At 29.5% G+C, this 57521-nt stretch carries 60 protein-coding genes (1 of these 60 cut by a window edge); 26 read left to right on the top strand and 34 right to left on the bottom strand.

The window, feature by feature from the left end:
• The 3 genes from H3Z83_RS09040 to H3Z83_RS09030 all read right to left on the bottom strand — a co-directional run.
• Window positions 1–1767: proprotein convertase P-domain-containing protein (locus tag H3Z83_RS09040; RefSeq protein ID WP_182125156.1), on the bottom strand; the 1767-nt coding region annotated here is incomplete at its 3' end.
• A gap of 385 nt (window positions 1768–2152) precedes the next feature.
• Window positions 2153–3292, bottom strand: a complete 1140-nt coding sequence (locus H3Z83_RS09035) for a cysteine desulfurase family protein (RefSeq protein ID WP_182125155.1) — start codon at window positions 3290–3292, stop codon at window positions 2153–2155.
• 16 nt (window positions 3293–3308) lie between these two features.
• Window positions 3309–3857: a Smr/MutS family protein gene (locus H3Z83_RS09030; RefSeq protein ID WP_182125154.1), complete on the bottom strand. Its 549-nt coding sequence runs from the start codon at window positions 3855–3857 to the stop codon at window positions 3309–3311.
• 71 nt (window positions 3858–3928) lie between these two features.
• Here H3Z83_RS09030 and H3Z83_RS09025 point away from each other — a divergent pair, with 71 nt between their 5' ends.
• Window positions 3929–4561, top strand: a complete 633-nt coding sequence (locus H3Z83_RS09025) for a low molecular weight phosphatase family protein (protein WP_182125153.1) — start codon at window positions 3929–3931, stop codon at window positions 4559–4561.
• 6 nt (window positions 4562–4567) lie between these two features.
• Here the strand turns inward: H3Z83_RS09025 and ppk2 (H3Z83_RS09020) are convergent, their stop codons facing one another.
• Both ppk2 (H3Z83_RS09020) and ppk2 (H3Z83_RS09015) read right to left on the bottom strand, forming a co-directional pair.
• Window positions 4568–5347 carry a polyphosphate kinase 2 gene (gene ppk2, locus H3Z83_RS09020; RefSeq protein WP_182125152.1) on the bottom strand — a complete coding sequence of 260 codons (780 nt, stop codon included), beginning with the start codon at window positions 5345–5347 and terminating at the stop codon, window positions 4568–4570.
• A gap of 2 nt (window positions 5348–5349) precedes the next feature.
• Window positions 5350–6210 carry a polyphosphate kinase 2 gene (gene ppk2 / locus H3Z83_RS09015; RefSeq protein ID WP_182125151.1) on the bottom strand — a complete coding sequence of 287 codons (861 nt, stop codon included), beginning with the start codon at window positions 6208–6210 and terminating at the stop codon, window positions 5350–5352.
• 66 nt (window positions 6211–6276) lie between these two features.
• On the opposite strand from ppk2 (H3Z83_RS09015), the gene H3Z83_RS09010 reads away from it, so the two are divergent.
• The 12 genes from H3Z83_RS09010 (at window position 6277) to H3Z83_RS08955 (ending at window position 16556) form a co-directional block, all read left to right on the top strand.
• Window positions 6277–7221, top strand: a complete 945-nt coding sequence (locus tag H3Z83_RS09010; RefSeq protein ID WP_182125150.1) for a lipid A deacylase LpxR family protein — start codon at window positions 6277–6279, stop codon at window positions 7219–7221.
• An 83-nt stretch (window positions 7222–7304) separates the two neighbouring features.
• On the top strand, window positions 7305–8423 hold the full coding sequence (gene dnaN / locus H3Z83_RS09005; protein WP_182125149.1) for a DNA polymerase III subunit beta: 1119 nt from the start codon (window positions 7305–7307) through the stop codon (window positions 8421–8423).
• Window positions 8424–8577: 154 nt separating this feature from the next.
• Window positions 8578–9342, top strand: a complete 765-nt coding sequence (locus tag H3Z83_RS09000; RefSeq protein ID WP_182125148.1) for a ParA family protein — start codon at window positions 8578–8580, stop codon at window positions 9340–9342.
• Between the two features lie 9 nt (window positions 9343–9351).
• Window positions 9352–10239 carry a ParB/RepB/Spo0J family partition protein gene (locus H3Z83_RS08995; protein ID WP_182125147.1) on the top strand — a complete coding sequence of 296 codons (888 nt, stop codon included), beginning with the start codon at window positions 9352–9354 and terminating at the stop codon, window positions 10237–10239.
• Entirely contained in the window at window positions 10240–10818 is a 579-nt protein-coding gene (locus H3Z83_RS08990; protein WP_317167225.1) for a DUF5683 domain-containing protein, read from the top strand.
• 2 nt (window positions 10819–10820) lie between these two features.
• Window positions 10821–11522, top strand: a complete 702-nt coding sequence (dapB, locus tag H3Z83_RS08985; RefSeq protein WP_182125146.1) for a 4-hydroxy-tetrahydrodipicolinate reductase — start codon at window positions 10821–10823, stop codon at window positions 11520–11522.
• A gap of 77 nt (window positions 11523–11599) precedes the next feature.
• The gene (lepB, locus tag H3Z83_RS08980; protein ID WP_182125145.1) at window positions 11600–13180 is read left to right on the top strand and encodes a signal peptidase I; all 1581 of its coding nucleotides are present in this window, start codon (window positions 11600–11602) and stop codon (window positions 13178–13180) included.
• Entirely contained in the window at window positions 13180–13800 is a 621-nt protein-coding gene (locus H3Z83_RS08975) for a WbqC family protein (RefSeq protein WP_182125144.1), read from the top strand. The genes lepB and H3Z83_RS08975 overlap by 1 nt, the downstream gene beginning before the upstream one ends.
• A 36-nt stretch (window positions 13801–13836) precedes the next feature.
• Window positions 13837–14421, top strand: a complete 585-nt coding sequence (locus H3Z83_RS08970; RefSeq protein ID WP_182125143.1) for a Crp/Fnr family transcriptional regulator — start codon at window positions 13837–13839, stop codon at window positions 14419–14421.
• 82 nt (window positions 14422–14503) lie between these two features.
• Window positions 14504–15085: a Crp/Fnr family transcriptional regulator gene (locus tag H3Z83_RS08965; RefSeq protein ID WP_182125142.1), complete on the top strand. Its 582-nt coding sequence runs from the start codon at window positions 14504–14506 to the stop codon at window positions 15083–15085.
• 78 nt (window positions 15086–15163) lie between these two features.
• Complete coding sequence (locus H3Z83_RS08960) at window positions 15164–15730, top strand: Crp/Fnr family transcriptional regulator (RefSeq protein ID WP_182125141.1); 567 nt, start codon at window positions 15164–15166, stop codon at window positions 15728–15730.
• Window positions 15731–15974: 244 nt separating this feature from the next.
• Complete coding sequence (locus H3Z83_RS08955) at window positions 15975–16556, top strand: Crp/Fnr family transcriptional regulator (protein WP_182125140.1); 582 nt, start codon at window positions 15975–15977, stop codon at window positions 16554–16556.
• Window positions 16557–16686: 130 nt separating this feature from the next.
• Here H3Z83_RS08955 and H3Z83_RS08950 read toward each other — a convergent pair whose 3' ends face one another.
• From H3Z83_RS08950 to H3Z83_RS08930, 5 genes are all read right to left on the bottom strand, one after another.
• The gene (locus H3Z83_RS08950; protein WP_182125139.1) at window positions 16687–18192 is read right to left on the bottom strand and encodes a lipopolysaccharide biosynthesis protein; all 1506 of its coding nucleotides are present in this window, start codon (window positions 18190–18192) and stop codon (window positions 16687–16689) included.
• A gap of 1 nt (window position 18193) precedes the next feature.
• The gene (gene wecB, locus H3Z83_RS08945) at window positions 18194–19279 is read right to left on the bottom strand and encodes a non-hydrolyzing UDP-N-acetylglucosamine 2-epimerase (RefSeq protein WP_182125138.1); all 1086 of its coding nucleotides are present in this window, start codon (window positions 19277–19279) and stop codon (window positions 18194–18196) included.
• The gene (locus H3Z83_RS08940) at window positions 19276–20556 is read right to left on the bottom strand and encodes a glycosyltransferase family 4 protein (RefSeq protein WP_182125137.1); all 1281 of its coding nucleotides are present in this window, start codon (window positions 20554–20556) and stop codon (window positions 19276–19278) included. The genes wecB and H3Z83_RS08940 overlap by 4 nt, the downstream gene beginning before the upstream one ends.
• A gap of 1 nt (window position 20557) precedes the next feature.
• Window positions 20558–21772 (bottom strand): glycosyltransferase family 4 protein, encoded by a 1215-nt coding sequence (locus H3Z83_RS08935; RefSeq protein WP_182125136.1) that lies wholly within the window; start codon window positions 21770–21772, stop codon window positions 20558–20560.
• Between the two features lie 84 nt (window positions 21773–21856).
• A complete protein-coding gene (locus tag H3Z83_RS08930) occupies window positions 21857–22375 on the bottom strand; it encodes a class I SAM-dependent methyltransferase (protein WP_182125135.1) in 519 nt (172 codons plus the stop codon).
• Window positions 22376–22664: 289 nt separating this feature from the next.
• Here H3Z83_RS08930 and H3Z83_RS08925 point away from each other — a divergent pair, with 289 nt between their 5' ends.
• Window positions 22665–24359, top strand: coding sequence for a helix-turn-helix domain-containing protein (locus tag H3Z83_RS08925; protein ID WP_182125134.1), 1695 nt, complete (start codon window positions 22665–22667; stop codon window positions 24357–24359).
• 2 nt (window positions 24360–24361) lie between these two features.
• On the opposite strand, the gene H3Z83_RS08920 is transcribed toward H3Z83_RS08925, so the two are convergent.
• The gene (locus H3Z83_RS08920; RefSeq protein ID WP_182125133.1) at window positions 24362–26758 is read right to left on the bottom strand and encodes a YfhO family protein; all 2397 of its coding nucleotides are present in this window, start codon (window positions 26756–26758) and stop codon (window positions 24362–24364) included.
• Between the two features lie 2 nt (window positions 26759–26760).
• A complete protein-coding gene (locus H3Z83_RS08915; RefSeq protein ID WP_246337512.1) occupies window positions 26761–27045 on the bottom strand; it encodes a DUF4834 family protein in 285 nt (94 codons plus the stop codon).
• A gap of 135 nt (window positions 27046–27180) precedes the next feature.
• Here H3Z83_RS08915 and H3Z83_RS08910 point away from each other — a divergent pair, with 135 nt between their 5' ends.
• From H3Z83_RS08910 to H3Z83_RS08880, 7 genes are all read left to right on the top strand, one after another.
• Window positions 27181–28509, top strand: a complete 1329-nt coding sequence (locus H3Z83_RS08910) for a transporter (RefSeq protein WP_182125132.1) — start codon at window positions 27181–27183, stop codon at window positions 28507–28509.
• Window positions 28510–28611: 102 nt separating this feature from the next.
• Window positions 28612–29730, top strand: coding sequence for a GTP cyclohydrolase (locus H3Z83_RS08905; RefSeq protein WP_182125131.1), 1119 nt, complete (start codon window positions 28612–28614; stop codon window positions 29728–29730).
• A complete protein-coding gene (locus tag H3Z83_RS08900; protein ID WP_182125130.1) occupies window positions 29730–30440 on the top strand; it encodes a 16S rRNA (uracil(1498)-N(3))-methyltransferase in 711 nt (236 codons plus the stop codon). Before H3Z83_RS08905 ends, H3Z83_RS08900 begins: the two co-directional genes overlap by 1 nt.
• Window positions 30441–30481: 41 nt before the next feature.
• A complete protein-coding gene (locus tag H3Z83_RS08895) occupies window positions 30482–31702 on the top strand; it encodes a helix-turn-helix domain-containing protein (RefSeq protein ID WP_182125129.1) in 1221 nt (406 codons plus the stop codon).
• A 503-nt stretch (window positions 31703–32205) separates the two neighbouring features.
• A complete protein-coding gene (locus tag H3Z83_RS08890) occupies window positions 32206–32847 on the top strand; it encodes a DUF4159 domain-containing protein (protein WP_182125128.1) in 642 nt (213 codons plus the stop codon).
• Complete coding sequence (locus tag H3Z83_RS08885; RefSeq protein WP_182125127.1) at window positions 32831–33748, top strand: bile acid:sodium symporter family protein; 918 nt, start codon at window positions 32831–32833, stop codon at window positions 33746–33748. Before H3Z83_RS08890 ends, H3Z83_RS08885 begins: the two co-directional genes overlap by 17 nt.
• Window positions 33748–34791, top strand: coding sequence for a lysophospholipid acyltransferase family protein (locus tag H3Z83_RS08880; RefSeq protein ID WP_182125126.1), 1044 nt, complete (start codon window positions 33748–33750; stop codon window positions 34789–34791). The genes H3Z83_RS08885 and H3Z83_RS08880 overlap by 1 nt, the downstream gene beginning before the upstream one ends.
• Here the strand turns inward: H3Z83_RS08880 and H3Z83_RS08875 are convergent.
• The 5 genes from H3Z83_RS08875 to H3Z83_RS08855 all read right to left on the bottom strand — a co-directional run bounded on the left by H3Z83_RS08875 (window position 34775) and on the right by H3Z83_RS08855 (window position 40899).
• Window positions 34775–37693 (bottom strand): glycoside hydrolase family 3 N-terminal domain-containing protein, encoded by a 2919-nt coding sequence (locus H3Z83_RS08875; protein WP_182125125.1) that lies wholly within the window; start codon window positions 37691–37693, stop codon window positions 34775–34777. The genes H3Z83_RS08880 and H3Z83_RS08875 overlap by 17 nt on opposite strands.
• Window positions 37694–37734: 41 nt before the next feature.
• Window positions 37735–38220 (bottom strand): ABC transporter ATPase, encoded by a 486-nt coding sequence (locus tag H3Z83_RS08870; RefSeq protein WP_182125124.1) that lies wholly within the window; start codon window positions 38218–38220, stop codon window positions 37735–37737.
• Window positions 38221–38250: 30 nt separating this feature from the next.
• Entirely contained in the window at window positions 38251–39123 is an 873-nt protein-coding gene (locus tag H3Z83_RS08865) for a carboxypeptidase-like regulatory domain-containing protein (protein WP_182125123.1), read from the bottom strand.
• Window positions 39124–39200: 77 nt separating this feature from the next.
• The gene (locus H3Z83_RS08860) at window positions 39201–40028 is read right to left on the bottom strand and encodes a 3'-5' exonuclease (protein ID WP_182125122.1); all 828 of its coding nucleotides are present in this window, start codon (window positions 40026–40028) and stop codon (window positions 39201–39203) included.
• A gap of 16 nt (window positions 40029–40044) precedes the next feature.
• On the bottom strand, window positions 40045–40899 hold the full coding sequence (locus H3Z83_RS08855; RefSeq protein ID WP_182125121.1) for a PPK2 family polyphosphate kinase: 855 nt from the start codon (window positions 40897–40899) through the stop codon (window positions 40045–40047).
• Between the two features lie 146 nt (window positions 40900–41045).
• Between H3Z83_RS08855 and H3Z83_RS08850 the strand changes: the two genes are divergently transcribed.
• Complete coding sequence (locus H3Z83_RS08850) at window positions 41046–41555, top strand: flavodoxin family protein (RefSeq protein WP_182125120.1); 510 nt, start codon at window positions 41046–41048, stop codon at window positions 41553–41555.
• Window positions 41556–41650: 95 nt separating this feature from the next.
• Here the strand turns inward: H3Z83_RS08850 and H3Z83_RS08845 are convergent, their stop codons facing one another.
• From H3Z83_RS08845 to H3Z83_RS08815, 7 genes are read right to left on the bottom strand one after another with little or no spacing between them, the layout of a single operon-like run.
• Window positions 41651–42403 (bottom strand): LytR/AlgR family response regulator transcription factor, encoded by a 753-nt coding sequence (locus H3Z83_RS08845; RefSeq protein ID WP_182125119.1) that lies wholly within the window; start codon window positions 42401–42403, stop codon window positions 41651–41653.
• 15 nt (window positions 42404–42418) lie between these two features.
• Entirely contained in the window at window positions 42419–42745 is a 327-nt protein-coding gene (locus H3Z83_RS08840) for a 2TM domain-containing protein (protein WP_182125118.1), read from the bottom strand.
• On the bottom strand, window positions 42732–43043 hold the full coding sequence (locus H3Z83_RS08835; RefSeq protein ID WP_182125117.1) for a 2TM domain-containing protein: 312 nt from the start codon (window positions 43041–43043) through the stop codon (window positions 42732–42734). The genes H3Z83_RS08840 and H3Z83_RS08835 overlap by 14 nt, the downstream gene beginning before the upstream one ends.
• Window positions 43030–43353, bottom strand: a complete 324-nt coding sequence (locus H3Z83_RS08830) for a 2TM domain-containing protein (protein ID WP_246337510.1) — start codon at window positions 43351–43353, stop codon at window positions 43030–43032. The genes H3Z83_RS08835 and H3Z83_RS08830 overlap by 14 nt, the downstream gene beginning before the upstream one ends.
• A 9-nt stretch (window positions 43354–43362) precedes the next feature.
• A complete protein-coding gene (locus H3Z83_RS08825; RefSeq protein ID WP_182125115.1) occupies window positions 43363–43701 on the bottom strand; it encodes a 2TM domain-containing protein in 339 nt (112 codons plus the stop codon).
• A 1-nt stretch (window position 43702) separates the two neighbouring features.
• Entirely contained in the window at window positions 43703–45064 is a 1362-nt protein-coding gene (locus H3Z83_RS08820) for a 2TM domain-containing protein (protein ID WP_182125114.1), read from the bottom strand.
• A gap of 11 nt (window positions 45065–45075) precedes the next feature.
• Window positions 45076–45492: a DUF2141 domain-containing protein gene (locus H3Z83_RS08815; protein WP_182125113.1), complete on the bottom strand. Its 417-nt coding sequence runs from the start codon at window positions 45490–45492 to the stop codon at window positions 45076–45078.
• A gap of 152 nt (window positions 45493–45644) precedes the next feature.
• Between H3Z83_RS08815 and H3Z83_RS08810 the strand changes: the two genes are divergently transcribed.
• Both H3Z83_RS08810 and H3Z83_RS08805 read left to right on the top strand, forming a co-directional pair.
• Window positions 45645–46139, top strand: a complete 495-nt coding sequence (locus H3Z83_RS08810) for an RNA polymerase sigma factor (RefSeq protein ID WP_182125112.1) — start codon at window positions 45645–45647, stop codon at window positions 46137–46139.
• A gap of 3 nt (window positions 46140–46142) precedes the next feature.
• Window positions 46143–46793: a hypothetical protein gene (locus H3Z83_RS08805; protein ID WP_182125111.1), complete on the top strand. Its 651-nt coding sequence runs from the start codon at window positions 46143–46145 to the stop codon at window positions 46791–46793.
• Between the two features lie 40 nt (window positions 46794–46833).
• Here H3Z83_RS08805 and H3Z83_RS08800 read toward each other — a convergent pair whose 3' ends face one another.
• A complete protein-coding gene (locus tag H3Z83_RS08800) occupies window positions 46834–47853 on the bottom strand; it encodes a threonine aldolase family protein (protein WP_182125110.1) in 1020 nt (339 codons plus the stop codon).
• A gap of 34 nt (window positions 47854–47887) precedes the next feature.
• Between H3Z83_RS08800 and prfB the strand changes: the two genes are divergently transcribed.
• Both prfB and arsC read left to right on the top strand, forming a co-directional pair.
• A complete protein-coding gene (gene prfB / locus H3Z83_RS08795) occupies window positions 47888–48982 on the top strand; it encodes a peptide chain release factor 2 (protein WP_182125109.1) in 1095 nt (364 codons plus the stop codon).
• Between the two features lie 32 nt (window positions 48983–49014).
• A complete protein-coding gene (gene arsC / locus H3Z83_RS08790; RefSeq protein ID WP_182125108.1) occupies window positions 49015–49356 on the top strand; it encodes an arsenate reductase (glutaredoxin) in 342 nt (113 codons plus the stop codon).
• 32 nt (window positions 49357–49388) lie between these two features.
• On the opposite strand, the gene H3Z83_RS08785 is transcribed toward arsC, so the two are convergent.
• The 9 genes from H3Z83_RS08785 to H3Z83_RS08745 form a co-directional block, all read right to left on the bottom strand.
• Complete coding sequence (locus tag H3Z83_RS08785; protein ID WP_182125107.1) at window positions 49389–50342, bottom strand: glycosyltransferase; 954 nt, start codon at window positions 50340–50342, stop codon at window positions 49389–49391.
• Window positions 50342–51121, bottom strand: a complete 780-nt coding sequence (locus H3Z83_RS08780; protein ID WP_182125106.1) for a DUF3050 domain-containing protein — start codon at window positions 51119–51121, stop codon at window positions 50342–50344. Before H3Z83_RS08780 ends, H3Z83_RS08785 begins: the two co-directional genes overlap by 1 nt.
• A gap of 70 nt (window positions 51122–51191) precedes the next feature.
• Window positions 51192–52004: an enoyl-ACP reductase FabI gene (locus H3Z83_RS08775; RefSeq protein ID WP_182125105.1), complete on the bottom strand. Its 813-nt coding sequence runs from the start codon at window positions 52002–52004 to the stop codon at window positions 51192–51194.
• A gap of 29 nt (window positions 52005–52033) precedes the next feature.
• Entirely contained in the window at window positions 52034–53686 is a 1653-nt protein-coding gene (recN, locus tag H3Z83_RS08770; protein WP_182125104.1) for a DNA repair protein RecN, read from the bottom strand.
• A 70-nt stretch (window positions 53687–53756) separates the two neighbouring features.
• Window positions 53757–54647, bottom strand: a complete 891-nt coding sequence (gene porD / locus H3Z83_RS08765) for a type IX secretion system protein PorD (protein ID WP_182125103.1) — start codon at window positions 54645–54647, stop codon at window positions 53757–53759.
• Window positions 54640–55851, bottom strand: a complete 1212-nt coding sequence (coaBC, locus tag H3Z83_RS08760) for a bifunctional phosphopantothenoylcysteine decarboxylase/phosphopantothenate--cysteine ligase CoaBC (protein ID WP_182125102.1) — start codon at window positions 55849–55851, stop codon at window positions 54640–54642. Before coaBC ends, porD begins: the two co-directional genes overlap by 8 nt.
• Before the next feature lies 1 nt (window position 55852).
• Window positions 55853–56173 carry a DNA-directed RNA polymerase subunit omega gene (locus tag H3Z83_RS08755; RefSeq protein ID WP_182125101.1) on the bottom strand — a complete coding sequence of 107 codons (321 nt, stop codon included), beginning with the start codon at window positions 56171–56173 and terminating at the stop codon, window positions 55853–55855.
• 3 nt (window positions 56174–56176) lie between these two features.
• The gene (locus H3Z83_RS08750; RefSeq protein ID WP_182125100.1) at window positions 56177–56998 is read right to left on the bottom strand and encodes an outer membrane protein assembly factor BamD; all 822 of its coding nucleotides are present in this window, start codon (window positions 56996–56998) and stop codon (window positions 56177–56179) included.
• A gap of 122 nt (window positions 56999–57120) precedes the next feature.
• Window positions 57121–57521: the 3' portion of a ferritin gene (locus H3Z83_RS08745; RefSeq protein ID WP_182125099.1), read on the bottom strand. 115 nt of this gene lie beyond the right edge of the window; the window shows 401 of its 516 coding nt (coding positions 116–516); its start codon lies beyond the right edge, outside the window; it ends in the stop codon at window positions 57121–57123.

The following is a 57521-nucleotide window of genomic DNA, read 5'->3' as shown; positions in this document are numbered from 1 at the left end:
AGCTGTTGCTGAAGCTGTAAAATCATCTCCTGCACAAATACTTGCCGCACTTCCTGCATCAGCTGTTGGTGCTGGACTTAACGTTACTACTACAGGCTCAACCTCATAACAACCACTTGTTGCTGTTAATTTTATATAATAAGTACCTGCACCAACTGCAGTTGGTGTAGCCAATGAACTTGTTGCTGCTGAGTTTGTCCAATAAGTAAGCGTCCCAGATGTACTACCTGCTGTTACAGATGCAACGGTAATATCAACTGTAGATGGACTACATACAGCTGTTGGGTTTGTTATTATTAAAGTTGGTATAGCATCAGCAGTAAATGTTGCACTGGTTCCAACTCCTTGCGGACTACCTGTATTAGTTGGAACCCCTTCTCCATTGACAGCCCCTTCATTTCCATTTGCTAAATTATTGCTAGGGGTTAAATCATCAATAGTAAAATTTCCACTTCCTTCAATAGCATCAAAACATCCATCATTATCTGAATCTGTGTCCAAATAATCTGGTGTTCCATCAGAATCGGTATCTAAAACAGTACAAAAGTCTAAACTAACAAACTCAATAGCTTGATAACCAGGGTTAGTAAATCCACCACCATTACCTAGATAATTTGTAACAACTATTCTTTTTACATGTGTATCGGATGATATATTTAACTGATGCTCTGGAGTATCATAAAGCGCTCCTCCAGATGGCGTAGAATATCTATTCAAAACTGAATTATATGTTAAATCGCTACCAAAACTTATATCTAACTGAACTAAAGTTCCGTTTTGATCATAAGCGACTACATTTACTTCATCTTGAAAATCATTAACATCAATATCACCAATGATAAAATTATTTAACTTAACATTCTCCGAAAAAACAAATTCAACAGAAGAGTTTTGTGTATCATCATTAGAATCTGTTCCGTCTTGCCCTAATATCAAAGTATTAGTTCCCATTGCAATAACCCCACCACCAACATTATTAAATGAGGTTAAAATATTAAGATTAATTCCAGAACCAAAAACATTAACAAAATCATGATCCAAATCTCCTGAAGTCAGACTCGGAGCTAGCGCTGTGAAGTTACCAGAATAAGATGTAACACATAGACCTTCATTAGCATCTAAAATACCATCATTATCATTATCTAAATCACATAAACTATTAATACCATCTGCATCAGGATCATAATCTGTAATAGTTCCAACTATTGCTCCATTTGTACAAGGATCGTTACCACATATTTCCAATGACACAGAGTTTAAAACTCCAATATCACTTCCAGCATCATCAGTAATTTCTAACACCCAATCACCTGATGACATTCTACCATCAAATGTTGCCAACCCAAAACTATCTTCAGGTATATAATTATCCTCAATAAAAACATCACCATTACCATTACCAGGTAAAGAATTTATTGATTCATCATCAAACAAAATATTGAAGCCATTTCCATTTCCTCCTTTATCTGTAATTATCTCTACTCTTGTACCATCAGGATGCACTAAAAATATGTCTAAATCTTTATTATGTGTATGAGTAACATCAAGTGTTATATTTACATCAGTTATTTTAACATTACTAGAAACAGTTATTGTAGTATTAAATGTTGTATTATCTAGTATTGCTGTACCAGGGGACACTGTAGTTGTACTACAAGTCTGTGAAAAAATTAAGTTAGAAAAAAGTAAAAAAACTATTGCTAGCCACAAATTTAATTTCTCGCTTAAATTTAGCTCACTAAAAAAAGACATGTAATTTTTCTCCATATTATTATATATAACATAACCCAAACAATGTTCGGGTACTATTTTTTAATCTTTTTATAAAATGTTTGAGACAATAAAAATCCCCAACACTAACATTACCAACACAATACCATTGTGTTAACATATATAGTTCGGGGGGCCAACTTAATAAGTAATACAAATATAATTATTAATACTTCTTCTCAAATATTTAGAAACTTTTTTTTTAAAAAAGTCACAAAAAAATCTTAAAAAAAAACAACTATAATTAAAATTTATTCAAAACATATTTAAAATAACTATTCACAATACAAATGAGGTGATATTAATTAATTTAATTAATAATTAAAAAAAACAAAACCAACCACACCAGCACACCATAAAAAACTGCTTAAAACAGCTTATTTTAAGCTTTAATTATTTTTTTCAAACTTTCAATTGTAAAATCAATGTCATTCTTTGTAGTTAAACCACTAAACGAAAAACGCACCGATGTTTTCTCCGCTTCTTCTTCATTTAAAAAAGCACTCAACACATGCGAACCTTTATTCGCTCCACTTTGACATGCACTTCCTCCTGAAACAGCAATTCCTGCTAAATCTAAATTAAATAGCAACATTTTATCTTTTACAGGAAAACGCACATTTAATATTGTATAACTACTTTTTTCAACATTATCAGACTCCCCATTAAATTCAACATCTTTAAAATAATACTTTAATTCATTTATAAAATACAATTTCAACTTGTTAATCCTCTCTCTATCACCCTCCATATTATCAATAGCAATTTCCAAAGCTTTTTCCATCCCCAAAATTGCATGTACATTCTCTGTACTCGACCTAACTCCTTTTTCTTGCTCACCACCATACAACATTGGCTTAACAGAAACACCTTTTTTCACATACACAAACCCCACTCCTTTAGGACCATGAAACTTATGTGCACTCGCTGCTATAAAATCAACTGGGGTGTTTTGCAAATCAATCTCATAATGCCCTATTGCCTGCACCGTATCTGAATGAAAATAAGCCTCATGCTTTTTACATACTTCCGCAACCTCTTTAATAGGTAATAAATTACCTATTTCATTATTCACATACATTAAACTGACTAATGTTTTTTCATCAGACTTACCTAAAACAGCTTCCAAGTCTTCTATTATTACAGCTCCATTCTTATTTACCCTAACATAATCTACAATTATTTTATATTTTTCTTGTAAATGCGCTACTGTTCTTAATACTGCGTGGTGTTCTACCTTAGAAGTAATAATTCTTTTCACTCCTAAATTTTGCACAGCATTATACAACACTAAGTTATCAGCTTCCGTACCACCTGCTGTAAAAACAATCTCACTTGAAGAAACATTAAAGTGTTTTGCTATATTTTTTCTAGCAGTTTCTACAGCAGCTTTAGCTCTTCTACCAAACTGATGTGTAGATGAAGGATTTCCAAAATTATTTTGCATTGATTCATGCATTATCTCAATTACCTCAAGCAACATTGGTGTTGTAGCTGCATTATCTAAATAAACTAATTTCATAGGCGCAAAAATACAATTAATTAGCGTTCTGATAAATATACACTTCTGTTGCTCCAGCTCCGTATTTTTGATATGATGCATCGTAATATTTTACTGGATAATTATTAAACAAAAACTGTAATTCTGTTTTTAAAACTCCTTCACCTACTCCGTGAATAAAAACAATTTTAGAAATTTTCTTTCGAACACAATATTCTAATTTTGCTTTTGCTGTACTTATCTGCAAATTTAAAATATCGTAATTATCTAATCCTCTAGTTGATTTCACTAATTTCTCAGCATGCAAATCAACTTCCATTACCACTTCCTTTTTATCTTTAACAAAAACAGTTTTTTTCTTCTTCTCCTTCGGATGCATTTTTTCTTTTAATAAAGAATTGTTAATATCAAGATATTTACTCAAAACATTTTGATCTTCTTCAATTCTCACCAATTCCGATCTAGAAAAACCATACACCATTCCATCTAAATCTTTAACAAAAAAGACCTCTTTCTCTATATTTATTATGATTCCTCTAATATCCGCATCGAGAACAGCTACTTTATTACCGATTTCTAAACACATCCTTAACCTTTATTTAATTAACACTTTGAATGTTAGCTTGTATTTTTGCATTGCAAAAGAACTGTAAATAAATGATAAACACTAAAAATATCAATACAAAAGTATTTTTTGAAGAAGCAAAAAAGGAAGTAGTTTTAACTAACGATCGAAAAACCTTGTTAACAAAAATTGCTACCTCAATTACTAACGAATACTTAGACAGAGATAAAATTAACCTAAACTTTATTTGCACACATAATTCTCGTAGAAGTCAATTTGCGCAAGTATGGAGTTTTTTTGCTATTGAATATTTTAATCTAGCAAACATTTATTCCTACTCTGGAGGTACTGAAACCACTTCGTTTCACAGAAACACCGTAAAAAGTCTACAAAAAACAGGTTTTGAATTTAATGTAGTTGATTTCTCTCATCAAAACCCACGCTATTTAATCTCTTTTAACAACACAAAAAAATCAATTTTAGGGTTTTCGAAAACTTATGATAACCCTCAAAATAGCTATCCATATATTGCAATTACAACTTGCGATAATGCTGATGAAAACTGCCCATTTATTCCAGATGCAATAAAACGTTTTCACTTACCCTATTCAGACCCTAAAAAATCTGACAATACTGATTTAACTCAAGAGACCTATTTACAAACTAGCAAGCAGATTGCTGCTGAAGTTTATTTTATTTTCGAATTAGTAAAAAATAACATTTAAAGAGAATTAAACTTCTGTATTTTTATCATACGGTATACTTTTTAAAATGTGGTTGATCACATTTACTCTTGCTATTGTTTTTCTGTTTGCACGAATTACTTTCCAAGGCGATTTTTTAGTATTCGTTTTAGAAAACATAGCTCTTTTGTATTTCGTATAATCATCCCAAAGCTCTTGCGCTTTTTCATCAACAGGAGTCATTTTCCATTGTTTTAATGGATTGTTTTTAATATCTCCAAATCGCTTTGCTTGCTCTTTTTTATTGATCGACATATAAATTTTCACCAATCGAATACCAGATTCCATAATCATCCTTTCAAAATCATTCACCTGATTCATAAATATTTGATATTCTTCCTCAGAACAAAATTCGTTTACAGGCTCTACTACCGCTCGATTATACCAGCTTCGATCGAAAAAAACAATTTCTCCAGCCTTAGGAAACTGCTCTACATAACGCTGAAAATACCATTGAGTTCTTTCATCCTCATTAGGCTTTGGTAATGCTATAATTCGCATATGACGAGGATTTATTCGCTCTGTAATTCTACGAATTGCCCCACCTTTACCAGCAGCATCTCTACCTTCAAAAATTATGATAATACGTTCACTTTCTTGAATTGCCCAGGTTTGCATTCGGATTAATTCTACTTGCAACTTTTTTAACTTTCGCTCGTAATCTACATAACGAATCGCTCTTTCTAAATTAAAAGATTTTGACAATAATGCTTTTAAACCCCTCGTTGAACTTAATTTATTTACATCTCTCTGAGTTAACTTTTCCATAATTAATCTAACTGTTTTACAGAACGATAATAACGCATTACAATATTCGGGTCTGGATTCAACACTGTTTGCGATTCTTCTTTCCCATCATAATTAAACTGAGATAATACATGTCGCATACACTCTACCCTTGCCTTCTTTTTATCATTTGTTTTTACAACAATCCAAGGGCTATAAGTAGTATGAGTTTTACTAAACATCTCGTCTTTATAAAAGGTATATTTATCCCATAGCTCTTGTCCTTTTTTATCTACCGGACTAAATTTCCATCTTTTTAAAGGATTATCATTTCTAGCATCAAAACGACGCAATTGCTCTTCTTTAGAGATTGATAACCAGAATTTAATAATTGTAACCCCATCTTCATATAACATATGCTCAAACTCAGGCACCTGCACTAAAAAAGTTTTGTACTGCTCTTCAGTACAAAAACCCATAACTGGTTCTACAACTGCCCTGTTATACCAACTACGATCGAAAAAAACAATCTCTCCAGGATTTGGCAATTCTTTTATATATCGCTGAAAATACCATTGCCCTTTTTCTACTACCGTAGGCTTATTTAAAGCCACCAAACGCATAGAACGCGGATTTAAATGCTCCATAAAACGACGTATACTCCCTCCTTTACCAGCAGCATCTCTACCCTCAAAAATAACTGCAACTCTTTTATTATTTTTTGCAACCCACCGCTGCAACTTCACCAACTCTATCTGCAATTTTTTTAACTCACTTTCGTAGTTTAATTTTACTTCAACTTTTTCAATTGAAATATTTTTCTTTTTTATAATCGCCAATAACTCCTCATTCGTTGACACACTTTCAAAATCAGCTATCGTAAGTTTTTCTTTTTTTTCTATCATAAAAAGCGCTATAATTATCGGAAAATTAATTCTGTCTTTTGCTAAAATAAGACGATATTAGCATCTATGAAAAAAATAACCCTCTTTTTATTTATCCTTACCTCAATCAGCGTCGTTTCTCAAAGAAAGTACGCTAAAGAGTTTAGTTTTTTAAACGACAATGACTTATACATTTCAACTCATCAAGATAGATACTACACAAATGGAATGTTTTTTACTTACCGCTATTTAAGTAACCAAAAGCATCAAAATTTAGAAAAGAAAATTTACGAGATTCAATTAGGACATGAAATGTACACTCCATTTAAATCCACAGTTGAGCTACATGGCGATCATGATCGCCCTTTTGCAGGACACTTATATGGAAATTTTGGTGTTAACCGTTTTTACAAAAATGAATCAATTTTAAAAACCTCTTTACAAATTGGAATAATAGGCCCTTCTGCTTTAGGATGGGAACTTCAAGATTTAATTCATGATATTTATGGATTTAAAAAAGCTATTGGATGGAAATACCAAATCTCGGAAGCCTTCGCTCTAAACTTAAATGCTAGTTACATAAAGAATTTAGCCAAAAATAATTACTTAGATATTAATTGGATTAACAATGCTAAACTAGGAACCGTTTACACAGATTTCTCAACTGGATTTTACGGACGAATTGGACTAAAACCATTGCAAAATATCATAAACTCAATTGCATTTAACGGGAACCTAAACAACAATTCAACAAATTACAACAATGAAATTGAATCGTTTATTTACATAAAACCTATATTAAGTTATATTGCTTACGACGCAACTATTCAAGGTAGTTTTTTAAACAATAACAGTCTCATTACTTTTGATATAGAACCTTTTAAATTTACCACAGAAATTGGTATTCGATTTACTGCAAATAGGTTTAATTTTGGATATGCAGTAAACTATCATTCAAAAAAACTAAAAAGCGAACGAGTTCCTAAAGGAAATTTTTACGGCACCATACAATTAAATTATCAGTTTAATTAATCATTTTTAATTGGTGAAAAAATTATTTTTAAAATCATCAAATTAAGATATATTTGTAAATCTAATAATAGAAACTATACTAAATGAAATTTATCGTATCTAGCTCTCAATTATTAAAACAATTACAAGTTTTAGGAGGGGTAATCAACAGTAATAATACATTACCAATTTTAGACAACTTCTTGTTTGAGTTAGCAAACAATGAACTTAAAATTTCTTCATCAGATCTTGAAACTACCATGTCATCGGTAGTTGAAGTTGAAAGTACAGATACTGGAGCGATAGCAATTAATGCTCGTTTATTATTAGATACTTTAAAAACGTTTCCAGAACAACCTTTAACATTTAAAGCTGAAAGCGAAAGCACAATTGAAATTATTTCTGAGCAAGGAAAGTATGACATGGCATATTTTAGTGGAGAAGAATTCCCTAAAGCTGTCGAATTACCATCACCTATCAGTACAGAAATTCCATCTCATATTTTAGCTACAGCGATTTCTAAAACAATTTTTGCAGCTGGAAATGATGATTTAAGACCAGTAATGAGTGGTGTATTCTTTCAGTTTAACTCGAAAGAATTAACTTTTGTTGCTACTGATGCTCATAAATTAGTAAAATACACTCGTACAGATGTTACTGCCGATAAATCAGCAGAATTCATCATGCCTAAAAAACCTTTAAACTTATTAAAAGGAATTTTAGGAGGTTCAGAAAACAACGTAACTATAGAATATAATGACACTAACGCTAAATTTACTTTTGATAATGTAGTTTTAGTATGTCGTTTAATTGATGGAAAATATCCAAATTACGAAGCAGTAATTCCAAAAGAAAACCCTAATAAATTAACCGTTGATAGAGCTTCGTTCTTAAACTCTGTTCGTCGTGTTTCTATTTTTTCAAGTAAAACTACACACCAGATTCGTTTAAAAATGGCGGGTACTGAATTAAACATTTCTGCAGAAGATTTAGACTACTCTAACAAAGCTGATGAGCGCCTTCACTGTGATTACCAAGGTGATGACATGCAAATAGGTTTTAACTCTCGTTTTCTAAGCGAAATGCTAAACAACTTAAGCGCTAATGATGTTTTAATTGAAATGTCTTTACCTAACAGAGCTGGGATTTTAACTCCGATTGATGGAACTGACGAAGGAGAACAAGTAACAATGCTTGTAATGCCTGTAATGTTAAACGGATAATAAAAAAACACTTATTATATAAAAAGCCTCAGATTAAACTCTGAGGCTTTTCTTTTTAGTAAACTTAAATCAACTTTACCTTATTGTTAACATCTTTCCCTTTTAAAAGTGATAAATAATTGTAAATTTACCTCTTTCAAACTTTTTATAAAAAATGGGTAAAATTATTGCAATTGCAAATCAAAAAGGTGGAGTTGGTAAAACAACTACTACTGTTAATTTAGCGGCGTCATTAGGTGTTTTAGAAAAAAAAGTATTATTAATTGATGCCGATCCACAAGCAAATGCAACTTCTGGTTTAGGTTTAGATGTTGAAAGTATTGAATACGGAACGTATCAAGTTTTAGAACATACAGTATCTGCAAAAGAAACAATTCTTAAAACAGAGTCTCCCAATGTAGATTTAATTCCTGCCCATATCGATTTAGTTGCTATTGAAATAGAACTAGTTGATAAGCAAGAAAGAGAGTTTATGCTTAAAAAAGCATTAACTGAAATAAAAGATGATTACGATTATATTTTAATTGATTGTGCTCCATCTTTAGGTTTAATTACTTTAAACTCTTTAGTAGCTGCCGATTCTGTAATAATTCCGATTCAGTGTGAGTATTTTGCATTAGAAGGTTTAGGGAAACTATTAAACACTATTAAAAGTGTTCAAAAAATTCATAATCCTGATTTAGATATCGAAGGATTATTATTAACCATGTTCGATTCTCGTTTACGATTATCAAACCAAGTTGTTGAAGAAGTGCGCAAGCACTTCAGTTCTATGGTTTTTGATACAATTGTACATCGAAATATTCGTTTAAGTGAAGCACCTAGTTACGGTGAAAGCATAATTTCATACGATGCAACGAGTAAAGGAGCCGTAAATTACTTAAATTTGGCAAACGAAATCTTAACTAAAAACGCATAATTACTGTAAATGGCAAAAGCAACCAAAAAACAAGCTTTAGGTAGAGGTTTATCAGCCTTATTAAAAGAAACTGCTGAAGTAAATTCAGCAGAAGACAAAAATGCTGATAAATTAGTTGGAAATATTATTGAAATTGAACTAAATTCAATTGAAGTAAATCCATACCAACCTAGAACCTATTTTGATGAAGAAGCCTTACGTGAATTAGCGAGTTCGATTAGAGAACTAGGTGTTATTCAACCAATAACTGTTCGTAAACTATCTAATAACAATTTTCAATTAGTATCTGGTGAGCGTCGTTTTAGAGCTTCTAAATTAATTGGAAACAAAACAGTTCCGGCATATATTCGTTTAGCTAATGATCAAGAAATGCTTGAAATGGCTATTGTTGAAAATATTCAACGTAAAGATCTTGACCCTATCGAAGTAGCTCTTTCTTACCAACGTTTAATTGATGAAATCAATCTTACTCAAGAAGAAATGAGTATTCGTGTTGGTAAAAAAAGATCAACAATTACAAACTATTTACGCCTTTTAAAGTTAGACCCAATCATTCAAACAGGAATGAGAGACGGGTTTATATCTATGGGGCATGGTCGTGCATTGATAAGTGTTGATAGTAATTCTGATCAATTAAACATTTACGAAAAAATAGTTCGTGATAAATTATCTGTTCGTCAAACTGAAGAGTTAGTTAAAGATTTAAAAGGCGGTACTATTACTAAAACAGCAAAAAAGAAAGCATTACCTAACTTTATTTCTGATAGTGTAAAAGATATTAGCGATTATTTTGGTCATAAAATCGATGTAAGTATAAACAGTAAAGGAAAAGGGAAGATCTCAATTCCTTTTCATTCAGAAGAAGACTTTAACCGTATTAAAAACTTATTAAAATAAGTGAATACTCGCCTTATCATATTTGTTTTTTGTTGTTTTTTTTTATCTCAAACTTCGTTTGCTCAAAAAGATTCAACAGCTATTAGAGCCAAACAATTAAAGTTTGGAGCAGACAAATACAATCCACTTTCCCCTTCGAAAGCAGCATTTTATTCTGCTATTTTTCCAGGAGGAGGACAGATTTACAACAAAAAATATTGGAAAGCTCCCATCGTTTGGGCTGCAATAGGTACGAGTGTATATTTTTACATTGATAATAGTAACGAGTACGATCGTTTTAGAACCGCTTTTAAACTTCGATCGCAAGGATTAAAAGATGAATTTACCGACGAAAACGGTAACACGCTAATTTCAACTGCAGGATTAGAAAGCGCACAAAAAACATTGCGTAAAAACAGAGACCTATCTCTTTTAACAGGTGTTTTATTATATGTTTTGCAAATTGTAGAAGCTAGTGTAAATGCACACTTATTGCAATTTGACACAGATGATAGCCTATCTATAAATCCGATGATTAAGACCGACCCATTGTTGGTCGAAGCTCCCAAATTAGGATTAACACTAAAATATTCTTTTTAAAAATGAAGATTGCCTTACTTGGTTATGGTAGAATGGGTAAAGAAATTGAAAAAATTGCTTTACAAAGAGGTCATGAAATTATTATTAAGACTTCAGGAAAAGAAGAATATGATATCAATAATGCTGACATCGCTATAGATTTTAGCATACCTGATTCTGCTTACAAAAACATTAGTAATTGTATAAACAATAATGTTCCTATTATTTCTGGTACCACAGGTTGGTTAGATAAATATAATGATATTGTTGAGTTATGCCATAAAGAAAAAGGAGCTTTTATTTATGCTTCTAACTTTAGTTTAGGGGTAAATGTTTTTTTTGAATTAAATAATCAGCTTGCAAAAATGATGAATACTTTGCATCAGTATGATGTTTCAATTGAAGAAATTCATCATACAAAAAAACTGGATACTCCAAGTGGAACTGCAATTACTTTAGCTGAAGGTATCATTGAAAACACCAATAAAAATAATTGGGAATTAGGTTCTAAAACAAATACTGATTCTATTGCTATTTCTGCGATTAGAACTCCTGATGTACCAGGAACACATACTGTTACATATGCGTCAGAAGTTGATACTATAGACATAAAACACACAGCTCATAACAGACAAGGCTTTGCTTTAGGTGCTGTTATTGCTGCAGAATGGTTAGTTAACAAGACTGGTGTTTACACGATGAGAGATGTGTTAAACTTAGGTTAATAACGTAACAATTCTTAAAAATTAATACAAATAATATTGAATTTCATTCCTGATACAGGAAACAAAATATATACATTATGACATTTACAGAATGGTTTTTATTCTTCTTAATAATTCAAGTTATACACTTCTTAGGAACTTGGAAATTATATGTTAAAGCAGGAAGAAAAGCTTGGGAAGCTTCAGTACCAGTATACAACGCTATTGTTTTAATGCAAATAATCAATCGCCCAAAATGGTGGGTTATTTTATTATTTGTTCCTATCGTTAATTTATTAATGTTTCCTATTATTTGGGTAGAAACTTGTAGAAGTTTTGGATTTAATCAAAGAAAAGATACCATTTTAGCAATTCTTACTTTAGGTTTTTACATCTACTATATTAATTATGCTACGGATGCTAATTATGTTGAAAACAGAAGCTTACAACCAAGATCTGGTTTAGGTGAATGGGTTAGCTCAATCGCTTTTGCTATTATCGCTGCAACTTTAGTGCATACGTATTTTATGCAACCGTATACGATACCTACTTCTTCTTTAGAAAAAACTTTATTAGTAGGAGATTATTTATTTGTTAGTAAATTTCATTACGGAGCACGTATACCTAGTACAACTGTTGCTGCTCCAATGGCACATGATACAATTCCTGTTTTAGGAACTAAATCATTTTTATCTGATGATAAAAACAAAGATGGTATTTTAAATAAGCTATCATTACCATACATGCGTTTACCTGGTTTTCAAAAAATTAAACGTAACGACATCGTTGTATTTAGTTGGCCTGCAGACACTCTTGCTTTAATGTGGGGAGATCGTTCTGGAAAAGCAACCTACAAACCACTAGACAAAAGAACAAACTATGTAAAAAGAGCTACTGGTATTGCTGGAGACACTCTAGAAGTTCGTGATGGTTATGTTTTTATCAACAATAAAAAAACTGTATTACCGGACAGAGCAAAACCGCAATGGATGCACATTGTTGATACTGATGGTCAAAAATTTTCACAAGGAGCCTTAAATAGATACAATATTCGTGAAGGTAAATTACTTAATGACGGAAGATACTATTTAAATTTAACTGATGATGAAGCTGCTTTAATTGCTAAAAACCCAATAGTAAAAAGCATTGAAAAACATTTAACTCCAAAGGGAACTTATGACAAGTCTATGTTTCCTCACAATCCTAAATATGCTTGGTCTCATGATAATTTTGGACCAATTTATATCCCTAAAAAAGGAGCTACAGTTGAATTAAACGAAAACACAATTCCGTTTTATGAACAAGTTATTAGACGATATGAGAATAATGATTTAACTATTTTTGGTAACGATATTTACATTAATGGTAAGAAAGCTAAAAACTATACTTTTAAGCAAGATTATTATTGGATGATGGGTGACAACCGTCAAAACTCTTTAGACGCTAGAAACTGGGGTTATGTACCATTTGACCATGTAGTAGGTAAACCTGTTATGATTTGGTTAAGTTGGGATCCTAATGCACCTAACTTTATAGCTAAACTACAATCTATCCGTTGGGATAGAATGTTTACAACTGTTGGCGGAAGTGGTAAACCAACGTCGTATCTATGGTTAGTTCTTTTATTAATAGCCGGATACACTGTTTATAGTTTTAGAAAAGGAAAAAAGAAAGCATAGTGGCACTTTTTATTCCAACATACTTTGCACCTATTTCGCAATATGCAGCAATTTACCAATCGGATTCTGTTACGTTTGAATTTGAAGACAATTACCAAAAACAAACCTATCGTAACCGATGTTATATTTATGGCGCCAACGGTAAGCTTGCTTTAAATATTCCTGTAAAACATTTAACTAAAGAAGGCAGAAAGAAAACAAAAGATACCATTATTGAAAATGATTTTCCGTGGCAGCAACAGCATTTTAAATCATTGCAATCTGCATATAGATCTTCACCTTTCTTTGAGTTTTTCGAAGATGATTTAGCAGCATTATTCAACAAGAAATATCACTTCTTACAAGACGTAAACATAGATACTCATTTATTTGTAACCGATGCTTTACAAATGGATACTTCTTATAAGAAAACTAAAGCTTATGAGCTAATTCCTTACATGGATGATTTCAGAAGTTTAGACCTTGCTAAAAATGGCGTAGAAATAGAAATGGACACATACATACAGATGTTTGATGATAAGTATGGATTCATTCCAAATCTATCTATTTTAGATTTACTTTTTATGGAGGGGCCTAACGCTATTAGCTTTTTAGAAAAAATTAATGTAGATTTGAGATAAGAGTACTCCCCCTGCACTTAACTATTTCTTATTTTAATGGATACAATAAATCAGTTTTTATCTGAATTCGATCCACTATCTTCCAATTCAAGAAATGAGTTTAGACAAATTTTTAGTTTAAAAACATATAAAAAAGGAAGCGTAATAGCTGGATACAATCAAACAAAAGGGAAATTCTTTTTAATAAAAGAAGGGATTACTTGTTCGTATCTAAATGATGAAAAAGGAAAGAAAGTTATACGAACATTATTCTTACCTATGTCTGTAATGGCTTCATTAAAGTCAATTATAAATCAACCAAACGTAAATAATGTTAATGTTAATTTTCATTGCTTAACTGACTGTAAAATATTAATTGCTGATTTAGATGACTTTTTAAATTTAGTTGATAAACATCATGATATTTCAAAATTATATATCCAAATTTTAGAAAAATCATACTCTGAATTAATAAGAAGAATAACACACTTAACAACACTTGAAGCTACAGAAAGATACTTACATTTAAAAAAGATAGCTCCAAGTATTGAAAATCAGATCCCACAGTACCAAATAGCTTCTTACTTAAACATCACCCCAATTCAACTAAGTAGAATACGAAAGAAATTATCTAGCAAATAATCTTATTCACTAAACTACATTACTCTTATTAAGTATATAAAAAAAATAATGTAAATTTGAGATAACCCTTCATCTTAAATTTATGGATTTTTTTAGAGCATTTGCAAATGAACACACTAAAGTATCGGAAGAATCATTAAAAGAATTTCAAAATTTATTTTCAGTTGAACGATTTGGCAAAAAATTCATAATAGCTCCTCAAGGCAAAGTTCAAAAATACTTTTACTTAGTTCAAGATGGTTTAGTAAGATCATACATTATTGATGAAAACGGAAGTGAATATACACGAAGCATCTTTACAAAATATTCAGTTGTATGCTCATTACCTTCTTTAGTTTACGAATTACCTTCTAATGCAGAATACCAATGTTTAACAGACTGTATTGTTTTAAAAGCGAATTTTAAAGAGTTAAAAAAACTCACCGAAAAACATCATGACTTATGTATATTATATTCTAAAGTATTAGAAAAAGTATATACCCGCATAGAAAATAGATTGACAAACCTAGCCACTCTTGATGCTACTGAAAGTTATTTACGCTTAAAAAAAGTAGCTCCTAATATTGAGAATAAAATACCTCAATACCAAATAGCATCCTATTTAAACATCACACCTATTCAATTAAGTAGGATACGTAAAAAATTAGCTAGTGGAGAATCTTAATTACATATAACCTTATTAGTTTTTTATTTAAAATTAATGTAAATTTGAGTGAACTTCATCTAAAACTTATTTTCAGTTATGGATTTTTTTAAAAGTTTTGTTTATAATTTTCACAACATATCAGACGATTCGTATAAAAAATTCGCTGCTTTAACAACATCGACAACTTTTTTAAAAGATCATAAAATTGTTAAAATAGGGCAAGTTCCTGCTAATTTTTATATTTTAAAATCTGGAATTGTAAGGGCTTTTGTAATTGATGATAAAGGCAAAGAATATACTCGAACTATATACACGCCTATAGGCACCACGGGAAATTTAAGTTCTTTAATTACCAAAGAACCATCTAATTTAATTTATGAGTGCTTAACAGACTGCGAGGTTTTACAGTGTAATTATGAAGATTTTTACAAGTTATCTTTAAAGCATCACGACCTCTCAATATTTCATTATAAAGTATTAGAGAAAGTATACATTAGAGAAGAATCTAAAATACTAGACCTTACCTTACTAGACGCCACTAATAGGTATAAAAAGCTACAACAACAAATTCCAAATATTGATAATTTAATTAATCAATACCACATTGCTTCTTACCTAAACATCACACCTGTACAATTAAGCCGAATCAGGAAAAAATGTTAAAATTTTAATCCATTAACATATGTTAATGCGCACATTCTTAATCCTATATATATTTGTAGAGTAATTAACAAGTTACATTTTTTTAATAGAGAAAACTACCCCCTTATTTAATAGTTTTTTCAATTATCAGACTTACGTCCCCTTATGTAGGTCTGATTTTTGCGTTTATACTTTTTTTTATACCTGTATTTTTCATAATTTAACACTTCCTTAATTGGAAATAACTTGTTAATTTACCCTTTTTATGAAAAATGATATAGAAAAATTTCTCTATCAGTTTATTGATTTACCTGAGAATATAATATCTCTCTTTGAAGGGATTCTTACCTATTCTGAAATAAATGCTTTGGATTTTTTCATAAAATCAAACGAATACCCTACAGAATTCTTCATTATAAAAACTGGCTTAATTAGATCTTACCTTGAAACAGAAGACGGAAAAGAAATTACTAGGAATATTTTTACTCCCGGGCAAGTCGCAAGCAGTTTATCTGCAGTTATAAAAAATACTCCATCTGAATTAAACTACCAAGCATTAACAAAAGTTACTGGTTACAAAGCTGATTTCTTAAAGTTTAAAGAACTAACATTAAACCATCACGAACTAAGTTTACTCTATATTAAAACGCTAGAGGACTCATATTTAAAAGCTGAAAATGTTATCTTAGATATTTCTACTCACACCTCTACAGAAAGATATTTATTATTAAGAAAGAGAGTTCCTAATATTGACAACTTAATTTCTCAACGCCATATAGCTTCTTACCTGAATATTACACCTGTACAGTTAAGTAGAATTAAAAAGAAATTATTAAAAAACACCTAACTCATTGATTTATAAACATATGTTAACTTTTGGTATGCGAATTCAATATATATTTGCATCCGAAATAACCCCTTATATTATTTCAAACCCCTTAATAAAGACTTATTCCCTTTGTGTGAGTAAGTCTTTTTTATTTCCAATACTTAGACACCAAAGTGTTTATTTGATTCGAAACAGAAAGCTTAACAACAATAAACACATATACAATTACAATAATTATGCTTTTTAATAAGATGTTTATTATTGGATGAATAGGGAATTTATTAATAAATAATTGGGGTACATTAAAATTCCAGAAATAAAACACCAAAAACAGTGTTAGAATCAAGAAAATCATCAATAATGTTTTATTCGTGAAAGGTGTTATTTTAAATCTACTCTTCACAAACCATATCTTAAAAGAATTAAATAGTAAAACCGAAATTAAAGTTGCTAAGGCTAAACCTTCTGTACCCATATTTAAATCATTATAAAAATAATTATTTAAAGCATAAACTGATAAAGCCATACCTAACCCAATTGGCAATGTTATTCTATAAAACTTAGAATTAGTAATTATTGCTCCGTTAGTACCTAACAACATTAAAAACAACTTCGCTGACGAAATCATTAAAACAACTAACATTCCACCTTTTGCATAATTTTTATTTGGCATTAGCCTAAATAACTCGCTAACATTACAATTTACGAGTATAAAAAATAAGCCTCCAATTAACAGTAAATTTATCGAACTCTTTTTATATAAACTTTCTGTTTCTTGCTGATTATTTTCATTAATAGATTTAGATGTTAATGGTTGTAATATCTGTCCCATTGCCCTACTCGGTGCTTCAATAAACGAACCTATAAATACAGCCACTGCATAATAAGCTGCTGTTTCAAACCCTTCTTTACCAGGAATCATTACTTTATCAATATCTAAAATAATTGCTCCTGCACTTCCGGCTAGAATAATGTAAAAAGTGTAACGTAAAACTTCCTTGAAATTATTTGGTAATGAAAACGAAAACTTAGGTAAGTATAACGTAAATGCATATAGCATCATTATCAAAGCTCTTAAAATATATGCAAATGATATATAATAAATAAACTCTTGCTTAGTAATAAAATTAAAGTACACAGAAAATAACAGTATCATTACCGCTACCCTATTGTACAATTCTTTTAAAATATTACCAAAAACAGATTGCATCTGAACTTTTGCCCATGAATAAAAAACCTCGAAATAAGCACATGAAACTGCAATTACATATATACAGAATGTATAATTCTCAATAATTAAATTTTCTTTCGAATTACTTTTAGCTATAAAATCTAGTATCCAATCATGAAAATAATCCCAGAAAAAACCTATCGGTATAGCCATGAATAATGGCAGAAAAATCACAGAACTTAAGAACTTATCCTTTTGTTCTTTTGATTTATATCCTGAAAAAAACTTAACAATAGTAAAATGTACTCCAAATGCTGTAATTGGCATTATTAAATTAGATGCCGAAAATACATACGTAGCCAAACCATAATATTCGTCTTTTAAAAAACGAGTATATAAAACCAATGTATTAATACCACCTATTAAGAAACCTAGATAGATTATGATGGTATTTTTTAACGATTGCCTAAATACGATTCCCAATTTATGCTTGAATTAGTTTTTTTATTGACTGATAAATTTTCTCTCCCACGTTATTCCCATACAACTCTTTTTTAAAGCTTTTATTTGACTTTAAAAACTCTTGATAAGCAGCAACTATTCTTTGATGATTTGTTCCTGTAATCTTTGCAAAACCATTTTCTACCAATTCAATCCATTCGGTTTCTTCACGAACAACAACACAGTGTTTTTTATTAAAAAAAGCTTCTTTTTGCAAACCTCCACTATCGGTAATTACCAAACTACAATTTTTAAGTAATTCTAACATATCAAAATAACCAACAGGATCAATACAAGTTATACTAGTTTTAATCCCGTATTTACTTAACTTTTTTTGAGTTCTAGGATGTAAAGGAAGTATTACTCTAGTTTCTTTATGTATCTCATCTAATGCAGAGAATATTTCTTTTAATTTCTCTTCATTATCTGTATTTTCTTGACGATGAATAGTTGCTAATACAAAACCGTTTTTCTTTAAATCTAAATTATCTATCACAGTTGATTTCTCTTCTGAAAACTTACTATAAAACTCTACAGCATCTTTCATAATATCACCATGTTTTTCAACTATTGATGGTAAATTATCAAATCCTTCATTAACCAAATTACTCATTGCAACATCAGTTGGACAACTTAATAAATCGGCTATTCTATCAGTTAAAATTCTATTTACCTCTTCTGGCATTGTTATATTAAAAGATCGTAAACCAGCCTCTATATGAACAACTTTAATATGGAGTTTCTTTGCTGCTAAAGCACCAGCAATTGTTGAATTTGTGTCTCCGTAAATAACAACAGCATCAGGTTTTTCTTCTTGTAAAATTTCTTCAATTTTTTCAAGCATCTGACCAGTCATCGCCCCGTGACTTAAACCATTAATATTTAAATTGTATTTGGGTTTAGGTATCTGCATTTCTTCAAAGAAAACTGCACTCATATTAGCATCGAAATGCTGACCTGTATGTACAATAATTTCTTCAAAATCATTATACTTTCTTATCACTCTGCTTAATACAGCTCCTTTTACAAACTGAGGTCTTGCTCCTAATATTGTTACTATTTTTTTCAAGAATTCACTACGTCTTTAATCACTTTTGATAATTGTTCTGTTAGACTTTTTCGATGATATTGCTCTATATTTTTTGAAGATACTTTTAAAGAGTTCGTTTTATATACTGAATACAAACTCATTATAGTACTTTTTATTTTTTCAACATCATTAAAATCAACGATTGACCCTGCACTGGTTTCTTTTAGTATTTCAGCCAAATCTCCATCTTCTGGACCAATTGCTAAGATAGGACGTTTTGCTTGTAAATATTCAAAAATCTTGCCTGTAATAATTCCCTTTGCACTCGGAACTTTATTTATTGCTAATAATAATACTTGAGATTTTTGTTGGTACTGTTGTACTTCTGTATGAGGCACATAATTTATTTTAGAAACATTTTTAAATTGATATTTAGACAATTCCTGCTCAACTTCTTCAGCTAATTTACCTATCAATTTTATTTCTAAATCACTTTTAAACTCTTCATTTTCCTCACTCAGTTCAAACAATGCTTTCCATAACACCTTCGGGTTTCTATCAGCATTCATTAACCCAATATGGGTTAATGAAAATTTTTGATCTAAAATCACTTTAGCAACATTATTTTGCTCAGAGTCATATCCATTTGTTATAACATGAATATTATTGGAAAACTTTTTATAATTCTCTTTCATCGTTTTACCAACAACTAAAGACGCATCTGCATTCTTCAATACTTCTCCCTCTAATTGACGATGTTTCTTTTTTGATTTTTCTGTTAGCGGTAGTTGATGAAAATAATCAATATCTGTCCAAGGATCACGAAAATCGGCAATCCATTTTACTTCAAGTTCTCTTTTTAATTTTAAACCTATTAAGTGTAAACTATGTGGTGGACCTGTTGTTATAATTGCATCAACTTTATTCTCTGAAAGATATTTTTTTAAGTGCTTTACCGATGGCTTTACCCAGAATTTTCTAGCGTCCGGAATAAAATAATTTGCTCTTATATATTGTAAAACTCTTTCAAAGAAAGACGGATTCGGATTTAAAAACCCAGCACTAGTTTTTGTATTTTTCTTCTTGAAGAGTGACAAAACATCGTTAGGTTCCCAAATTGAATTTCTAATAATCTCTATATTTTCTGGAACATCTTTTTGCAGTGAAATATCTGTAATAGGATAATTTGCTTTATCAACAGTAAACACAACAGGTTCTATATTAAAATCTCGTAAATACTTTACGAACTTCAGCCAACGTTGCACACCTGATCCACCAGCTGGAATCCAATAATATGTAATTATTAAAACTTTCAAGCTATAAGTTATTATATAAATTGTTTAATTTGATGCTTTCTTCTTCCCAATTTTCTCCTTTCATTACAACGGCATTATATCCATTTACTTTCTTTTCTTGAAATTTTTCTTTCTCGTTAAACAATAACACTACTTTATCCGCAAAATCCTGTTTATCATCAGCTTTAAAAACAACACCGCAATTATATTTTTCAACTATTCGTTTTAAAGGTTTACATGAGCTTACCAATAAAGAGCTTTTACTCATCATTATTTGAAATAATTTATGAGGTATTGTATTATCAGTATGTCCGTTTGACTTATGTGGTATTATGTTTATATCAGAATTCATCATAATAGCAGGAACTTCATCAAATGGCCTATAACCTATAAAACTTACTTTACTTTCAACATTAAACTGCTTCGCTGTTTCTTGTAACTTATCTTCAACACTCTTACTTCCTTTACCTACAATAAAAAGCTTTACTTCGGGTATTTTGTCTAAAATTAAAGGCATTGCTTTAATAGCAGTATCTAAACCTCTATGAGGTCCTAATCCACCAACATACGTTATTGAAAATACATTTGAACTTATAATTTTTTGTTCTTTTGATTTTTCGAAATTCGAAGTAAATTCTTTTTTCTCTTGATTGGATACAACTATAAATTTATCTGACGTTATTGTAAATTTAGAAATTAATTTGTGTTTCATTTCTTCAACTACACAAATTACTTTATCGTATTTCAAACAATACCTTTTTTCTTTTTTTGTCCAAATAACAGGATTCATAAATAAAAAATTCTTGAATCTAATTATCAGACTTTTCTTCCATACAAACCAAGTTTTTAATGCTTCAGGGTAGTTTTCATGTAAATCTAAAATTATTTTTTTAACTTTTGATTTAAACATATAACCTGTACCAGCCAATGGTAAATCGTGTACATGAAGAAACGCTATATCATATTTTTTCATCGCCTTTTTTATTCCGAAAAAAAACAATGGATTTATATTAAAAATACTTTCAAAAATATCGAATAATCCTTTTTTAGTATTCGAATAATTAGCCCCTATTCTAAATATATCTACACCATTAATCTTTTCTATTTTAGGTTCATTTTTTTTTCTTGGACAAATTACTACAACTTTCCTACCATTATCTGATAATGATTCTGCCTCTTTTCTAACCCTTATGTCATTAGGATAAGAAGCGTCTACAACCATAGCTATATAACACATGATAAAAAGCTAATACATTTTTTTAAAATTCTTTCAGTTCCTTTACCATCCCATAATTCAGGAATTTCACCTCTTTTAAATGTTTTATTTTCTTTCGGCATAAACGGCATAATATCTAGGTGTAAATTTTCTTAAAATTGGTCTGAAACCTATTTTATTAATAGGACTAGTCCATTTTTCTGAATCTATAATTTTCCATCCTGATTTTTCTAATAACCAATCGTATTGCCAGTCTTCAAATTCATGATAATGCCTATCCCACATATCTGTCTTACTCCTATAAGCATTAGCAAACCATAATTTTAAAGGAATTGTCGTTACTATTTTTGTAGTTTCAATTTCTCTTAAAACATTAAACGGAGCTATTAAATGTTCAAAAATTTCAAAAGCAGTAACAACTTGAACATTATATTTCTTAACAATCTCTGGTAATAAATCTAAATCTTCACCTTCAGTGTTATAAACTGTGTACCCATTTGCTTCCATTATTTCAGAAAAGGGATTTCTAATTCCTAAATCTAATATTACTGCTGGTGTTGGTATGTGTTTTTTTAAAAACTTAAGTGTGTGTTGATATCTTTTCTCTGGAATAGTTATATACATTATTGATATTTAATATAACAAATGTAGAGTAATTTTAATTCCTTAACAATCATATTTAATGTGAAAATAAAAAGAGGCTTTTTGGCCTCTTTTTATTTTCACATTAAATAGCAATTCTCCTCTCTCTTTTTAATAAAGGTTTATTATTAAAGCAAACATACATCTATAATTTAGGACTCTTAAAACACTAACCTGTTCATTTTATAAAATGCATGGTAAATATGTTTTATATTTGACTATTAAATACAGTGTTTCTAATAGACCCGTTGTTAACTATTAATATTTAAAAATGAATAAAGTTTTTCTTACCTTTCTAATAATTATTTTTTTTTCAATTAAAACTTTATCTCAAACTTCTTTACTAGATTCTATTCATTTAGAAAAAATGGAATTTTATAAAGACATAAATAATGACAGTACTTTATATTTTATCAAAAAACTAAAATCCTCTAAAAAAAGAAAAACTAAAATTAGCGTTTTATCTGTTGAAGCTTATATTTATTATAGACAAAAAAAATACCTTAAATCAGAAAAAACAGCTCTTAATTTGTTGAATGAAGTAAAAAAACTTCCACCCTATTTCAACAAAGAACAATTTTATTTTGATTTACAAATATCAGCATATAATAGATTGTTTTGGATTAAAAAGAACCAAGAAGATTATAACAAAGCATTTGAATATTTAACTCAAATGCAAAATACTAATGAGAGTACCCCAAAAAAAAGCACAAAATACTTTAGGCATAAATTAACTATAAAAACTTCTAAAGCTATTATTAAAAAAGCTTTAAATATTGAAAACGAAGCTAAAACCATATTATTAAGCGCATATAAGGATACTAAATCAGATATTTTTAAAACTCTTTTAAAAGACAATTACTTTTTACAACAAAAAGCTAACATTACTAATAGCCTTGGAAATGCTTATATGGATTTAAGCCGTAAGGTAGGTAATGAGTTTTATATCGATTCAGCCAATTACTATTATGACAAAGCATATCTGGTTACAAAAAAATTCACTCCTTTACATAATGACTCTGAAATAATTTACAATTTTAGAAAAACAGAAGTTTTAATCGCTAAAAAAGAGTATAAAAAAGCTATAGAAGTAATTAACAATTACAGTAAAATTAGTAATGGTTATCATTATAAACATAGAGAGTTTTTTCAGAAAGCTATTTGTTATAATTTTTTAAACAAATCTGATTCGACAATTTACTATGCTTACAAAATTATAAATGATAAAAAAGAAAAATGCAGGAGAAGTAAGTTAATTACGATGTACGACATTCTTTCTAACCAATATAATCAACTTAATAAAATTGATAGTGCCTACAAGTACTCGAAACTAACACTAGAACAATTTAATTTGGCTAAGGAAAATAAAGAAAAGACCTTTAACTCATTATATACAACAGACTTTGATAAAATTCAAAAATTAAATTCTGAAATAAGAAATAGAGAAGATGAGAAACGTACGAATTTAATAACTGCTTTTATCGGTTTATTATCTGCGTTGATTATTATTGTTACTTTTATGTTAAGGATAGAAAGAAAGAAAAAAAGAACTCTTATAAAAACTATTAATCAGCAAAAAACTGAAGAGGTTGAGAAAAAAGAATATAATATTGATGAAACTCTAGAAAACAACATCTTAGATGAAATAAAAAAAGTAAAATCTAATTTAGATTTTTTAAAACCTGATTTTTCAATATCAACAATAGCTGATCGTTTAAAAACGAACTCAACCTATGTCTCTTTTGTTTTTAATAAATATAATGATGAATCATTTAAGCAACATTATACTAGACTTAAAATTGAATACGTAGTAGATCAATTAAAAAACAATAAAACCTTTAGAAAATATTCTATTCAAGCTTTAGCAGAAGAATTAGGATACACCAACGCTTCTGCATTTACGAGAGCATTTAAAAAGCAAATGGGAGTAACTCCTTCAGTATTTTTAAAATCTCTTGAGGAATAAACTTATTCTTTTCTTTTACTTTTAAAAAACCAACCTAAAGGAATCAATAACAACAAACCATACGATAATAAAGCTATTGCACTACCTGTATTCACTATCTCTGGTTCGTATTTAAATTCTATAATATGTTTTCCTTTTGGAATTTCCATTCCTCTTAAAACATAATTTACTCTATAATATGGAGACTGTTTTCCATCTATATAAGCATTCCATCCATCTTTATAATAGATTTCTGAAAATACTGCGAACTGATCTTTATTCGTATTACTTTCGTAAACTAAATCTGTAATATTATTCTTAATTAGCGATATCGTGGCTGTCGAATCTTGTTTATACTGTAATGGTATTTTAATTTCAAAATTACCTGTATTTAAAACAGCTTCTTTTTTCGTTTTCAAACTATCTAAAGCTTTTATTTCTTCGTTAGCAGAATTAACAATTTTAATCTCATTAACAAACCAAACGTTTCCATTAGCATCTGAATTTTGTTGAACTTTATCTTCACCAACAATAAAATACTTAGTGTTTAACATATTCAACACCTCCATATTATTTTTTGCTATTTGATAATCAAACAACTCATTATATCGCTTCATTTTGGCTGCATGATAACCACCAATAGAATTATGAAAGTATGATGTTCTTCCATCCATCATAGGGTTTGTTGCAAAATTAGCTACTCTATAATAACTTTTATCTTTTAAAATTTCCTGATCTGCTTTTGTAGGTGAAAATGGTTTTTGAACTCTCCTTGCTGATGTGAAATCTTCTTTATTTACATAATTAATATCTACAGAAACTAAATCAAAAACTATTAATCCTGCCAAAACAACTAAAACAGGAAGTTGCTTTAATTTTCCTTTTAAGTGAAACCATAATAATCCACCGGAAATTAAAATCAATATAAATGAACGTATGCTATCGCTAAATAACATCGATTTTCTATCTGAAATTAACGCGTCAATCAATTCTGGTAATTGTTGATATTGAGCATCTCTTAATCCTTCAAAAGCAAACAAGCTCGAACCAAATAAAGCAAATAATAATGTGAAACCTCCTAAAACGTAAAATGCTTTTTTAAGTGCATTTTCTTTATTTTCTATAGTTACGTTAGAAGAAAAGAAATCTCTTAAAGCGATAATTCCTAATAACGGTACACACAATTCTGCGATTACTTGAATAGATGAAACCGCTCTAAACTTGTTGTACAACGGAACATAATCAATAAAAAAGTTAGTTACTAAAGGAAAGTTTTTACCCCAGCTTAATATTATTGAAAAAATAGTAGCGGAAACCAACCAGTATTTTAATCGTCCTTTAACTAAGAACACTCCTAAAAAGAATAAGAAAAACAAAATTGCTCCGATATAAGCAGGAGCCTCTACAATAGGTTGAGTTCCCCAATAAGACAACACTCTACTTGATTCATCCTTAGCAACTTTTTTACCTGCATACCTCTCTAAAACCTGATAAAAATTAGAGTTTTCATCAAATTTATCTATCGTACCCCCTCCCATAAAACGAGGAATTATTAAATTAAAAGTTTCAGCAATACCGTAACTATATTCAGTAATATAATCTTTATCTAAGCCAGTAGATTTTTCTTTAGGGCTTCCGTCTGGATTAATAGTTAATTCAGATTTTCCTCGAGTACTAAAATCACCGTACTCTTTCATTGGTAACAATCTTGTTGAATTTACTCCAATTCCAATTAACATAGCCCCAACTAATACAGCAGCTTGTTTAAAAAACACTGGTAATGTTTTTGTTTTAAAAGCTTCTATAAATTCAACAATTGCTAATATCAACAAACAAAAACCTAAATAGTAAGTCATCTGCGGATGATTCGTATACACCTCTAAAGCCATTGCTAAAGCAGTTACTACAAACCCTAATAAATATCTTTTTTGAAAAACATATAAAACTCCAGCAATTACGAAAGGCATATACCCAATAGCGTGTGCTTTTGCATTATGACCAGCTCCGAATATAATTATTAAATACGTTGAAAACCCAAAGGATAAACTTCCTAAAATGGCTAGTTTCCAATCTATCTTTAAAGCAGTAAGTAAAAAGAAAAAACTAATAAAATATAAGAAAAGATAATCCGCTGGTCTTGGTAAAAACCGAATTGCTTTATCAATATATCTGACAAAATCATTCGGATAATATGCACTTACTTGGTACGCTGGCATACCACTAAAAGCATTTCCTAACCAATAAGGCTCTTTTCCATTTTCTGCTCTATAATCCTTAACTTGTTTGGACATTCCGATAAACTGAGTAATATCACTCTGTTTAATTTGTTTCCCACTTAAAACAGGATTAAAATATATAACTGATGCTATTACAAAAACAATAATTGCAATAGCATACGGTAGTAACTTTTTAAAATTCATAGTTAGTCTAGTTCTTCAAAATCAACATATTCTCCCACCGAATTGTTGCTTTGTTTTCCGTTTTTAGGTTTTTTATCAATAACCGTTTTTCCTTCTTCTACAGAAGATTCTTGTTGTTGATTTCTATATTGTTGTTCAGCTTTCTTTTGAACTTTATCTACCGCCTTCTTTAACAAGTAAGGAGCAAATAATTTTACCACAAACTTAATTACGTAATAGGCTAAAATTATAATTAATAAAGTTCTTAAAAAATTCATAGGACCAGCTTCATTTATATGGATCATCATTCTCTTAATAAAAAAATCTATCAAAAATAACAATTTGAAGCAAAACGAAGCGTTAAGACTTTACAAAACTTATATTATATTGTAATTCGTATTTTTACGTATGTTTGTAAAAATTGAATAAATTGAATTTATAACATGACGAAGAAACTTTTTTTGTTTTTTGCTTTTTGCTCAACTTTAATTGTAAATGCACAGTACACCACAGTTATAAATTCAAACCGCCCAGGTTTTTCTGAAAGCCCATATAGTGTTGGATCAGGAGTTTATCAATTTGAAAGCAGTTTGTTTTTCAGAAAAGCAAACGCTACTCCAACTTTTAGCAATCCACAAGCATTAGGACTAAATTTATTATTCAGAACTAGTTTTATCTCAGAAAAATTAGAATTAAATGTAAATACTACTTTACAGCATGATAAAATTGCTTTTAAAAACATTTTCGAATCTTCATACAACAAAACAGGATTAAGTCAATTAACTCTTGGAGCTAAATATTTAGTGTATACTCCTAAATATGATAATAAAAAAGACGAAATAAGAAGCTGGAAAGCAAGACATTCTTTTGATTATAAAAGATGGATACCACATGTTGGGGTTTATGCTGGTATAAATTTTGGAAGTATTTTATCTGATTTTCATGAAAAAGGTGGTGTAAGCCCTAAAGTTGGAGTTTTACTACAAAATGAATTTTCAGACAAGTTACGTATGGTAACTAATTTCTATTACGATTATATAGGCACCGATTTCTCAGAGTTTTCTTATGTACTTACAGGAACATATAATTTTAATGATTACTGGTCTGGATTTGCTGAAATTCAAGGGATCTTTGAAAAGTACGAAACCAAAAGTAATATAGGTGCTGGTGCTGCATATCTTTTTAGCGAAAATCTTCAATTTAATGCTGCAGTTAGAGCCAGTTTTCAACAAAACGAAATTGGGTTTTATACAGGCTTAGGAGTATCTTATAGATTAGATAGACATCAAGATGAATTTGTTGAAATAGATGAATTTGGCAATAAAATAGAAGAACAAGAAGAAGTTAAATACAACGAAAATAAAGGTTTCTTCGGTCGACTATTTGGCAAAGTTAAAAACGTATTTAAAAAGAAAGACAAGCAAACTATTACTGTAAATGACGGAGAGAAAGAAGAAGAAATCACCGTTGAAAAACCAAGAAGAGAGCGCCAAAAATCATTAATTGATGTTATAGAAAAAGAAGATAAAAAATTAAAAAAGAAGGCTACTAAAGCAGAAAAAAGAGCTGCAAAAAAAGCTAAAAAGAAAGCAGAAAAAGACGCAAAGAAGAAAGAAAAAGAACGATTAAAACTTGAAAAGAAACTACAGAAAGATGCCGAAAAAGAAACTAAGCAAAAAGAAAAGGATCGTTTAAAATTAGAAAAAGAAATTAAAAAACTAGAAGAAGACTTAAAAAAAGAAGAAGATGAAGAACAGAAAAAAGACAATTAAACTATCTTTTACTTAAAAGAAGTAGAGTTTTTTACTTCACATAAGCACAATATAACTTAAGTCAATTATATCGTCCTGAGATTAAAATCTTACATTTGCTGTATGATTACAATTAAAGAAATAAGTACCAAAAAGGAAATGAAACAATTTGTTAAATTTCCTTTTTCTCTTTATAAAAACAACAAATACTGGGTTCCTCCAATTATTAAAGATGAAGTGGATAGCTTCGATAAAAATAAAAACCCCGTTTTTGAGCACGCCAATGCTCGATTTTTCATTGCATTAAAAAACAATGTAATTGTAGGTAGAATTGTTGCTATTATAAACACCTATGAAATTGAACAGCAAAACATAAAAAAAATGCGTTTTGGCTGGTTTGATGTAATTGATGACATAGAAGTTACCAAAGCTTTATTAGAAAAAGTTAAAGAAATTGGACGTGAAAACAATCTTGAATATATTGAAGGTCCTGTAGGGTTTAATAATCTTGATAAAACAGGTGTACTAGTTGATGGATTTGATCATATCGGAACTATGATTACGTGGTATAACCACCCATATTATTCAAAGCATTTAGAACAATTAGGTTTTATAAAAGAGAAAGAATATTTAGAGAATAAATTTCTTTTTAAAAATGTTGATGCAAAGAAATACAAAAGGATCAGTAATTTAATTCAAAAAAGATATGAGCTAAAACCTTTGAATTTCACTTCAACAAAAATGATAATGCCTTATGTAGATGAAATGTTTGAGCTTTTTAGCAAATCTTACTCGAAGCTTTCAACTTTCGTTCCTATTTCTGATGCTCAAATACAACACTTTAAGAAGAAGTATATCAGCTTTATCAATCCGGAGTATATTAAATTTGTTGTAAACAAAGAGAATAAACTGGTGGCCTTTGCTATAGTAATGCCTTCATTTTCTGAAGCCTTACAAAAGGCAAACGGAAAACTTTTTCCTTTCGGATTATTTCATTTATTAAACGCTCGTAAAAACTCTAAAGATGTTACTTTTTATTTAATTGGTGTTGATCCAGAATATCAAAATAAAGGAGTTACGGCTATTATTTTTGATCAATATACTGATACATTTACTCCAAAAGGAATTGAAAATTGTATTCGCACTCCAGAATTAGCTGACAATACAGCTATACATCAAATTTGGAGAGATTTTAATCCTACAACTCACAAAATAAGAAGAACTTATAAACAAGATTTATAATGCAGTTATTTTTTAATCCAAACATTACAACAGAAACAACTCAAATAACTTTCGAAAAAGAAGAAAGTAAACACATTGTAAGGGTTTTAAGAAAAAAAGAAGGTGATATGTTACATATAACTAACGGAAAGGGTTTTTTATTTTTTGCTGAAATATCGATACCAAATGACAAAAAATGTGTTGCTGTAATTACTAGATTTGAAGAAAAGAAAAGAAATAGAGATTATTATTTACATGTTGCCATTGCTCCCACAAAAAATAACGATCGTTTAGAGTGGTTTTTAGAAAAAGCTACCGAAATTGGAATTGATGAAATAACACCTATAATTTGCGAAAACTCAGAAAGGAAAGTTGTAAAAATTGAACGTTTATCAAAAATTGTTCAATCAGCAATGAAACAATCTTTGCAGTTTACAATTCCAAAGCTGAATAATCCAATTAAGTTTTCTGAATTTATAAATCAAGATTTTAATTCAGAGTTGTTTATTGCTCATTGCGAAGAAGGTACTGATAAACATTTTTTAAAAAACAGCATCACTCCTAAATCAAACTACACAATACTTATAGGTCCTGAAGGTGATTTTTCTACAGGTGAAATAAAAGAATCTTTGTCTAATAATTTTAAACCTATCTCTCTAGGAGAAAATCGTTTACGTACAGAAACCGCAGGACTTAATGTAGTTCAATCTATTTCTTTTGTACATCAATAGTTCATTTTTTGTATATTTAGGATCTAATCAATTTATTTCAGTTGGATACTACTACAATTTTCAATTTATTTTTATTAGTTAGTGCGATACATGGTTTTGGCTTTAGCTTGATTCTTTTCTGTTCTAAAAACGGTAGAGAAAAGAGTATGCTTTATTTAAATCTATTAATTTTAGCAATCTCTTTAAACAACATTCAATCTTGGGCTCTTGAAAAGCATTTATTTCAACACAAATTCTCTCTAGATTACCTACAAATTCCATGGCATTTTTTAGCGATGCCGTTTTTATATATGTTTTTAGTTAACTATTTAAATTTAGCTGAAAAATCTATTAAATTACTACGATTTATATTACCAATATTCGTTGTAATAATAATAACTCAAATAAGCTTTGTTTACAGCTATAGTAATTCAACTTCATCTAAAGAAAATTTAGATTTCGTATATGAACGCTACACCTCTTTCGAAGAGATCTTTAGCTTAATAGTATCATTCAGTATATTTATTTATTCATTTTATATCTTATATAAAAAAGAAAACCTTTTCCCTAAAATACTTTCTTATGATAACTTAAAGTGGATACATACATTTTTTAAGTTAACTTCAGTCGGATATGCTTTATGGGTTCTAGCATTGGTTATAAAAGTAAAAATGAATTTTACCGGATTTCTTTTTTCTTATTACCCACTTAGAATTTATACAACTATTCTTATTTATTGGTTAGGTTACCAAGGATTAAGGCAAATTCGTATATTAAAAGAACGTAAACAAATTAGAAAATCACTTCAAATAAACTTAAATGATGAAATTGATGTTGAAGCAAAAAAATTAAGTAAAAAAGACGTTTTTTCTGACACAGATAAATATAGAGAGCAATTTGAAGAAATTGATGAATTTATAAAAGAAAACAAAAAATATTTACTTACTAAATACACACTACAAAACCTATCAGAAGACACTAATTTAAGCTCAAGTACACTTTCTTTAATTGTAAATAACACATACGGTAAATCATTTACAGATTATCTAAATACAATGAGAGTAGAACAAGCAAAAACATTATTGTTAGATCCTGAATATGAAAACTACACCATTACTTCGATAGGTTTGGAGTCTGGATTCAATTCAAAATCGACTTTCTACACTGTATTTAAAAAATATTCTGGAAATACTCCTGTAGAATTCAAAAACAAGTCTAGAGCAGAGATTTTAAACTGGAAATCAACAACATACACCAAAAAAGACTCAATTCTACCAAAATAAAATAAACGTTCTTTTTATAAAACATCGGTTCGAAAACGTCTAGATTGGATGATTTCGAACTCTAAAAACACTGTTTAATCGTAAATTTGTATCAAGAAATTATTAAGATGAAAATTTTGAAGGGTTTTTCAGCTTATAAAAATTTCTAAAAATCTTTGTTGAGTTTACTCAATAGTGAAAAAGAAAGGGATTAAACCTAAAAACACCAATAAATATATTGGTGTTTTTTAGTTTTCTAACAGTAATTTATTTCTTCAAAAAACAAACTAAATTCACCATCTTTTTATAAAAAGTCAGTTCGAAAACATCCGTTTTAAGTGTTTTCGAACTCATGTATCTTAAAAGAAATCTATCTTTGATGTGAAGTTATATAACTGTTGAAAATATTAAGGGGATTTTCAATTTAAAAAAAATAATTTCTTAAGGGGAAAAAAACACCAATATATTTATTGGTGTTTTTTATTGTTCTTTTGTTATCTTGCTTTTACAATCTAACTTCATATATGAAAAGCATTATTCTATACTTTTTTTTATTATTAACTTACTCACTGAATGCTCAACAATTAGCTATTTTAAAATATAATGGAAGCGGAGATTGGTATGCAAACCCTACAGCTTTACCAAACCTTATAAACTTTTGCAATACAAATTCAAAAACCTTGATAGAATCTAAGGTTCAAACGACTACATTAGACGATGAATCAATAAATAATTACCCAATAGTATTTCTTACTGGTCATGGTAATGTGTTTTTTTCAAATAGAGAAGCTAAAAATTTAAGACAATATTTAACATCTGGAGGATTCTTACATATTTCTGATAATTATGGTTTGGACAAGTATATTCGTAGGGAACTGAAAAAAGTTTTTCCTAAACTCAGTCTTCAAGAAATTCCAAACAATCATCCTATTTATCATCAAAAATTTTCTTTTCCTAAAGGGCTTCCAAAAATTCATGAACATAATAAAAAGCCATCACAAGGATTCGGAATTTTCTACAACGGAAGACTGGTTGTTTTTTATGATTATGAGAGTGATTTAAGCGACGGATGGGAAGATACAGAAGTACATAACAACCCTAAAGAGATTAGAGAGAAAGCTTTAAAAATGGGATCAAACATTATAGAATATGCCTTTAAACATTAATAACATTCAAATAGATAGTATTAAAATAAATTTTGATACTGAAGCATTATGGATGCTTAATATAGCATTAGCAATTATAATGTTTGGTATTGCATTGGATATTAAAATTGAAGATTTTAAACGACTCTTAAAAAATCCAAAAATAGTTTTAGTCGGCTTATTGTCTCAGTTTTTTCTACTTCCTTTTTTAACGTTTATTGCTATCTGTATTATTAAACCATATCCAAGTTTTGCACTAGGAATGATGATGGTAGCTGCATGTCCTGGCGGGAATGTTTCTAACTTTTTTAGTAAAATGGCTAACGGAAACGCTGCCTTATCGGTAAGCTTAACGGCATTTGCTACCTTAATTTGTTTAGTTATGACACCTCTTAACTTACACTTATGGGGTAGCTTATATGAACCTACAAATCTTATTTTAAAAAGTATATCGTTAAATCCTTTTGAATTATTCAAACTTGTTTTACTCATTCTAGGAATCCCAATTATTTTAGGAATGACTGTAAATCATTTTCATCCAGAAATGGCGAAAAAGATAAATAAAGTGCTTCGTCCATTTTCAATTATTTTCTTTTTAATATTAATTGTTGTAGCTCTATATGATAATGCTGATATTTTTAAAAACTATATCCATCTCGTTTTATTTTTAGTTATTTTTCATAACATCTTTGCTTTTATTATTGGCTATGTAACTGCAAAATCATTTAAATTAAATGATAAAGACAGTAAAACAATTTCTATGGAAACTGGAATTCAAAATAGCGGTTTAGGATTATTATTAATTTTTAGTTTTTTTGAAGGTTTAGGAGGAATGGCTTTACTAGCTGCTTTTTGGGGAGTTTGGGACATCTTTTCTGGAATGGCACTAGCAACTTACTGGGGACGAAAAAAGAATGATTAATGAGATTATTACTTTATTACTTTTTTAAAATATTCATAAAAACAGGACTTTTCTTTTATACTAAAAAAGTAAAAGTTTTCGGACACGAGAATATCCCAAAAAAAGGAGCTATTTTATTTACTGCAAATCACCCTAATGGATTGATTGACCCTTTATTAATTGCTACACATATAACAAGAAAAACTCATTTTTTAGTTAGAGCAGCTGTATTTAAAAAAAAGCTTGTAGCTCGTTTCTTTGACTTATTAGGTATGATGCCGATTTACCGCATAAGAGATGGAGTGAAACAGCTTTCGAAAAATGAAGAAATTTTTAATAAATGCCAACAGTTATTAAAAAACAATAAAACTCTTTTAATTTTTCCTGAAGGAAGTCATAATAGAAAAAGAACTATTAGACCCTTAAGTAAAGGTTTTACTAGAATAATTTTTAGAACACTAGATGAAAGCCCAGAAATAAGCATACAAATTGTTCCTATTGGGATTACATATCAGAATGCTTCTAGCTACCCTTCTAAAGTTGCTATTAATATTGGCACACCTATTTTAGCTAACAAACACTATAGAAAAGAGAACATCAACAACTCAGTAAAAGAAATAAAAGAATTAGTTTCTACTCAATTAGAATCTTTGAGTGTACATATAAACGATGACGAAAACTACAATCAAAAATTAACTAAATTAAATAAAGCTCAAGTTGATTTTACAGAAGTTGAGACAATTAATAACATTATTAAAAGTGATAGTTTCCATGAAGAAAAAGCCTTTAAGAAAAATCGTAAAAAACCAGTTTTTTATTTAATACTATTGAACAGTATTATTCCATATACTATATGGAAATTTTTAAGTAAAAAGGTTTTAGAAATAGAGTTTGTAGACACTTTTCGTTTTGGAGTAAACATTTTACTGTTCCCAATTTTTTATATTTTACAAAGCTGGTTAATTAGTTTATTCTTTGGATGGAAAATTGCCTTAATCTATTTTATTCTATCGGCTTTATTCATTCTTTTTTATACTAAAACCTCAGCTACTCCAGCAGAATAGCATTCTGAATATCTTCTTGAATTTTTGTTCTCATATTACTTTTTACGAGTCCTCTATTTCTCATCGTAGGATATACTCTATTTGATAAGAAAACATATACAATTCCAGATTCTGGGTCTGCCCAAGTATAAGTACCAGTAAATCCGCTATGACCAAAACTTTTATCTGACACACAACCACAAGTAGGTTTCTCTTCAGGACGAATTTGAGGTTTATCAAACCCTAAACCTCTTCGTACTTTTTTATCGGCGTAGTAGCGCTTATTAAATTTATCAAGTGTTTCTGAATCTAAATATTTTTTCCCTCCGTAAGTTCCTTTTTGCAAATACATTTGCATGATTTTAGCTACATCGTTTGCGTTTGCAAATAAACCTGCATGACCTCCTACTCCACCCAACATAGCAGCTCCCATATCATGTACATACCCATGCACTAATTGATTACGATAATAAGTATCTTTCTCTGTAGGCACAATTTCAGATTTACTAAACTTATTAAGTGGTAAATAAGTCATCCTATCAGCTCCTAAAGATTGATAGAAATTCTCTTCAACTAATTTATTTAAAGGCTTTTTGTACTTTCTTTCAAGAAGCTCTTTAAAAATATAGTAACCTAAATCACTATACTTATATCCTACTCTTTCTCGTTGCTCTGACTCAACTATATGCTTATATATCGAATCTCTATAATCTTTAGTTAAGTATAAATCTTTAGCTACTTTAATATTATATTTTTTTGTTCTTTTCTTTCTATAATACTTATTAGAATTCTTCTTTGTGATTGAATCTTGAGTGTTTACGTAAAAAGGAATCCAAGAACGAAGACGCCCATAATGAGATAATATTTCTTTTAAAAGTAAAGTATCTTTATTTGACTCTTTAAACCTAGGCAAAACATCTCCTAAACTTGAAAACAAACTAATCTTTTTATCTTCCTCTGCCTTCATTATCATTGGTAGTGAAGCCAATATTTTTGTTAATGAAGCTAAATCATAAATATCTGATTGTTTTACCTTTTTCTCTTTTAGATGTGTGTGATAACCAAAGTTTTTGTTATAAATCACCTTTCCGTTACGAGCAACAATAACCTGTCCTCCTGGAGTCATTTTCTCCTTTAAAATGGTGTCGATTCTTTTATTTATAATTGATAACTTTTCTGATGAGACTCCGGCTTCTTCAGGAACTGTATATTCTAAAACATTATTGTTATTAATAACAACTCCTTCACCTACTTTAAAATCATCATTTATAGATACTGGCAACTTACCTTTAACATCAAATGCTCCAAATAAAGCTTGCGCTGAAAGCTCTTGAGCCAATTCACTGTTTTGATAAGAAACAACTAGCCCTTCAATATTGGTGAATGATTTAACCTTCAATAAACTATATGGACTCGCAAAAACATCTAAAATTATTTTTTTTGTTCTTGCTATTTCTTGTAACCAAACTAAATCTTTATTTGAAAACTTATATCCTTTCCAAGGATGCTTGTTTGATTTATGAAAACCAACAATCACTAAATTATACTTTTGTAATCGTTGCATTAAAACACTTAAATGCTTATCTGAAACTACATCGACCTTTGTGTAATTTTTAAGCATTTTATAAAATGATTTCCCTTTATCATCTCCTAAAGAAACATAGGCTATTTTTTTATCCTCCAAATTTTTAATCGGTAAGATATCATCTTGATTTTTGATTACAGTAATAGAATTCTTAATCAATTTACGATGTAAAACCTCATCATAAGGTGCATTTAAATCTTTTTGTAGATTCTCTGTAGATATTGATTTATAATTATTCAACCCAACCAAATACTTTGATTTTAATATTTTTCTAACAGATTTATTTAACCTTTCTTCGGTTAAAGTCCCATTTTCAAAAGCTTGTTTTAGCAACTTAATAGACTCTGGTACATCTTGTGGAATTAACAACATGTCATTACCTGCTAGAATAGCAGCTAAATCAATCTCTGCTGGTGATGAATAATTTGCAGCACCTTTCATGTTTAATCCATCTGTAATTACCAAACCTTGAAACCCTAATTTATCTTGTAGTAAATTAGTTACAACTCTTTTTGACAATGATGTTGGTAATTTTGAATTTGCTTCTAATGATGGAATACTTAAATGCGCTGTCATTACACTTGCTACTCCAGCATCAAACATTTTACGATATGGATATAATTCAATTGAATCTAATCGTTGTTCGCTAAAATTAATTGTCGGTAATGTGTGATGAGAATCGGTTGCAGTATCTCCATGACCTGGAAAATGCTTTGCATTGGCTAAAACGCCTACACTCTGCATACCTTCGGTAAAGGCAATTGCTTTTTGAGTTACATTTTCTTTATCTTCTCCAAAAGAACGATTTCCTATAATTGGGTTGTTTGGATTTGTATTAATGTCAACAACTGGAGCAAAGTTCATATGAATCCCAACTCTTTTACAATGCTCACCTATTCTCTTACCAGTTTCTTTTAATAACTCTTGATCTTTAATAGCTCCTAAAGCCATATTCCAAGGAAAACGATAGGTGTTTTTCAAGCGCATATCTAATCCCCACTCCCCATCAAAACCGATCATTAAAGGTACTTTAGATAACGATTGATACTTATTATTTAAAGTTACTTGTTTTTCTGGCGTTCCTTGCATAAAAATTAAATTACCTACATGATATTTATTAATCATGCTTGTAATAAATTGTTCGTGCTTTTTATCTTTATTAGAATACGCTTGTATCATGAACAACTGCCCTATCTTTTCATCGACAGACATTGATTTCATAATACTATCTACCCAAATATTTTGAGCTTCGGCATCTTTTGCTAAAAGTGGATCTACTTGTTGTGCATTACTTAACTGTATAACAACAAGTGCTAAAAAAACTAGTATCTTTTTCATCATATACGTATCATCTATCTATATTAAATAGAAATCAATTGTTATACCAAAAATCGTTTATGCCAACTTTTATCTGCTGTTACTTCCCAATTATTTTCGAAATCTTCTTTGGTATTTATCATATTATTAAACACTACAGTATTTGCTGTTATCTTTTTCTCTTTTGCAAACTTTTGAAAATCTGATAACTTAACAATATTGATATTTTCTCCGTCTTTAAAAGAAATATTCATTTTATTCATTAAATCTATCTTCAATTCTTTTTCTAATTCTTGAACAAAACGAACAGAAGCATCAATAGAACACCCTGAAACATTGTTAAAACTTTCATCTACAACCAATACTAAAAATTGATTGTATTTTATAGTAAATGATCCTTTTAAATCATCTCCATGACGCGTCCAATTATCAATAAACAATATTGCCTTTGCGCTGATATATTCTATTTCTTCTACTGTAAATTCTCTATCTGCTTGGTACACCCAAACTCTTGAGTTGTTTGGTAAATTATTATATTCTGTGAACATTCTTTTTAAATGTTTAGTTACTGATTTTATTTAATTAGTTAAAGTTACTGAAATTGCAGGAACATTCGAAAAATCATTTTCTGGCATTGGTATTTTATACCAATTACCTTTACTGAAATAACATATCCTATTCGTTTCTTTATACTCTTTTGATTTTGTTAGACCAATTACTGGTGCGTAATAATATTGTTTCTCTTTGTTTTTAAAAGTATCCCAAACATATAAGTTATAAGGAATCAAAAGTTTTTCAAAGACAACAAACAAACCATTTTCTGGTAATTCTAAATAATATTTATCTAAATTTAATTCAACTGAGTTTTGCCCTTTATCTTTAGATATAGATATATTCTCTTTTAAAATATCCTCTTTTGGCTTGCCAGTATTCTCATCAACTGAAAAAAATCGGATTCTAAATTTAGCTTTGTGTGAGTTTCTTTTTGAAAAGAAAATCTTCACATTCTCAAGATAAAAAACACCATCTAATTTATTAGGAAAATATTTCCCTACCATTCTTATGTTGTTGGTATGAAATGGGCTTACTCTTTTCTTTACTTTATCTAAAACAACCTTTTTGTTTCTTTCTTTTGATACAACTACTTCGTTTAACTTATATAGCTTAGGACTTAAATACAAAGTTTTATTCTGTATATCTTTTGCAAGAACAACTGTGTCTTTATAATTTAAACAAGACACATGAACTTTATCTTTTAATAATTCTTTCTTAATTTCTAATTCAAAGCTCCCATCTTCTTTTGAAGAAATTCCTTTGTTGCTTTTTATAAAACTAACATTAGCATAAACAACAGGCTCTTTATTTTCTTTATCTAAAATATTTCCTTTCAAAGTAATCGTTTGTGCTGAAATTTGCGCACAAACAAAAAATAAAACAAGTATTTTTTTCACAATTTACTTTTCATCGAAAATAACAATCTATCAAACACTTAAAAACTAAGTTTTTGTTAATTTATATTATTTTAACATTACCTTAGATTAAACTTCTGTTGTAAAGCTTGTAATTTCTCTTCATCAGACATTGTTTCTTTGGGTGCAGACATACGCTCTTTTATTTCACGTAATACTTTTTTAGTGTATAATGGAAAGTCAGCATTTTGAATCCAAGCATTATATCCTGGGTTTTCTTTTAATACCTCTTCAACTGTGCGTCCTTTATATTTACCAAAAGAGAAAATTTCTTGATCGTCGTCATTCATTAAAACAAAACCTGCAAAATCCGCTCGTTTACCATGTGTTGAAAATTCACTTAATGCATCAACAGTATTTTCTATATCGTCATACTTATCTAACTGAGCTAATAAAATTTCATAGGTAGCATTGGTATCTGCTTCTGCTCCGTGGGCACCTACTAATTCTTTTCCGCAATAAAATTGATACCCTGCACTTAAAGTTCTTTGTTCTTTTTTATGAAAAATTACTTGAACATCAATCGCTTTTCTATTTTTCATATCAAAATCGATACCAGCTCTCATTAGTTCTTCTGCCAATAACGGAATATCGAATCGGTTTGAATTGAAACCAGCTAAATCACAACCTTCAATCATTTCATTAATTTTCGGTGCTAATTCTTTAAACGTTGGTTCTGTTACTACTTTTTCGTTTGTAATACCATGGATATCTGACGATTCTTTTGGTATTTCTACTTCTGGATTTACCAACCAAGTTTTACTTTCTTTATTTCCGTTTGGAAACACTTTTAAGATTGAAATTTCTACAACTCTATCTTTCGCTATGTTTATACCTGTCGTTTCTAAATCGAAAAATATAATTGGTTTTATTAAGTTTAATTCCATTATTATTTTTTGGAAATTATTCGTTATTTAATTGAGCTTTAAACTCGTCTATTTGGTTTATTACTTTTGATGAAAGCCTAGGCTCTTTAAAATTGTACTTTTTAAGTTCTTCTAATAAAGTCTTTGCTACTAATAATCTCGCAGTTGGTTTATCATCCGCTGGAACAACATACCAAGGTGCATAATAGGTTGATGTTCTATTCAACAAATCTTCATAACAATCTTGATATTTATCCCATAGTTTACGCTCCTTTAAATCTCCTGCCGAAAATTTCCAGTTTTTTTCAGGAATATTCAAACGACGCAATAATCTATTTTTCTGCTCGTCTTTAGATAAATTTAAAAAGAACTTTAATACAATGGTTCCATTATCTGAAATATGTTTTTCAAATTGATTAATTCTATCCATTCGTGAATGGTAAAACTCATCATTTAAATCGTCCAAACTTTTTACTATTGGAATGTTCTCAGAAAAAACATATTCAGGATGTACACGAGTTACCAAAACATTTTCGTAATGTGTTCTATTAAAAACACTGATTTTTCCTTTTGCTGGCAATGCAATATAATGACGCCATAAGAAATCGTGTTTTAGTTCTAACTCGGTAGGTACTTTAAAACTATGTACTACTACCCCTCTTGCATTTACATCTTTAAACACTTCACGTATTAAACTATCTTTACCAGCAGTGTCCATTCCTTGTAAGCAAATTAACACACTGTATTTACCCTCAGCATACATTTTATCTTGTAATTCGCTTATTTCTTTCCTTACTTTTTTAAGCTTCTTCTTAGCTTTCTCATCCACAACTTTTGTGGTAAAGTCTTTTAAAGTTTTTTCCTCTGAAAACTTGTAAGTATCCGTATTCATATACAATGCTCATTTATACGATAAAAGTACAAAAAATATCAGCTTTTACTATTGATTTTATCTTGAGAATCATCAATTTTTACAATAAACTATTAAATATTGAAAGAAATTAATTTTAGACTTTTACTTATCTAAAACAAACAGACATGAAGAAAACAGTTATAATACAAGGAAGTTCAAAAAGTAACGGAAATACTAAAAAAGTAATTGATTACTTAAACTCCGATAATAATTTCGACATTATTGATTTGAAAACAAAAAATATTGGTGGATTTGAATATGATTTCAGCAATTCAGAAGATGACTTTATCCCTTTAATGGAAGACATTATTAACAAATATGATACTATAATTTTTGCAACTCCTGTATATTGGTATTCAATGAGTGGAACTTTAAAAAACTTCTTTGACCGATTATCTGATTTATTACATTATAAAAAAGAATTAGGTAGAAAATTAAGAGGTAAAAACATGGCTATGATTAGCAACTCTGGTATTAACGATTTAAAAAATGGTTTTGAAATGCCCTTTATTGAAAGCGCTAATTATTTAGGTATGAATTACCTTGGCAGCACTCATGGCTGGTTTACCGAAGATGGTACTCAAATTCACCCTGAAGCAAAAAATAAAATTGATTCTTTTAAAAAGCTATTCTAATCGCAAGGCGATAGCTAAGCTATTTAATGTCAATATATTTGTTTTCAAATTTTTAAAATCAACAACACCTGTTACATCTACACACAAACAGTTTATTAAATCCAGTTTTTAAAGTCTTTTACACGCTCTCTACTTACAATAATTTCATCAGCATCGTAAGAATGTAGTTTTAATTGTAAACGAGAGTTTGTATAAGAAACAATGTCTTTTATTGCATTTATATGCACAATGAAGGTACGATTTACTCTAAAAAATTGCTCAGGATCTAATTGATCTTGCCAATGCTCTAAAGAATTATCGATTAAATAATTTCTATTTGAATTTGTTTGAATATACGTTGCTTTATTTTCTGAATAAAAGCACTCGATCTCATCAACATGAATAATTTTGATATGTTGTCCTATTTTAATAGTAAATCGCTTTTTAAACTTACGATCTATAGGATTGATTAGTAACTTACGTATATCATCAATATTTACTTGTAAATCGGTTTGTTTTGGCTGATTCTCTTTAAACTTATCTACTGCTACTTTCAATTCATCTTCATCAATAGGTTTTAATAGATAATCAATGGAATTTAACTTAAAAGCTTTTAATGCATATTCATCGTAAGCAGTAGTAAAAATGATTGCTGATTTTACCTCAATCTCTTCAAAAATTTCAAAAGATAAACCGTCAGATAATTGAATATCTAAGAAAATTAAATCCGGATGTTGATTCTTTTGAAACCAATTAATCGATTCTTCTACCGAATGCAACATTGTGTTAACTTCAATATCTAATTCAGCTAACATTCTACTTAATCTTCTTGCTGCTGGTTTTTCGTCTTCAATAATTAATACGTTCATAAAATTATAACTCTATTAGTTTTCGTCCATGTATTCTTTAATCTTACGCTCTTCCCAATTTTTACTAAAAAGTTTATCTTTTCCTAACACATTAAAGCCATGTATTAATAAAGCAATACCCCACCAAAAAAAGATTTTATAATTACTTGTATCAGAAAAAGCTTCAACAAAAGAATCTCCATGTTTAATATCCTTATAAATTCTATAGCCGATTAAAATAACATTGAAAATAATATAAAAAGTTAAATGTTTGTAAAACTTCTTAATATCTTCGACTCGTTTTTTTGCTTTTATATATTTATCTGAATTACTTTTTGATTCCATCGTATTATTCATTTTCATTCATAAATTCTTTAATTTTCTTTTGCTCCCAATTATCAATAAAAGGAATTTTATACTTAAAAGCATATATGCCTTGTATTACAATTACCACAAACCAGATTAGGGCATTTACCCAAATATTTGCTCTTGCCCACTTTATAGTTTTTGGATTGTGAAGATGACTCTCAAAAAAATCAAATATGATGTTAGAAAATAGCAATAAAATCAACATTATAATTACAAACACTTGTAAATGATTATAAAAGTTACGTTGCTTTTTTATTCTCTTCTTTATTTCGAGATATTTAGCTTCTTTCATTTTTTCCTTCATTTAAATATTCTTGAATTTTTCTTTTTTCCCAATCCGATCCCATAAAGAAATTAAAACCAAAAGCTTTAAAAGCATGTAATAACATTGGAACTCCCCATAAAAACCATAAAGCCAAAGTGTTTAAATCGAAAAATGCTTCTTGAAAAGTTTCTCCATTATTCATATTACGGATGACTTTACTTGTAGATAGTATCGTGTTAACTACTAAATAAACTGCAAAATGCGTATAAAAACTTTTTAAAGTCTCTACTTTCTTTTTAGCTCGAATAAATTTTTGTTCTTCTAAATTATTATCCAATTCCATAATTTAAAACCTATCATTATTCATGTATTCCTTAATCTTTCGATCTTCCCAATCTTTACCGAAAAAGACATTTGTACCAAAGGCGCCAACCCAATGAAAAAATAAACCAATACCCCAAAATACCCAGGTAGCATAAACTCCAAAATTAGTTATTGCTTCATTAAAACTATCTCCGTCCTCACTCATCAATCCATAAACAATAACACAACTTATAAATATGTTTACAATTATATAAGAAGCTAAATGCCAATAAAAACCTTTTATTTTTTCAACGCGTTTTTTAGCTAGCAAATACCTATGCTCTTCTGAGTAATTGTTTTCTGAATTATCTATTCTTTTCATTTTAATTATATCCTTTTTTATTATCTTCTTCCATCATCTGTTTTATTTTCTTTTCTTCCCAGTTTTTACCTAAAAATAAATTATAGTTATTTGTTTCTAAATAATGAAATACTAAACCAATTCCCCATCCAAATATTGGGAACCAAAACCAATGGAATTGTGGCGAAAACTTTAGGTTTATAAATATTAAAAATGGTATCACCATACAGTAAGCTACTAAGTTTTGATAGAATTCTTTTAATTTCTCGACTCTTTCTACAGCCTTAACATATTTGCTGTTTTCTAAATTATCTGTATTAAACGACATATTATTTGTTTTTGTTAACAGTGGTAAACTCACTGTAAATGTTTTGTTATTGTTTGTTATTTCAACATTTCTATTAGTAATTAAGCCATAACGATCTGCTATATTTCTTAATCCTACCTTAGTACTCTTACCTATTGTTTCTTTTGGATTAATGTTGTTTTGTATTTGCAAAAAACCGTCTTCTTCAAAAATATTTATCTCTAATGGTTTTGTTGACGAAACTACATTATGCTTTACTGCATTTTCTAACAATAATTGAAGTGACAGTGGCACTATTTTTAAATCCGAATTACTAACCTCAACTGGGATATTAAACTTCACCGCATCTTCAAATCGCATTTGCAATAACTCCATATACGTCCTTGCAAACTTCAACTCTTCTTCTAACGGAATTAGTTCTTTATTTCTTTGCTCTAAAACGTATCTATAAATCTTAGATAATTTAGTGGTAAACTTTTCTGCTAGTGATGGATTTTCACCAATCAAAGAAGTCAACACATTTAAACTATTAAATAAAAAATGTGGATCTATTTGACTTTTTAAAGTTTCAAATTTTGCTGTTTCCGTCTTAGCTACTATTTCATGTTGAGTTGTTTCTTGCTTAACAGAAGCTTTCCAATTCATCATAAAACCTTTTGCATGAAAAAAAGCTGCAATACCTAACGATATAATTATTCCTAATAAATGAGCAAAAACCAAATTTCTTGTAAAAAAAACAGAAGGGTCGTTACCAAACAAAATTATATACTGTACATAATGAATAGCTAAAACTGCTATAACTGTATAAACTATTGTTGAAATTACACCAGCCCAAACTCTCTGATTTGTTTCTTCAACCCAATCCCATTTTGTGTTTAGATAATCGTTAATCATTCCGTTACCTAATCCTAAAGTAAAAGAATACATTGCAGATATTAAAAATACTAAACCTGCTCCTTTTAAAGTAAATTGTTGATTTATGATTGTAAAGAATATTCCAAAAATGATCGTTAATTTTAAACAAATTAAAATATCTTTTTTTAAACTCTTAAAAGTGCTTTCTACTGGTGATTTCATTCTATTTACTACTAAAATTTGATTTCTAAAGATACATCTTTATCAGTAACTAAGAATTTAATTTGATCATACATCGGAGGCCCAAAACGATTCATATTATTTGTTGAAACCCCATAATCTTCCATTGGCATTCCGTTTGGTTGAAAATCCATTTTATCATTATTGTTTTTATCATGAAAACAAATAACTGCATATTCACCAATTGAAACATTTTCAAAAACCACTTCACTTTTTCCTTCTTTAATTGTTGATGATTTTGCTTGGATTGGTTGCATTCTAAAGTTTTCTTTATTGTACAAAGCATAACTTACTTTTCCTGCATCAGATGTTGCATTTACAACGATTGCTGTTATTGTTCTATTTTGAGCTATTAATTTTTCTGATATAAAAAATAAACTCAACATTAAAATTGTTATTAAAAATTTCATCCTTTTAAAGTTTTATTGGTTAAACACAGTACAAATATCTACTTGAATTAAAGGTTTTAAAACTAAAAACAACCGAACTGTATTTTTTTTAGGATGAACTGTAACAATTTGTATTTTTGAGCTACTTATAACATATCAACTAAAAAAACTTAGTGGAAAAGGAACTAGAAAATAAATTTTTATCCGATTTCGAAGCTAATCAAAACATTGTGCATAAGGTATGTAGAATTTATACTACCAATCAAGATGCACATAACGATTTGTTTCAAGAGATCACAATTCAACTATGGAAAAACTATAGTAAGTTTAGAGGTGATGCAAAGTTTAGTACTTGGATGTATAGAGTTGCATTAAATACAGCAATCTCATTATATAGAAAATCTACAAGAACTGTAAAGACTCAAGACATTACCGACTATTCTTTTAAAATTAAGGCTGAAGATTATGATGAAACCGAAGAATTGCAATTAAAAGCATTATACAATGCCATTCGCAAACTAAATGATATTGATAAAGCTTTGATTTTTTTATACCTAGAAGATAAGCCTTACAAAGAGATTTCAGCAACTTTAGGTATTAGTGAAGTAAATGCTCGTGTTAAAATGAACAGAGCAAAAGATAAATTAAAAAAAGTATTAAACCCATAACATATGGATTTAGATAAATATAAAAAAGCTTGGGATAATCAACCTGAAGAAACTAATAAGGTTTCTAAGGTAGATATCTATAAGATGGCGCATTCAAAATCATCATCAATCGTAAAATGGATTTTTATTATTGGAATATTAGAATTAGCATTTTGGGCAGGAATTAATATATTCTTTGTTGGTGAATCATATACTGAGGTATACAAACAATTACATTTAAATAGTATTGTAAAAATAAGTGTATATATACATTATTTTGTTATTGCTATTTTCTTATACTTCTTTTATCAGAATTATAAATCAATTTCAGTATCAGACTCTACCAAGACATTAATTCACAAAATTCTAAAAACAAGAAAAACTGTAAAATACTACGTGTATTTTAATTTAGCATATATGGTTCTTGCTAATGTTTTTGTGATGTGTTTAATTTTTTCTGACTTAGATTTATTGATAGAATATTATCATAATCAAGGAATAAGCACCCCAGACAACAAAGATCAACTTTTAACTTCTTTAATTATTGCTATGGTTGTTTTATTAAGTTTTATGGTATTGATTCTTTGGCTATTCTATAAAGTTATCTACGGAATATTATTACGTAAACTAAACAGTAACTATAAAGAATTAGCTAAGCTAGAAGAGCTTAATTAAAATTAAAAAGAGAGCGTAAATTTACGCTCTCTTTTTAGTTTTAAAACAACTTTAATTCTTCTAATAATTTTTGATGCATCTCATCAGTAAAATCTAAATGAGTTACAATACGTATTTTACCGTCTCCCATAGAAATTAATAAAATACCCTTAGCTTCCATCTTTTTAATAAAATCCATTGGATCTATATCATCATTTACATAAAAAATAATGATGTTTGTTTCTATAGGCTCTACTTTTTTAACATAAGAGCAGTTTTCTAACACTTGTCCTATTTCTTTTGCCTTTTTATGATCATCAGCTAAACGTTCAACTTGATTATCTAATGCATAAATCGCTGCTGCTGCTAAAAACCCTGCTTGTCGCATTCCTCCTCCAAATAATTTACGAACTCTCAATGCCTTTTCTATATGTTCTTTAGTTCCTATTAAAATAGACCCTACTGGAGCTCCTAGCCCTTTAGATAAACAAATAGAAATAGTATCAAACAACTCTCCGTATTGTTGTGGAGTTTCATTCTTCGCTACCAGCGCATTAAATAATCTTGCTCCATCTAAATGAAATGCTAAATTATTATCTTTCGAAATTTTCTGAATTCTCTTAAGTTCTTCAAAATCCCAACAAGCTCCTCCTCCTTTATTTGTTGTGTTTTCTATACAAACTAATCGATTATATGGAACATGAATGTCAGCTCTACCCATAACCGCTTTTGCTAATTGATCTGCGGTGAACATTCCTCTATCTCCATCAATTAAATGTGATGTTACCCCAGAATTAAAAGCTGCTCCTCCGCCTTCATAATTATAAACATGTGCCCATTTATCACAAAACATTTTATCACCTGGTTGTGTATGAATTTTAATAGCTACTTGATTCGCCATTGTACCTGAAGGAAAAAATAATGCAGCTTCCATTCCAAACATTTTGGCTACTCTTTCTTGCAATAAATTCACAGTTGGATCTGCTCCAAAAACATCGTCTCCAACTTCTGCTTTCATCATTGCCTCCAACATCCCTTTAGTAGGTTTTGTTACTGTATCGCTTATTAAGTTTATTTCCATTTTTAACTACGATTTTAAAATGTATTTTTGCTGTATGATTACACACGACCAGCTTAAAAATATTGCTGAACGAATTGGCAAGTTAAAAGGTTATTTAGACATTGACAAGAAGTTAATTGAAATAAATAATGAAGAAGAAAAAACTGCCGACCCAAACTTTTGGAACAATCCAAAAGAAGCTGAGATTTTAATGAAATCGCTTCGTTTTAAGAAAAAATGGGTAGAAGATTACAATACCATTGTTTCTATGAACGAAGATTTAACTATTCTATATGATTTTTATAAAGAAGATGGCGCTGAAGAATCTGAAGTAATTGAGCAATTTGAAAAAACCAGTGCTCTTTTAGAGGATATTGAATTTAAAAATATGCTATCTGAAGAAGGTGATAGTTTAAGCGCAACCATACAAATAACAGCAGGTGCAGGAGGAACAGAGAGTTGCGATTGGGCAGAAATGTTATTCCGAATGTATACCATGTGGGGAGAAAAACAGGGATTCAAATTAAAGACCTTAAACTATCAAGCAGGTGATTCCGCAGGTATAAAAACAGTTACTTTTGAAGTAGATGGTGATTATGCTTTTGGTTGGTTAAAAGGTGAAAACGGAGTGCATCGATTAGTACGTATTTCTCCATTTGATTCTAATGCAAAACGACACACAAGTTTTGCTTCGGTTTATGTATACCCTGTTGCTGATGATTCTATAGAGATTGAAGTAAATCCTGCGGATATTGAAATTACCACTGCTCGTTCGAGTGGAGCTGGTGGGCAAAATGTAAATAAAGTTGAAACTAAAGTTCAACTACATCATAAGCCTACTGGAATTCAAATTCAATGTTCCAACTCACGTTCACAACACGATAATAGAGCAACTGCAATGCAAATGTTAAAATCTCAATTATATGAAATTGAGTTACAAAAGCGAATGGCTGCTCGTGCAGATATCGAAGCTAATAAAATGAAAAACGAATGGGGAAGCCAAATTCGTAATTATGTAATGCATCCCTATAAATTGGTAAAAGATGTTCGTACTGCTCATGAAACAGGAAATGTTGATGCAGTTATGGATGGAAACATCAATCCTTTCTTAAAAGCTTATTTAATGTTAAACGGACAAAAAGATAATTAAGTTCTTATTGAAAAAAAATAAACTATACTAAAATGATAAAAATATATCACAATAATAGATGTTCTAAATCTCGCTGTGGGGTTCAAATTTTAGAAGAATCTGGAAAAAATTTTGAAATTGTAAAGTATTTAGAAAATATTCCTTCTGAATCAGAATTAAAAGAAATTGTCTCTTTACTAAACATTTCTCCAATTCAATTAGTTCGTAAAAATGAAAAAATTTGGAAAGAAGAATTTAAAGGAAAAGAATTATCAGAAGCAGAAGTTATTACTGCAATGGTAGAAAACCCAAAACTTATTGAACGCCCAATAGTAATTAACGGTGATAAAGCTGTTATAGGAAGACCTCCTGAAACTATTCTAGAAATCATATAACATCATAAAAGCTCTCAAGAAATTGAGGGCTTTTATTTTTTTAGAAATTTCGATTCTAAAAAACCTAATCCATAGCCATAAAATTGGGTTAACGTAGTTACTATACTTAAAAAAGCTACTTTAAAGTTTGTATTTTGAATTAAAGAGTCTAAAAAAATAAATAAGAAATAGCATCCATAAAAAGCTATGAATTGCCAGTAGCCGAAAAATATTGCTATAATAGAAATATCAATACCTATAATAAACAAACTAGGAAACCAATAAGTGATTTTAGCTGTCTCTGGATACTTTTTATTTAATATTGGCCTTGCTGTTCCAAATGAAAAAGTTTGTTTAAAAAATTGCTTTATAGTACTTCTACGCTTATGATAAACAAAAGCTTTTTCTATTAACTGTGTTTCAAATCCATTTTCCCATAAACGAAAAGTTAAATCGATATCTTCTCCTATTTTCATTTGAGAAAAACCCTGAGTAGTTTCAAAAGCTTTCTTCGATAAACCTAAATTAAAACTACGAGGTTGAAACCTCCCTACTCCTTTCTTCTTACCTCTAATTCCTCCTGTGGTTAACACTGAAGTCATCGAATAATTAATTGCTTTTTGTAACGAAGTAAAACTTTTGTGAGCTGCATCAGGTCCGCCAAAAGCATCTGTAAATTTTTCTTGTAAAGCTTCGTTTACTTCAGATAAATATTGAGATGGAACAATTACATCTGAATCTAAAATGATAAAATAGTTTCCTGAAGCGCGTTGCATTCCATAGTTACGGCTTGCTCCTGCTCCAGTATTTTCTTTATAAAAATATTTTAAATCTAAATTTAATTGGTATTTCTCTATAATCTTCTCTGAAGAATCTTGTGAACCGTCTTCAATAATAAGCACCTCGAAATCTTGTTTAAAATCTTGTTCTGTAAGACTCTCCAACAATTCCTCAATTTCTTGAGGGCGATTATAAACTGGAACTATTATTGAAAACTTTAAATTCATTATACTAAAATACTAGAATTTATTTGTTCAGTAATTCCATTCCAAAGATTGATTCTTTTTTGTAATGATTCTTTAGCGTAATATAATACATCATTCCATTTTTGCTCATCGTCACCACATAACTCCTCTATCATTTTTAATGATAAAGGTCCGTGTTCATCACCATCCAATTCAATGTGCCTATTAAGGTAATACGTTAATTTATTATAGGCACCTCCTTCTTTATCTTCAGTATTTTTAACTATTTCTAAAAACATATCCGGAATTACATCTTCTCTACCAAATGTGAAACTTGCTGCAATAATATGTGGCTCTTCTGTACGAATTACATCTAATGTAAACAGCACAAAATCTTTTGTTTCTTCAGAAATTGAACTCTTATTTAAAGCTTCTTCTACTGAATTAGTTTCAATAAGATTGTATATAAAGTTTGATATTTCTGCTGTACTCGATTTTGCTTGTTTCATCGCATCAATATACATTTCAAAATGACTTTTAGGTTCTCCTAATTCATTTACATCTGTTTCTTCTCCTAAAACAATTTCGTTAATAAACCTAGCTGTTTGCGGATTTGCAACAGGAAGCCATGGTAATGTTGTACAAGTTAATGATTGCTGTAATGCTTTTAATAACGACATAAAGTCCCAAACCGCAAAAACATGAGATTCCATAAACACTTTTACATCATCAATATCTTTTAATGAGTTATATAAAACGTGATTTTTTAATTTTTCTCTTAAAGGTTCTAACTCCTTTTCAATATGTGAAATGTTACTCATTTTACTCTCTATCAATAAAAAATGCAAATCTAACGATTTGCATTTTATTTATATTTTTATGTTGATAAAATTACTCTTCAGTAAACTTATCCATCACAGCTGTACTTACTCCCATATTAGAGAATCCTCCATCATGAAATAAGTTTTGCAAGGTTACTTTCTTTGTTAAGTCTGAGAATAATGAAATCGTATAATCTGCACATTCTAATGCTGATGCATTTCCTAGTGGAGACATTTTTTCTGCATACGAAATAAATCCATCAAAACCTTTTACTCCTTGACCAGCAGTTGTTGGTGTTGGAGATTGAGAAATGGTATTTACACGTACTTTATGATCGCGTCCAAAGAAATAACCAAAACTACGAGCAATCGATTCTAAATACGCTTTATTATCAGCCATATCATTATAATCAGGAAAAACACGTTGTGCAGCCATATAAGTTAAGGCTACAATACTCCCCCACTCGTTCATTGCTTGTTTGTTATATAAAACATTCATTACTTTATGAAAAGATACTGCCGAAACATCCCATCCTTTAGTGGTAAAATCATATTTAGAATCTGTATAATGACGCCCTTTACGTACGTTTACAGACATACCAATTGAATGTAAAACGAAATCAATTTTACCTCCTAAAATCTCCATAGACTTTTCAACTAAATTTGTGATATCGTCCATAGAAGTAGCATCAGCTGGTATAATTTCTGAATTTGTTTTTGCTGCTAATTCTTTAATTTGCCCCATACGCATTGCAATAGGCGCATTAGTTAATACGAACTCTGCCCCTTCTTCATGAGCACGTTCAGCAACTTTCCATGCAATAGAGTTTTCATCTAAAGCTCCGAAAATAATTCCTTTTTTACCTTTTAATAAATTATACATAGTATTTAGTGTTTGTTTATTCTGTAATTTTAATTCAATAATTCTTTTGCATGTGTTAATGCACTTTCTGAGATTTCTTTTCCGCTTAACATTTCTGCAATTTCAACGATACGTTCTTCATTAGAAAGTTGTTTTAAGTTAGAAGTTGTCACTCCTTCTTCTTCTCCTTTATATACTTTGTAATGTTGTGTGCCTTTCGATGCTATTTGTGGTAAATGCGTAATCGTTATTACTTGCATATTCATCCCCATATCCTGCATTATCTTCGCTATTTTATTAGATACTTCTCCAGAAACTCCTGTATCAATTTCATCAAAAATAATTGTTGGCAATTGGATATTTTCTGATAAAATCTTTTTGATTGATAACATTATTCTAGAAAGTTCTCCTCCAGAGGCTACCTTTTTTAATTCTCCAAAATTACCACCTTTATTTGCTGAAAATAAAAATAATAAATTGTCTTTTCCATTAGTTAAATAATTTTCAGAAGGATTTAACTCTATTGAAAAACGAGCATTTGGCATTCCTAATTCAGATAACAAATACTCTAATTCTTTCTGAAGTTTAGGTATTGCTTTATTTCTTGATTTTGTAATCATAGCAGCAACTTCATCTAATTTTATTGCTACTTGTTTGATCTCTGCATTTTTTACTTCAATTAAATCACCCGCACCTTCTACTTGTGCTACTTTTTCTGATAAAGATTCATGAATTACCAATAACTCTTTAATTGAATCGACAGAATGTTTCTTTTGAAGATTATAAATTAATTGTAATCTATCATTCAGTTCTTCAATTTCATTTGGATTAAAATCCACCTCTTCATTGGCATTTTCTAATTCTGAAACGATATCATCAAGTTCAATTTTTATGCTAGAAATTCTATTAGAAAGCTCTTCGTAATTCTTCGCATACGAACTTATCTTTTGTAAATTATTCTCTAAAGAATGTAATAAGTTTTGAAGCCCAATTTCATCATTAATCGAAATTTGTAAAGCTTCTGATAAATTCAACTTTATATCCTCTATATTATTAAGCTTATCTAGCTTTTCTTCTAACTTCTCTTGCTCTCCATCCTCTAATTTTGCTTCTTCAAACTCATTAAACAAATGTAAATTGTATTCGTATTGCTCGTTAGATTTCTCTGTTTCTTCTTGTAAAATTTTCAGCTCTCTAACTAACGAATTGTATTTTTTTAATCCTCTTTTGTAAGAATCTATCTTCGCTTTATTTTTTGCTAAAGCATCTATAACCGAAAATTGAAAAGCAACATCAGACAATTGCATTGTTTGATGCTGAGAATGAATATCTATCAGCTTACTTTTTAATGCTGTTAATACCGATAAATTTACTGGAGTATCATTTACAAACGCTCTAGATTTACCTGAAGGCAATATCTCTCTTCTTATAATAGTTTCTGCTTCATAATCAATATCTAATTTTTCAAATAAAGACTGAAGCGCATATCCATCAACAGCAAACTGAGCTTCAATAATACATTTTTTATCAGTGTTTTTTAATGATGATAAATCAGCACGATTTCCCATTACTAAGCCTAATGCGCCTAGTAAAATGGATTTTCCTGCCCCAGTTTCACCAGTTATTATAGATAAACCTTTTGTGAAATCAATCGATAACTGATTGATTAACGCGTAATTATGTATGGATAGATGTGTAAGCAAATTCTATTCTTTGAAAAGAATAAAAGTAAGAATTTTGAGTGAATTAAATCACTTTAAAAATAAAGGATATTTATTGAATTTTTTTCCACTTATCTTTATAAGTAGGTGCAATGCTTTCTAAGACATCAATCATTTTTTGTTGATTATTTGTTGGTCTTTCATCAGCAAAAACATTTACAATCTCGTCTCCTTTAGCATCTAAAAAAACGCGAATCATATAATTACCAATGGTAATATTATGCAGTTTTTCAAGAGCTATCACATTTTGTTCAACAATTTCTTTTGCTGTTTTTTTATTGTCTGTAAAATTATCAAATCCTTTTCTATGATAATTGTAGTAAATACTTCTTAATCCACTAAATTTCGATGACAATAAATTATCAATCAATGCGAAACGATTTTGCTTTCCAACTGCATTTTGCCAACCTGTTTCACCGTTAGATTGTGCTTGCAACATTGCATTTTCAGCTTGTTTTAAATAAGCTGTTCCTCCATTTAAAGCAAAGGTATCAGCATCAACACCTAAAATTACATACACATAAAATGCAATGGTAGATATTAGGTTAGAATCGTAAGTAGTTGGATTAAATATTAACGGGTCAAACTCATTATAACGAAAGTTAAAATTTGTGTCGTTTAAATTTAATATTGGACTTGCATACGTTGAGTTGTATACAGGACGTGTAGATTGTATTTGTAAGCTTCCACTAAAATTATTACCGTTTTGTTCGTTAATAATAATTGTAAAAGCACAGTTAATACGCTCTTGCTCTTTAAAGTTTTTATTAGTCCATTGTTTTTCGTTGATAAACTCAGTTAATGATTTTTGTAATGTTTCATAAACTTGTTTATTACTACTTTGAACTTTATCTGCATTAATTGTAATTAATGCATTCAATTCTTGTGATTGTACTGCAAAAACTGATGATAAAATAAAAACTAAAAAGAAAAATTTACGCATCTAATCTGTGTATTATTTCGTTAATTATATCTTTCGATACTGCTGTCTTAGATTTTAACTCAAACGACTTCTGATTAAAATCTGCATCGATAAGAGTAACCTTATTCGTGTCGGTTGCAAAACCAGCACCTTTATCTTGTAACGAATTTAATACAATTAAATCTAAGTTTTTACGTGCTATTTTACTTTTTGCATTTTCAACTTCATTATTCGTTTCTAATGCAAAACCAACTAATAATTGATTCTTCTTAATCTCTCCTAAAGACTTTAAAATATCTTTCGTTGGCTCCAACTCAATACTTAACGCTGATTCTTTCTTTTTTATTTTTTGAGTTGCGATATTTTTTGGACGATAATCTGCCACTGCTGCCGATAAAATTGCTATATCAACATCTGCGTAGTATTTATGACATGCTTCGTACATCTCTTCAGCAGATTTTACATCTATTCTATGAATAAAAGAATGATTTACTTTTTGATGAGACGGACCTGTAACTAAAAAAACCTCAGCACCTAAATTAGCTGCTGTTTTCGCTATTTCAAATCCCATTTTTCCCGAAGAATGATTTCCTATAAAACGAACAGGATCTATTGCTTCATAAGTAGGTCCAGCAGTTAATAATAACTTCTTTCCACGAAGTGGTAATTTAGATACAATATCTTTTTCGATAAAAGATACAATATCTTCTGGTTCAGCCATTCGACCTTCACCAACTAATCCGCTCGCTAGCTCACCAGAAGCAGCAGGAATCATAATATTCCCGAACTCTTGTAAACTATTTAAACTCGCTTTTGTTGAGGGATGGATATACATATCTAAGTCCATTGCTGGCGCAAAATACACAGGGCATTTAGCTGACAAGTAAGTTGCTAATAATAAATTATCGCAAGTACCATTGGTCATTTTAGATAAGGTATTTGCTGTAGCTGGAGCAACTATAAACAAATCTGCCCAAAGACCTAAATCAACGTGATTGTTCCATAGCTCATTTTCATCTTCTTTTTCGTAAAAAGTAGAATGAACTGGATTTTTTGATAAGGTTGAAAGTGTAAGTGGAGTTATAAAATCTTTAGACGCAGGAGTCATTATTACTTTAACTTCTGCGCCCGATTTTATAATTAAGCGAACTAAACTCGCTGTTTTGTATGCGGCAATACCTGCGGTAACGCCAAGTAATACTTTTTTACCGCTTAATACAGACATATTATTCTGCGTCTGGAGTTCTGTGATATACTTTATCGTTTAACCACTCATCTACTGCAATAGCGTGAGGCTTAGGTAAACGTTCGTAAAATTTAGAAACTTCAATTTGCTCTTTGTTTTCAAAAACCTCTTCTAAACTATCATTGTAAGTAGCAAATTCATCTAACTTATCTACTAACTCCTTTTTTAAATCAGAATTAATTTGATTAGCTCTTTTAGCTATGATTGAAATAGCTTCATAGATATTATCTGTTGGAGCTTCGATAGCTTCTTTGTTATAAGTAATAGTACTTAATGCTGCTTTCGTTTCTTTATAATCCATTTTTTAACTTTTAACTAATTGTTCTTGTTCTTTGTTTAATGCTGCTAACATCTCGTTAGAATGTTTCATGAATTTAGATTCAGGAAAACTTCTTTTTAATTTATCATACGCCTTTATCGCAGCTTTAATTCTTTCAGCTTTTCTACGCTGTGTACTTTTCATCACAAAATCGTGCGCAGCTTTTAAACGATAATATAAAGCTTCTTCTTTATACTTAGTTCCTAAATAATCTGATAATAAATTATCAAAAGCTACAATTGCAGCTCTATAATTTCTTGTATCGTAATCTGCTGTTCTGTAATATGTTTTTGCTATCTCGAATGCTTTCTTTTCTAATTTAGCTCTTAACTCAGCATAATACTTATTTGCTTCTCCTAATTTATCAGAATCTGGGTATCTATCGATAAATTTTTGAAAAGATGCTAATGCTTTTTCTGTATCTGTTGGATCTAAACTAAAGCTTGGTGCTGCTTTGTAATAACTTAAAGCTGATAAAAATGCTGCTTCTTCTCTTTTAGAACTTTTAGGATAATTCCCTGTAAATCTATCAAAGTAGTAACCAGCTAAACTATAGTTTTTCTCATTAAAATTTGATTGAGAAACCATGTATTGGATACGTTCCATTTGTGGTTTTCCTCTGTACGAAGGTGTAATTTTTTCGAACAAACGTAAAGCCTTACTGTACTTTTGTGCTTCGTACATTTTCACAGCCATTTTGTATTGCTCTTCAACACTTCCTTTATTCAATACTTTTTGATACTCTCCGCATGAAGATAAAACCAATAGCATTGCTACTAAATACGCTAAATTTTTAATTTTTTGCATCTTGCAAAATTAATGATTAAATATGGATTAATAAAAGATTTTTTTTACGCTATAAAACGCATTGCAAGAAAGCATTAAATCTGTTATAAAAAATCCAAAGTATTACTAAATGTTTGTTAATCTTACTGCGGTGTATCTGCAACTCCTTGTGCTACAATTTGCTTTACATCATTATCAAATAAATATAAACCTCCTTTATCATCACCAATTAAGTTAATTTTATCTAAGATGTTTCTAGCCAATGCTTCTTCTTCAATTTGCTCTGAAACATACCATTGTAAAAAGTTATGAGTTGCATAATCTCTTTCTTCTAAAGTAATATGCACTAAATCGTTAATTGATTTTGACACAAAAACCTCATGATCAAATAAAGTTTGAAACATGTCTTTAAACGATCCAAACTCAATTGGTGGCGCAGCTAATTCTGATACTTTCGCATGTCCTCCTCTTTCATTAACAAACTTTACTAACTTAAGCATGTGCATACGCTCTTCATCAGAATGTGCGTACATAAACTGAGCTA

It is taken from the genome of Tenacibaculum pelagium, assembly GCF_014062345.1.
In the GTDB taxonomy this organism is placed as follows: domain Bacteria; phylum Bacteroidota; class Bacteroidia; order Flavobacteriales; family Flavobacteriaceae; genus Polaribacter; species Polaribacter pelagius.
The sequence above is the reverse complement of the archived record's forward strand: the minus strand, read 5'-3'. Positions and strand labels throughout refer to the sequence as shown.

Bases quoted from the DNA above. Each gene is read 5' to 3' on its own strand.
- H3Z83_RS08890 (WP_182125128.1), top strand. From the start codon at position 32,206: ATGAAAAGCATTATTCTATACTTTTTTTTATTATTAACTTACTCACTG.
- H3Z83_RS08900 (WP_182125130.1), top strand. From the start codon at position 29,730: ATGCAGTTATTTTTTAATCCAAACATTACAACAGAAACAACTCAAATA.
- H3Z83_RS08855 (WP_182125121.1), bottom strand. From the start codon at position 40,899: ATGAATACGGATACTTACAAGTTTTCAGAGGAAAAAACTTTAAAAGAC.
- H3Z83_RS08875 (WP_182125125.1), bottom strand. From the start codon at position 37,693: ATGAAAAAGATACTAGTTTTTTTAGCACTTGTTGTTATACAGTTAAGT.
- H3Z83_RS08800 (WP_182125110.1), bottom strand. From the start codon at position 47,853: ATGGAAATAAACTTAATAAGCGATACAGTAACAAAACCTACTAAAGGG.
- dapB (WP_182125146.1), top strand. From the start codon at position 10,821: ATGAAGATTGCCTTACTTGGTTATGGTAGAATGGGTAAAGAAATTGAA.
- H3Z83_RS08955 (WP_182125140.1), top strand. From the start codon at position 15,975: ATGAAAAATGATATAGAAAAATTTCTCTATCAGTTTATTGATTTACCT.
- H3Z83_RS09030 (WP_182125154.1), bottom strand. From the start codon at position 3,857: ATGTGTTTAGAAATCGGTAATAAAGTAGCTGTTCTCGATGCGGATATT.
- H3Z83_RS08835 (WP_182125117.1), bottom strand. From the start codon at position 43,043: ATGAAAGAAGCTAAATATCTCGAAATAAAGAAGAGAATAAAAAAGCAA.
- coaBC (WP_182125102.1), bottom strand. From the start codon at position 55,851: ATGTCTGTATTAAGCGGTAAAAAAGTATTACTTGGCGTTACCGCAGGT.
- H3Z83_RS08995 (WP_182125147.1), top strand. From the start codon at position 9,352: ATGGCAAAAGCAACCAAAAAACAAGCTTTAGGTAGAGGTTTATCAGCC.
- H3Z83_RS08840 (WP_182125118.1), bottom strand. From the start codon at position 42,745: ATGAAAATGAATAATACGATGGAATCAAAAAGTAATTCAGATAAATAT.
- H3Z83_RS08785 (WP_182125107.1), bottom strand. From the start codon at position 50,342: ATGAATTTAAAGTTTTCAATAATAGTTCCAGTTTATAATCGCCCTCAA.
- H3Z83_RS08920 (WP_182125133.1), bottom strand. From the start codon at position 26,758: ATGAATTTTAAAAAGTTACTACCGTATGCTATTGCAATTATTGTTTTT.
- H3Z83_RS09000 (WP_182125148.1), top strand. From the start codon at position 8,578: ATGGGTAAAATTATTGCAATTGCAAATCAAAAAGGTGGAGTTGGTAAA.
- H3Z83_RS08825 (WP_182125115.1), bottom strand. From the start codon at position 43,701: ATGAAAAGAATAGATAATTCAGAAAACAATTACTCAGAAGAGCATAGG.
- H3Z83_RS08915 (WP_246337512.1), bottom strand. From the start codon at position 27,045: ATGATGATCCATATAAATGAAGCTGGTCCTATGAATTTTTTAAGAACT.
- ppk2 (WP_182125151.1), bottom strand. From the start codon at position 6,210: ATGATAGAAAAAAAAGAAAAACTTACGATAGCTGATTTTGAAAGTGTG.
- lepB (WP_182125145.1), top strand. From the start codon at position 11,600: ATGACATTTACAGAATGGTTTTTATTCTTCTTAATAATTCAAGTTATA.
- H3Z83_RS08935 (WP_182125136.1), bottom strand. From the start codon at position 21,772: ATGTGTTATATAGCTATGGTTGTAGACGCTTCTTATCCTAATGACATA.
- H3Z83_RS08805 (WP_182125111.1), top strand. From the start codon at position 46,143: ATGGATTTAGATAAATATAAAAAAGCTTGGGATAATCAACCTGAAGAA.
- porD (WP_182125103.1), bottom strand. From the start codon at position 54,647: ATGCGTAAATTTTTCTTTTTAGTTTTTATTTTATCATCAGTTTTTGCA.
- H3Z83_RS09035 (WP_182125155.1), bottom strand. From the start codon at position 3,292: ATGAAATTAGTTTATTTAGATAATGCAGCTACAACACCAATGTTGCTT.
- H3Z83_RS09010 (WP_182125150.1), top strand. From the start codon at position 6,277: ATGAAAAAAATAACCCTCTTTTTATTTATCCTTACCTCAATCAGCGTC.
- H3Z83_RS08845 (WP_182125119.1), bottom strand. From the start codon at position 42,403: ATGAACGTATTAATTATTGAAGACGAAAAACCAGCAGCAAGAAGATTA.
- H3Z83_RS08750 (WP_182125100.1), bottom strand. From the start codon at position 56,998: ATGCAAAAAATTAAAAATTTAGCGTATTTAGTAGCAATGCTATTGGTT.
- H3Z83_RS08970 (WP_182125143.1), top strand. From the start codon at position 13,837: ATGGATACAATAAATCAGTTTTTATCTGAATTCGATCCACTATCTTCC.
- H3Z83_RS08965 (WP_182125142.1), top strand. From the start codon at position 14,504: ATGGATTTTTTTAGAGCATTTGCAAATGAACACACTAAAGTATCGGAA.
- H3Z83_RS08930 (WP_182125135.1), bottom strand. From the start codon at position 22,375: ATGTATATAACTATTCCAGAGAAAAGATATCAACACACACTTAAGTTT.
- H3Z83_RS08815 (WP_182125113.1), bottom strand. From the start codon at position 45,492: ATGAAATTTTTAATAACAATTTTAATGTTGAGTTTATTTTTTATATCA.
- H3Z83_RS08880 (WP_182125126.1), top strand. From the start codon at position 33,748: ATGAGATTATTACTTTATTACTTTTTTAAAATATTCATAAAAACAGGA.
- H3Z83_RS08755 (WP_182125101.1), bottom strand. From the start codon at position 56,173: ATGGATTATAAAGAAACGAAAGCAGCATTAAGTACTATTACTTATAAC.
- H3Z83_RS08850 (WP_182125120.1), top strand. From the start codon at position 41,046: ATGAAGAAAACAGTTATAATACAAGGAAGTTCAAAAAGTAACGGAAAT.
- H3Z83_RS08820 (WP_182125114.1), bottom strand. From the start codon at position 45,064: ATGAAATCACCAGTAGAAAGCACTTTTAAGAGTTTAAAAAAAGATATT.
- H3Z83_RS08925 (WP_182125134.1), top strand. From the start codon at position 22,665: ATGAATAAAGTTTTTCTTACCTTTCTAATAATTATTTTTTTTTCAATT.
- H3Z83_RS09025 (WP_182125153.1), top strand. From the start codon at position 3,929: ATGATAAACACTAAAAATATCAATACAAAAGTATTTTTTGAAGAAGCA.
- H3Z83_RS08910 (WP_182125132.1), top strand. From the start codon at position 27,181: ATGACGAAGAAACTTTTTTTGTTTTTTGCTTTTTGCTCAACTTTAATT.
- ppk2 (WP_182125152.1), bottom strand. From the start codon at position 5,347: ATGGAAAAGTTAACTCAGAGAGATGTAAATAAATTAAGTTCAACGAGG.
- H3Z83_RS08860 (WP_182125122.1), bottom strand. From the start codon at position 40,028: ATGGAATTAAACTTAATAAAACCAATTATATTTTTCGATTTAGAAACG.
- H3Z83_RS08885 (WP_182125127.1), top strand. From the start codon at position 32,831: ATGCCTTTAAACATTAATAACATTCAAATAGATAGTATTAAAATAAAT.
- H3Z83_RS08775 (WP_182125105.1), bottom strand. From the start codon at position 52,004: ATGTATAATTTATTAAAAGGTAAAAAAGGAATTATTTTCGGAGCTTTA.
- dnaN (WP_182125149.1), top strand. From the start codon at position 7,305: ATGAAATTTATCGTATCTAGCTCTCAATTATTAAAACAATTACAAGTT.
- arsC (WP_182125108.1), top strand. From the start codon at position 49,015: ATGATAAAAATATATCACAATAATAGATGTTCTAAATCTCGCTGTGGG.
- prfB (WP_182125109.1), top strand. From the start codon at position 47,888: ATGATTACACACGACCAGCTTAAAAATATTGCTGAACGAATTGGCAAG.
- H3Z83_RS08905 (WP_182125131.1), top strand. From the start codon at position 28,612: ATGATTACAATTAAAGAAATAAGTACCAAAAAGGAAATGAAACAATTT.
- H3Z83_RS08780 (WP_182125106.1), bottom strand. From the start codon at position 51,121: ATGAGTAACATTTCACATATTGAAAAGGAGTTAGAACCTTTAAGAGAA.
- H3Z83_RS08870 (WP_182125124.1), bottom strand. From the start codon at position 38,220: ATGTTCACAGAATATAATAATTTACCAAACAACTCAAGAGTTTGGGTG.
- H3Z83_RS08960 (WP_182125141.1), top strand. From the start codon at position 15,164: ATGGATTTTTTTAAAAGTTTTGTTTATAATTTTCACAACATATCAGAC.